This window comes from Enterobacter sp. Sphag1F, from assembly GCF_014193275.1.
Classification (GTDB): Bacteria; Pseudomonadota; Gammaproteobacteria; order Enterobacterales; family Enterobacteriaceae; genus Pantoea; species Pantoea symbiotica.
In genome coordinates this window covers 1,087,117-1,144,787 of the sequence record NZ_JACHZD010000002.1, presented here as the reverse complement: position 1 = coordinate 1,144,787, position 57,671 = coordinate 1,087,117, and the positions used below count along the sequence as shown (strand labels likewise).

The following is a 57,671-nucleotide window of genomic DNA, read 5'->3' as shown; positions in this document are numbered from 1 at the left end:
GTCAGTGTCCAGATGTAGTTATCCTGCAATGCGGGAATGCTGGTAAGATTCATAAACACCTCTCAGGTCGTAGAAAAAGGAAAATGGTAGAGCATGAAGCCGGCTAAAACACGCCAAATCCTGACTGCACCGCGCTCCTGGCGCGATATGCCAATGGGAGACTATTTTCGCGACGCGCTCACTCAGCAACTGCAGCCTTATCTCGGGAAGCTGTATGGCTTTCATATGCTTAAAATTGGCAGCCTCAGCGCAGAAATCAACACCAGCCAGTGTGCCATATCGCATCAGGTGAATGTGGGCATTGAGGGCGATGAGTTACAGGTTATCGCCAATAACACACAATTACCCTTTGAATCTAAATCAGTTGATGCCTGTTTGCTGGCGCACACGCTGGCGTGGAGTCAGGATCCGCATCGTGTGCTGCGCGAGGTGGATCGGGTATTGATCGATGATGGCTGGATGATCATCAGCGGCTTCAATCCTTTCAGTCTATTAGGGATCAGCAAAGGCATTCCGGGATTACACTCGCGCGCGCCCTGGAGTGGAAGGATGTTTAGCCAGGTGCGATTGCTCGACTGGCTGGGCCTGCTGAATTATGAAGTGGTGTACCGCACGCGTTTTCAGGTGGTGCCGTGGCATCGGCAGGGCGGCAGGGTGATCAGCGCGCATTTACCGGCGCTCGGTTGTTTGAACATTGTGGTGGCACGTAAACGCACGTTCCCGTTAACGCCCACCAAAATGAAGAAGAATCTGAGTCAAAGCCAGCTACGTCAAACGGTTAACGTTACGCGCCAGTTTCGTGAAGTGAAGGATCAGGATTCAACCTGATAGCCGATATCATCCTGGGTAGGATTTCCCGCCGCGCTGCGTGCCAGTTCGTCGCAGCGTTCGTTCTCAGGATGCCCCGCGTGACCTTTTACCCATTCCCATTTAATTTCATGGTTGCTGAGCGCCACATCGAGGCGTTTCCACAGATCGACATTTTTCACCGGTTTTTTATCGGCGGTTTTCCAGCCGCGCTTCTTCCAGTTGTGGATCCAGCTGGTAATGCCCTGACGAACATATTGGCTGTCGGTGCTAAGCACCACCTCACACGGCTGCTTTAATGCTTCGAGCGCCACGATAGCCGCCATCATTTCCATGCGATTGTTGGTGGTGAGGCGATAACCCGTACTGAACTCTTTTTCATGCGCGCCATAACGCAAAATGGCGCCGTAGCCGCCGGGACCGGGATTCCCAAGGCAAGATCCATCGGTGAATATTTCTACCTGTTTGCGCATCTCTGGTAGACTTCCTTCTGACAAAACGCCAAGTCTGACATAAAACGAGTCCTATGAGCACTGCAAATAACCGCCAGATCGTCCTCGATACCGAAACCACCGGCATGAACATGATCGGTGTGCATTATGAAGGACATCGCATCATTGAAATTGGTGCGGTTGAGGTGATCAACCGTCGCCTGACCGGCAACAACTTCCACATGTATCTGAAGCCCGATCGGCTGGTGGATCCGGAAGCGTTCGGCGTTCACGGTATCGCCGACGAATTCCTTGCTGATAAGCCGATGTTTGCGGATATCGCCGACGAATTCCTTGAGTACATCCGTGGCGCGGAACTGGTGATCCATAACGCATCGTTCGATATCGGCTTTATGGATTACGAATTCGGCATGCTGAAGCGGGATATCGGCAAAACCGAAACCTTCTGCCAGATCACCGATAGCCTGGCGATGGCGCGTAAGATGTATCCCGGCAAGCGCAACAGCCTCGATGCGTTGTGCAACCGTTATGAGATAGACAACAGCAAGCGTACGCTGCACGGCGCACTGCTCGATGCCGAGATTCTGGCCGAAGTGTTCCTGATGATGACCGGCGGTCAGACTTCGCTGGCCTTTTCACTCGATGGTGAGCAGAACAATCAGGGCGGCGGTGAGAACATTCAGCGGATAGTGCGCCCGAGTTCAGGTCTGCGCGTGGTCAGCGCCAGCGATGAAGAGATTATTGCGCACGAAGGTCGTCTGGATTTAGTGCAAAAGAAGGGCGGTAGCTGCCTGTGGCGTGTGTAAAACGGCTGATTTTGCGTGGAAAATCGACGTTAAGCTGAAAAAAACGCCAAACGAAACATTCCCACATAAAAAGCGTTGACGGGTACGAGAGCTGCTATTAATATGCGCCTCGTTCTCGACGGGGAACAAAGCGCGGAGCGGTAGTTCAGTTGGTTAGAATACCTGCCTGTCACGCAGGGGGTCGCGGGTTCGAGCCCCGTCCGTTCCGCCAATCTATTTAAAGAAGCCGATGCAGATATGCATCGGCTTTTTGCTTTTTACAAACCGGCGTAGGGTCGCCATTCATGGCGACCATTACCAACTTAATCCTTCTGCACCGCCACCGTCGCGCGATACGCCGCCACAGACTCTTCGCGGTCCGCGCGCGCCAGCCAGCGATAGCAGCCCGCACCCAGCGCCACGCCGATAAACCAGCTAAAGTTCGCCACCGCATGCAGTGAAGGAATGAAGCTGATCACCAGACAAATGCCCACCGACGGCAGCAGCGCAGCAATTGCTTTCGGGTTGAAGCCGCCGCGATACCAGTAACGTCCTTTTGGCGTGTCATCAAACAGATCATCAACATAGACTTTGCTGCGTTTAATCAGATAGAAATCAGCCACTAGGATGCCGAACAACGGCCCAATGAACGAGCCCAATACATCCAGCGTGTAGTGAATCAGTTCTGGCGACTGAAACAGGTTCCACGGCGTCAGTAACACCGAGCCGACTGCAGCAATCATGCCACCCGTACGGAAGCTGATTTTCTGCGGCGAGCAGTTAGAGAAGTCGAATGCCGGCGAGACAAAGTTCGCCACGATGTTAATACCGATGGTGGCGATAATCATGGTCAACAGGCCAATCGCCACCGCCACGTCGTTACCCACCATGCTGACGGTCTCAATCGGATCGGTGATCATTCTGCCGAACAGCGATTGGGTACCGGAAACAATCACTACGGTGACAATCGAGAACAGCAAGAAGTTGAACGGTAAGCCCCAGCGGTTGCCGCGACGAATTTCGCCCATGCTTTTGCCGTAACGTGAGAAGTCACCAAAATTCAGCAGCGGACCGGAGAAGTAAGAGACCACCAGCGCAGTGGCGGTGATCATCTGCCAGGTTTGCTCGCCGGTGCTCAACTGCTTGCTGGCCAGCGTGAAGGAGATACCGTCAAAACCGGTTTTGTATACAATCCAGCCCGCCAGCGCCACCATCACCACGTACACCGCCGGACCGGCGACATCGATAAAGCGTTTGATCGCGCTCATGCCGTGCCAAAACACCATCGCCTGCAGCAACCACATCACGCCGAAACAGCACCAGCCCAACTGTGATAAGCCGAGCCAGCTGCTTTGCGTCATGCTGCTCAGGGCTGGGAAGAACTTCAGCAGCACCAGCATCAGCGCATTAGCCGCCAGATAAGTCTGGATGCCGTACCACGCGAAAGCGATCAGCCCGCGGATAATCGCCGGGATATTCGCGCCGAACACACCAAATGCCTGACGCGAAATCACCGCGTAGGGCACGCCCGCCATCTGGCTCGGTTTGGCCACCAGATTGGCGCAGAGCTGCACAATGCAGATGCCCACTAACAAGCACAGCAGCACCTGCCAGCTCGCCAGCCCAAGGGTAAAGAAGCTGGCGGCCACCACATAGCCGCCCATGCTGTGCACGTCCGACATCCAGAAAGAAAAGATGTTGTACCACGACCAGTTCTGGTCGCGCGTCGGCGCCAGATCTTCGTTACACAGGCGTGGACTGTATTGCGCGTTGGCTTCAGAGGCCACCGCAGAGGTCACTTCAGAATGATTTGGCATGAAACCTGCTCCTCTCTACATCATGGAATAATAATCACATCGTGAAACGGTATTGCAGGATCCAGGCCAGAATTGATTTCTTGTATACAAAAAATTAATTTCACGTATACGATGTGCAGCACACAGTCACTTACCGGAGCAGGTAATGAAGAGTGAAACAGGCCAGAAAACGGCTGCCGATCTGAACGATCGCGATGAACCTATCTATCAGGCGCTGCTGACCGCCATCGTTGAGCATCAGTTGCCGCCGGGCAGTAAATTGCCGGAAGAAGCGTTATCAGACGTCTTCGGCGTGAGCCGCACCGGCATCCGCAAGGTGCTGCAGCGCCTCGCCGCGGTGCAAATGATCACCTTGTCGCCCCGACGTGGTGCACAGGTGGCGACGCCGGGCGTTGATGAAGCCCGCGACATCTTTGCCACCCGCAGTTTATTAGAGTGCGCCAATTTGCCAGCGGTGCTGAGCCACGTACAGGCACCGCACTTAGCGGCGCTTGGCGTGCTAATTGAAGAAGAGCAGCAAGCACACGACCAGCACGATGGTGCTGCCGCGATTCGTCTCTCCGCCGCTTTTCATATTCAGCTGCAGGCGATCTCCGGTAACGAAGTGCTCACCGATATGGTGACGCGCCTGACGCAGCGTTCGTCGTTGGTGATCGCCGCTTACGGTGCACCGTGGCAGCGCGGCTGCCGTTGCGATCATCACGATCGGCTGGTGGATCTGCTGCGGCAAAAAGATCTGCCGGCGTTGACTGCCGCACTACAGCATCACTTCGAACACATTGTTGCCAGCCTGCACTTTGAGCGCAGCGGCGAAACCTTGCCTGATTTCACCCGGTTATTTGCCGGTAACAAAGGAGCGGCATCATGAGCCTGATTCAGGTCATCAATCCGAACACCAGCTTAGCGATGACGGAAACCATTGGCGCCGCCGCGCGCGCCGTTGCCGCGCCGGGCACCGAGATTCTGGCGGTGTGTCCAACGCACGGCGTGGAATCGATTGAAGGTCATTTTGATGAAGCCATCGCAGCAATTGGCGTGCTGGAGCAGGTGAAGCGCGGCAAAGCGCAAGGCGTGAGCGGCCATATCATTGCTTGCTTCGGCGATCCGGGATTGCTGGCGGCGCGTGAACTGGCGAGCGGGCCGGTGATTGGCATCGCGGAAGCGGCCATGCACACCGCCACGCTGGTGGCGACGCGCTTTTCGATTGTCACCACTTTGCCGCGCACATTGGTGATTGCACGCCATCTGCTGCAGCAATATGGCTTCACTCACCATTGCGCTGCGCTACATGCCATCGATCTGCCGGTGCTGGCGCTGGAAGACGGCACCGGTGTGGCGCAGGAGAAAGTACGTCAGCGCTGCATTCAGGCCAAACGCGAAGATGGCAGCGGCGCGATTGTGTTGGGCTGTGGCGGCATGGCCACGCTGGCGCAGGATCTCACCAAAGAACTAGGCATGCCGGTGATCGACGGCGTCAGCGCCGCAGTAAAAATGGTGGAGTCGCTGGTGGCGTTAGGCTTTGGCACCAGCAAGCACGGCGATCTCGATTATCCCCTCGAAAAACTGCTCAGCGGAGCCTTTCAGCACCTAAACTAACCACTGGTTGAGCGACAGGAACTTACAGAATGAATGATGTATCTGGAAAGAAAGAGTACAGCTTCAACAAAAACTATCCACGCGATCTGATCGGCTATGCCGGCAACCCGCCGCATGCGCAGTGGCCGGGCAAAGCGCGCGTCGCGGTGCAGTTTGTTCTTAATTACGAAGAGGGTGCTGAGAATAACGTGTTGCATGGCGACGCCGGTTCCGAGCAGTTTCTTTCCGATATCATCGGTGCGGCCAGCTACGCCGATCGTCATATGTCGATGGATTCGCTGTATGAATACGGCTCGCGTGCCGGTTTCTGGCGCATTCACAATGAGTTTCAAAAGCGCGGTTTGCCGCTAACGGTGTTTGGCGTGGCGATGGCGCTGGCACGTCATCCGGACATCGTCGAAGCGATTAAAGCGGCGGATTACGACGTGGTGAGCCACGGCTGGCGCTGGATTCACTATCAGGCGATGGACGCCAAAACCGAGCGCCAGCACATGCAGCAGGCGGTGGACGTGTTAACCGATCTGTTCGGTAAAGCGCCAACCGGCTGGTATACCGGGCGCGATAGCCCAAACACCCGACGTTTAGTGGTCGAGCAGGGCGGTTTCAGCTATGACAGCGACTATTACGGCGACGATTTACCGTTCTGGACGCAAGTCACTTGTCAGGACGGCACGGTCAAACCGCACCTCATCATCCCTTACACGCTGGAGTGCAACGACATGCGCTTCGCCTCGCCGCAGGGCTTTAACACCGCGGAGCAGTTCTTTACCTATCTGCGCGACACCTTTGATGTGCTGTACGAAGAGGGCGAAACCGCACCGAAGATGATGTCGATTGGCATGCACTGTCGTTTGCTGGGACGTCCGGGGAAATTCCGTGGCTTGCAGCGCTTCCTCGATCACATTCAGCAGCATGAAGATGTGTGGGTGTGTACGCGGCAGCAGATCGCCGATCACTGGATCGAAACGCATCCGGCACCAACATCCTGAGTTTGTAGGGTCGCCATTTATGGCGTAATGCTTGTCAGTTAAGAAAGCATGTTGCTTTGAATAGGTAGCTGGCTCTGCCACATCTGCTGCGTCACGGGCCGTCCTCGCGCCGCTTACGCGGTACCTTCGGCTTCCACGTTGTGCCAACGGACCGTTCGCGGATCGGCCGTCCTGGCCGGCCCCGAACTGCCTCACGCATCCATGCGTGAGGCTCCTGGCCCAACGTAAAAGCCTCAGCGCTGCGAATAGCCCTTATGCCGCAGCAGACGCGTCAGCGCCTCTGGCAAAAGTGCCCTTTTCAACAACACGCACTGAAGCTTGGGAGCAGGCCGGGGACGCTTTTGGGCAGGCAATCCGCAGCGCTGAACGAAGCGAGGAAGCCAGGAGAGCCCGCAGGACGCGGGCGAAAGGCGGAGCCGGGACAAGGATGTCCCGTCTCCGCCGGTCCGTCAGGCAGACGAGCGAAGTGAAGGTACCGCATAAGCGGCGCGAGGACCGCCGGACCAAAAGTGGCATCGGCCTGCGCAATCGGCGTTGGCTTATCTGACGAGCATTACGCCATATATGGCGACCGATTTATCCCGCTAACACCTCAAATCATCAAACTCACCTGCGCCGCGACAATCCGCCAGCCGCACGGCAATCGCACCCACGTCTGCTGCTGGCGTCCAATCTTCTCCACGCCTTCACGCGTAAACTCGGTGCTGCACACCGCATAGTCATCGCCAAAAGTGGTAATCACCGTATTACGTAACTCGCGCTCCAACCCTTTCGACGGACGCGCCGCGCGGAAAGCGCGAATCTCATCAATGCCATACAGATTCTCACCCGCGCCCAAACGCACGGTACGTTTGTCGTGCCAGAACAGCTCATCCAGCACTTCAACGTCATTGCTGATCAACGCCTGCTCGTAGCGGTAAAAGGCGGCGGTGACTTCGGCGAGCACTGCCGGGCGATCGATATGTTCAGGTGTCATCTTCAGGCATCCATTAAGGTGGTTTGTGGCAGCGTCAGCCCTTGCTGTTGCAGCGCCCAGGCGGCGCGCAGTGCCAGATGTTCTTTAAACGGTGCGGCGATCAGCTGTAAACCAATCGGCAAGCCGCTGGCGGTTTGCAGCGGCACAGTGCAGACCGGTAAGCCGAGGAACGAAATCGGCTGGGTCAGCATGCCCATGCTGGCGCGCGTCGGTAAATGCTGGCCGTTGATGTGAATGGTTTCCTGGCCGATGGTGGTGGCGGTGCACGGTGTGGCGGGTGCAATCAGCACATCGAACTGTTCAAACAGCGGCAGCACCTGCTGCTGGAAGTGACGGCGGAAACGCTGCGCCTGCACGTACCACGCCGAGGGCAGCATCGCTCCGGCCAGCAAGCGTTCACGCGAGTTGGGCTCGAACTGCTCCGGCTGCGTGCGCAGCATCGGCAAGTAGTGATTGCCGCCTTCTGCGGCGGTCATGATAAAGGCCGCCGAACGCGCTATCTCTGCATTCGGTAAGGTTACTTCGTCGATTGCCTGCAACGCTTTAGCCGCCACGGCCACGGAGGCACGCGCTTCATCGCTGCACCAGGCTGAAAAGAATCCGCCGAGTACCGCGCTGCGCACGCCTTCTGCGCCCTTGTTAAGCCCGGCGCTGGCTGGCGCAACGGGCTGCGCGGCCTGGAAGGCATCGCTGGCGTCGGCACCTTGCAAGGTGTCGTACACCAGGCTCAAATCTTCAACCGAACGGGCAAATGGGCCGATGTGATCGAGGCTGGCGACAAACGGATGGCTGCCGCTACGCGACAGGCGGCCAAAGGTCGGTTTCAGGCCGAAGATGCCGCACAGCGAAGCGGGCACGCGAATCGAGCCGTTGGTGTCGGTGCCGAGCGAGAAATGCACTAAACCCGCCGCCACCGCCGCTGCCGAACCGCCGGACGATCCGCCTGCCACGCGGGTTAAATCGCGCGGGTTGTGCGTCGCGCCGTAATGGGTGTTTTCGGTGGTAAAACCGTACGCATAGGCATCCATATTCAGCATGCCGGAGAGCAGCGCGCCAGACTGACGCAGTTTGCTCACCGCCCATGCATCCTCGCGTGCCGCCGCGCGTTCGCTGAACAGGCTGGCGCCGGCTAAAGTGCTGTGTCCGGCGACATCAAACAAGTTTTTCACCGCGTAAGGAATGCCAGCCAACGGCGGCAAGGTTTCGCCTCGCTGGCGCTGCTGATCGATCTGATCGGCTTCGCGCAGCATGCGCTGACCGGTGACTTCGGTCCAGGCGTTGATCGCCGGATTATGTTGTTCAATCGCCGCCAGCGTATGTTGCGCGATATCGCGGGCGTTGATCTCGCCCTGGCTCAGCGCCTGCTGCAAGGCGTTAATCGATAAAGACGACAGTTTCATGGATGAAAGACTCCCGCCACTTCCAGCCGATCGTCGAGCGGCAGCGCCATCAGCGGCTCGGCCATCGCGGCGATGCGGTTGAACTGCGTCAGCAGCTCGGCGCGGCGCGCATCATCCAGCTCCAGCGCCAGAATCTGTTCCATTTGGGCGATATAGGTGGCCCAGTCCGGTTGTGAACTCATCAATAATCTCCGTTAGAAACCGGCGGCACTGCCGTTGCTGCGCGGATCGAACGCGCCTTCCAGCATGCCGTTGTTGTGTCTGACGATCGCGCCTGCATGGCCGACCACTTCACTGAAATCGGGTAGCAGTTCAACCTCATGGCCGAGTGCACGCAGCTGCTGCACCGTTTCCGGTGCGATGCGCGCTTCGAGCTTGAGCGAATCGGATGATTGTCCCCACGTACGACCCAGCAGCCAGCGCGGCGCGCTCACCGCCTGTTGCAGCGGATGCCCCTGAATCACGTGACGGGTGAAAATCGCCGCCTGGGTTTGTGGTTGGCCGTCGCCGCCCATCGAACCGTACACCATGGTGCGACCATCTTTGAGGCGCGCTGCGGCGGGATTAAGCGTGTGGAACGGCTGTTTGCCCGGCTGCAGCGCCAGCAAATGATCGGGTTGCAGGCTGAAAGCCGCACCGCGGTTTTGCCAGGTGATGCCGGTGCCAGGCAGTACCACGCCGCTGCCGAATTCGTGATAGACGCTCTGGATAAATGAAACGGCCAGCCCGCTGCTGTCCATCACGCCCATCCACACGGTGTCGCCCGGTCCGCGCCCGGTGCCCCACGCAGCCGCTTGGTGATCGTCCACCTGCGCCGCCAGCGTGCTGAGATGTTCAGCATCCAGCAGGCTCTGTACATCAATGTCGATGTGGCGCGGATCGGTGATGTGTTTGTCGCGCAGCGCGAAGGCTTTTTTGGTGGCTTCGACGATGCGGTGCACGGTTTGTGCTTCATTGGCGTCAGCCATATTGAGTCGATCGGTAATGCCGAGGATCGCCAGCGACACCAAACCCTGCGTTGGCGGCGTCATGTTCCAGATATCGCCTTCACTGTGCGCCAGATGCAGCGGCGTGCAGCGGCGGGCTTTATGCGTTTGCAAATCTTCGAGCGTGATCGGCATCCCCAGCGCGCTCATTTCGCGCGCCAGATGGTGCGCCAGTTCACCGCGATAAAAACTCTCGAGTCCGTGATCGCACAGCATGCTGAGCGTGTTCGCCAGCGCCGGTTGAGTGAAGCGGCTGCCTGCAACCGGCACGCTGCCGTCCGGTAAAAAGGTGGCGGCAAAACCGGGTTGATGCTGCAATTCGTGCTGTTTGGCGGCGGTAGCGGCGGCCTGCGAGGCGGTGACCGGAATCCCGTCGGCGGCATAGCGAATCGCATCGCGCAGCAAGCGGGTTAATGGCAGCGGCGTAGCGCCGAGTTCCTGCGCCAGCGTCAACGCTTCCTGCCAACCGCTCACGGTGCCCGCCACGGTTAAGGCGGCTTTCGGACCGCGATGCGGAATATGCGCTTCGCCGTGATAGAAATCGATATGCGCCAGTGAACCGGCCGCGCCGCTGGCGTCAATGGCGATGGGATCGCCGTGTGGCGGCACCACCAGCCAGAAGCCGTCGCCACCTAAACCGTTCATGTGCGGGTAAACCACGGCGATAGTGGCAGCGGCGGCCACCATCGCTTCCAGCGCATTGCCGCCTTCACGCAGCACCGCTAAGGCGCTTTCGCTGGCGAGATGATGTGGCGTAACGGCCATGCCTAACGGCGCCATGTTGCTCTGTATCATAGTGAACTCTTTCTCTGTTTTGGCTTGTAGGGTGCATCTGTACAGTGGTCGCCATAAATGGCGACCCTACAACCGTGCGGTGCGGATTTGTGCGCACCTGGCAAATACTGCATAAATCTAAGCAAGAGCTGTTCCAGTTTTGGTCGGACATCAATCTGGATCGATTTATGCTAGCTTGTGGTGAAACGAAAGTTACAGGACCGATGATGAAACAACTTGATGAACGCCTTCGTAGTCACTATCCGCAACTGTCGCCGCAGGAGCAGCGCATTGCCGACTTCGTGTTTGACCATTTTGATGACCTGATCAGCTACAACAGCGCCGAGCTGGCGCGGCTGAGCGGCGTCTCAAAGGCGACGGTTAGCCGTTTGTTCAAGCGTCTCGGTTACGAGAAGTACAAGGATATGCGCGATGAGCTGCGCATCCTGCGCCAGAGCGGCATGCCGCTCACCGATAATCGCGATGCGGTGCAGGGCAACACCTTGCTATCGCGCCATTATAAGCAAGAGATGGCCAATCTGACGCAGTGGGTCAACAGCATCGATCCGCAGCAGTTTGGCGAGGTGATTAGCGTGCTGGGCGCGGCAAAGCGGGTGTTTATCATCGGTATGCGTAACGCCTATCCGGTGGCGCTGCACCTGCGTCAGCAGCTGATGCAGGCGCGTCCGCAGGTGCATGTGCTGCCGCAGCCTGGCCAGACGCTGGGCGAAGAGCTGGTGGATATCACACCTGACGATATCGTGGTGGTGATGGCGTTTCGCCGCCGTCCACGCATCATTCGTCCGCTGATGCAGCAGCTACAGCAGAGCAACATCCCGGTGCTGGCGCTGTGTGAGCCGCAGGCGCAGGGCATTATCACGCTGGCGCGCTGGCAGCTTTGCGCACCGCTCGACAGCGTTTCCGCCTTTGATAGCTACGCCTCCGCCATGAGTTTGGTAAACCTGCTGGCGAATGCGTTGCTGCATGAAATGTTGTCGCAGGGCCGTCAGCGCATCCATCAAATTGCCGATCTTTATCAACATCTCGACGAGCTGGAACACCGATAACGGGCGCCATCATGGTGCAGTGCACTATTTTTGATCGTTAATCCCAACGGGCGCAATGCCCGTTTATGCTGCCAGTAACGCGGTAAATTCACGTTTTTTCTCCTTTCTTCTCCCAGCACTGCGGTTGGCACATTAGTTGCAGAATGATTCATCAAGAATCTTTTGTTTCACGTAAACTCACCGGGGTGCATAATGAAAAAAGTATTATTAGCGGTAGCGGGCGCGGCATTGCTGATGGCGCAGGTCGGGAGTGCGATGGCCGATCAGCTGCAGGATATCCAGAAGCGCGGCGTGATCCGGGTGGCGGTTCCGCAGGATTTCCCGCCGTTCGGTTCCGTGGGTACTGACCTGCAACCGCAGGGCTACGATATCGACATGGCGAAGTATCTCGCGAAAGAGATGAAACTGAAGTTGCAGCTGGTGCCGGTTTCCAGCGCCAACCGCGTGCCGTATCTGCAGACCGATAAAGTCGATCTGGTGATCTCCAGCATGGGCAAAAACGCCGAGCGCGAAAAAGTGATCGATTTCACCCAAGCGTATGCGCCGTTCTTCCTCGGCGTATTTGGTCCGAAAGGTGAAACCCTGAAAGATGCGGCAGCGCTGAGCGGAAAATCCATCGGCGTCACGCGCGGTGCAGTGGAAGATATGGTGTTGAGCGATATCGCCCCTAAAGATGCACAGGTGAAGCGTTATGAAGATAACAACACCACGCTGTCGGCCTATCTTTCCGGACAAGTGCAATATGTTGCCACCGGTAACCTGGTTGTCGCCGCCATTGCACGTCAGAACGCAGCGAAAGCACCGGTTGCGCAGTTCATGCTGAAAGATTCACCGTGCTACATCGGCCTGAAAAAAGATGAGCCGGCGCTGAAAGAGAAAGTGAATGCGCTGATTGAGCAGGGCATCAAAGACGGCACGCTGAACAAGCTGTCGGAAGAGTGGCTGAAAGCGCCGTTGCCAGCCAACCTCGGCGCATAAAGCATGGCGCAACTTAACTTTGCCGACCTCTGGCCGCACTGGCCAGAGTTGCTGGCCGGATTGTGGGTCACGATTCAGATCACCGTGCTCGCCACCGTGGGCGGTGTCAGTCTCGGGATTCTGGGCGCGGCGTTGCGCAGCGGCAAACCGAGCTGGGCGAGCCGCATCTGGGGCCTGTATGTCGAGCTGATCCGTAATACGCCGTTTGTGGTGCAGCTGTTTTTTATCGTCTTTGGTTTGCCCAATCTGGGTCTGAAACTGACGGCGGGCGAAGCGGCGCTGCTGGCGATGTTGATTAACCTGGGCGCGTACAGCACCGAAATTATTCGCGCCGGGATTCAGGTGACGCCGCGCGGCCAGTGGGAAGCGGGGCGCGTGCTGGGATTAACCCGCACGCAAACCTTTATCCGCGTGGTGCTGCCGCCGTCGCTGCAGCGCATTTATCCGGCGCTGGTTAGCCAATGCATCATTGTGATGCTCGGTTCATCGGTGGTGTCGCAGGTGTCGTACGAAGAGTTGACCTTTGCCGCCAACCTGATTCAGTCGCGCACCTTTTTGAGTTTTGAAGTCTATTTCGTGACCACGCTGATCTATCTGGCGTTGTCGATTGCCATGCGCCAACTGCTGCTGGCGCTGGGACGTAAATGGTTGGGAGCGCAGCCGGCATGATGACGCAATTTACCGACTGGGACATCCTGCGCAACCTGCTGCTGGCAGCGCGCTGGACAATTTTACTCTCGCTGGTGGCATTTTTTGGCGGCACGCTGGTGACTCTACCGCTGCTGTTTATGCGCCTGCTAAAACGTAAATGGCCGATGCGCCTGGTGCGCGCGTACACCGAGCTGTTTCAGGGCACGCCGCTGCTGATGCAGCTGTTCCTCGCCTTCTTCGGTGTCGGCTTGTTCGGCATCGATGTGGCGCCCTGGACCGCCGCCTCGCTGGCCTTAACGCTCTACACCAGCGCGTTTCTGGTGGATATCTGGTACGGCAGCATTCGCGCCCTGCCAAAAGGGCAGTGGGAAGCGTCGCGCTGTCTTGGCCTGACCTTTGGTCAAACGCTGTTTCGCGTGGTGGCGCCGCAGGCGATTCGCATCGCTATCGCGCCTACGGTTGGGTTTGCCGTGCAGGTGATTAAAGGCACCGCGCTGGCTTCGATTATCGGTTTCGTCGAGCTGACCAAAGCCGGCACCATTTTGAATAACGTGACGTATGAGCCGTTCAAGGTGTTTGGCCTGGTGGCGCTCGGTTACTTCCTGATGTGTTATCCGCTGTCGCGTTACAGCCAGTACCTGGAGAAAAAATTCAATGCCGCTCATCACCATTAATCAGGTACAGAAGTACTACGGCGACAACCACGTCTTGAAAGGTGTGGATCTCGATGTCGATCACGGCGAAGTGATCTCGATTATCGGCCGCAGCGGATCGGGCAAAAGTACCTTGCTGCGCTGCATGAACGGGCTGGAAGGCTATCAGGAAGGCAGCATCAAACTCGGCGGCATGACCATTACCGACCGCGAATCGCAGGCGCGTGAAATCAGCCGCTCGGTCGGCATGGTGTTCCAGAACTTCAACCTGTTCCCGCACATGACGGCGCTGGAAAACGTGATGCTGGCGCCGCGCCGCGTGCTGAAGAAAAGCGAAGCTGAATGCCGCGAGCTGGCAACGCAGATGCTGGAGAAAGTCGGCCTCGGTGAGCGCATCAATTACTATCCGGCCAATTTGTCAGGCGGTCAGCAGCAGCGCGTGGCGATCGCCCGTGCGCTGGCGATGCAGCCCAAAGTTTTACTCTGTGATGAGATCACCTCCGCGCTCGATCCCGAGCTGGTCGGCGAAGTGCTGAAAGTGCTGGAGCAGCTGGCCGCCGAAGGCATGACGCTGATTCTCGTCACCCATGAAATGAACTTCGCCCGCGATGTGGGCGATCGCGTGGTCTTTATGCATCAGGGGCGCGTCTGGGAGCAGGGCGACAGTAAAACGCTGTTCGCCAATCCGCAAACGGCGGAGCTGAAGCAATTTATCTCCACGGTCCGCCTCTAAGTTTTCTTTAAGGAATACAACATGGATATCAGCCAATTTTCGCAAATCAATCCGCCACAGCGTCTGCTGATGGGACCGGGCCCGATCAACGCCGATCCGCGCGTGCTGCGCGCCATGTCGAGTCAGCTGATTGGCCAGTACGATCCGGCGATGACGCACTACATGAACGAAGTGATGGCGCTGTACCGTGGCGTATTCCGCACTGAAAACCGCTGGACGATGCTGATCGACGGCACCTCACGCGCCGGTATCGAAGCGATTCTACTGTCGGCGATCCGTCCGGGCGACAAAGTGCTGGTGCCGGTGTTTGGCCGTTTCGGTCATCTGCTGTGTGAAATTGCCCGCCGCTGCCGCGCGGAAGTGCACACCATCGAAGTGCCGTGGGGCGAAGTGTTTACGCCGGATCAGATCGAAGATGCGATCAAAAAAGTGCAGCCGCGCCTGCTGTTGACGGTGCAGGGCGATACGTCCACCACCATGCTGCAGCCGCTGGAAGAGCTGGGCGCGATTTGCCAGAAATATGGCGTGCTGTTCTACACCGATGCCACCGCATCGCTCGGCGGCAATGCGCTGGAAACCGATGCGTGGGGCCTGGATGCGGTATCGGCTGGCATGCAGAAGTGCCTCGGCGGACCGTCCGGTACGTCGCCAATCACGTTGAGCCCGCAGATGGAAGCAGTAATCCGCAAACGTAAATGCGTGGAAGAGGGCATCCGAACCGCCGATCATCAGGACGGCGATGACGAGATGATCTACTCCAATTATTTCGATCTCGGCATGATCATGGATTACTGGGGCCCGGAGCGCCTTAATCACCACACCGAAGCCACCACCGCGCTGTTCGGTGCGCGTGAATGTGCGCGTCTGATGATGCAAGAGGGATTGGATAACGGTATTGCGCGCCACAAGCTGCACGGCGATGCGCTGCTGAAAGGCATTCAGGGCATGGGCCTCGAAACCTTCGGCGATCTGCAACACAAAATGAATAACGTGCTCGGCGTGGTGATCCCGCAGGGCGTGAATGGCGATCAGGTGCGCAAGCTGGTGCTGGAAGATTTCGGTATCGAGATCGGTACTTCGTTTGGTCCGCTGCACGGCAAAGTGTGGCGCATCGGAACCATGGGTTACAACGCGCGTAAAGATTGCGTGATGATGACCTTAAGCGCGCTGGAAGCGGTGCTGAATCATGTGGGTTTCCGCACCACGCAAGGCGCAGCGATGCAGGCGGCGTGGGATCTTTACGGGAGCCGCGCATGAATAAAAGCCTGATGACCGCCAGCGAGGCGCAGATCGCCGCCGCTCGCGTCATGGCGCGCTGTGATGCGCTGGCTGAGATCAGTGAAAGCGAAGATGGCCTGACGCGCGTTTATCTGTCGCCGGAACAGCTGCGCGCCAATGCACGCGTCGGCGATTGGATGCAGGCCGCGGGCATGACGACGTGGCAGGATGCGGTGGGCAACATTTGCGGTCGCTACGAAGCGGCGCAGCCGGGCGCGCAGGCGCTGCTGCTCGGTTCGCATCTGGATACGGTGCGCAACGCCGGTCGCTACGACGGTATGCTCGGCGTGTTAAGCGCTATCGAAACCGTGCAGTGGTTGCACGATCGGCAGCAGCGTTTACCGCTGGCGATTGAGATTGTCGGCTTCGGCGACGAAGAGGGCACGCGCTTCGGCATTACGCTGCTCGGCAGCCGTGGCATGACCGGCAGCTGGCCGGAAAGCTGGGTGACGCATCCTGATGGCAACGGCATCACCGTGGCAGAAGCGATGCAGGATGTCGGCTTCGATGCGGCGAAAATTCTCGATGCGGCGCGTGATGTCAATGAGATCGCCGCCTATCTGGAACTGCATATCGAGCAAGGTCCGTGCCTTGAACAGGAAGATTTGGCGTTGGGCGTGGTGACGGCGATCAACGGGGCGCGTCGTCTAAATTGCAGTTTTATCGGTGAAGCCGGCCATGCGGGCACCGTGCCGATGACGCATCGCAAAGATGCGCTGGCCGCTGCCGCCGAATGGATGGTGTTTATTGAACACACCACGCAGGAGCATGATCCGCAGCTGGTGGCGACCGTCGGCACGCTGAGCTGCTTGCCGGGCGCGGTCAACGTGATCCCCGGCGAAGTGCAGCTGTCGCTCGACGTGCGCGGTCCGCAGGATGAGCCGCTGGAGCGTTTGCTCTCCACGCTGCTGACGCAGGCGCAGGCGATTGCGCTGCGTCGCGGCTTAACCTTCAGCTCAAACGTGTATTACCAGATTGCCGCCACCGCCTGTGATGCGCGCTTGCAGCAGGCGCTGAGCCACGCGGTAGAAACCGTGCAAGGGCGCAGCCTGTCGCTGCCAAGCGGCGCGGGACACGATGCAATTGCCATCGCCGAGCGCTGGCCGGTTGGCATGCTATTTGTGCGCAACCATCGCGGCATCAGCCATCATCCGGCGGAATCGGTACAAACGGATGATGTGGCGCTGGGCGTGCAGGCATATCTACAAGCGGTTTGCGATATTGCACGCGCTAAGGAATAAAGATGGATTTGGTCAGCTTTAATCAGTTATCACCCGAAGCCGCGCAGGTGGCGATTGCCCACTGCGTGGCGATTCCCGGCTGGCAACAGGCGCTGGTGGCGGCGCGGCCTTATGCCGACGTTACGGCATTACAGGCTGAAGCCGATCGCCTGGCGCAGCGGTGGCAAGCCGCTGATCTTGAGCAGGCGCTGAGTGCGCATCCGCGCATTGGCGACAAAGTGGCGGGCGCGGACAAAGAAGCTACGCTGTCGCGCAGTGAGCAGTCGGCGATGCAGCAGGCGGACGGCGCGCTGCAGCTGGCGATGCTGGCGGGCAATCAAACCTATGAGCAGCGGTTTGGCCGGGTGTTTCTGATTCGCGCCAAAGGGCGCAGCGGCGAAGAGATGCTGGCGGAATTGCAGCGTCGGCTTAACAACGATGCAGCGAGTGAACAGCGTGAAGCGCTGGCGCAGCTGCGAGAAATTACCCTGTTGCGGCTAAAGGAGAGCATCACATGAGCACCATTACGACGCATATTCTCGATACCGCGCTGGGCAAACCGGCGATCGGCGTGGCGGTTTCGCTCGAGCAAAATAGCCCGGAGGGCTGGCTGCCGCTGGTGGAAGGCAAAACCGACAGCGACGGACGCATCAAAGATCTGACGCCCGAACCGCTGGCACCGGGTCATTATCGTTTGACGGCGGAGATCGGCGACTACTTTGCTGCCGAAGGGCGCGATGCGCTTTATGTAAGCGCGCAGATCGATTTCGTGATTGGTGCCACAGGCAGCCATTATCATCTGCCGTTTCTTATCTCGCCGTGGTCGTGGTCGACCTATCGCGGCAGCTGATTGTAGGGTCGCCATTCAAGGCGACCTGTTTTTGCGAAGCGCATCACGCGCTGCGCTTGAAAGCCAGTAACTATCAAAACCTTCGGTTCATCCAAATATATTCTTGGCTAAAGTGCAGCTAATCTTAGTCGCATATAAGAAAGCAATGTGAAGCCAATGGAGCCGATAAACATGAGCACGCACGACAATAACGATAATGCAGCAGCCGCAGGTAAATGCCCCTTTCATCACGGGGCGTCTGAAGAGAAAAGTGTTCTGGCGCGTGGCGCTGGTGGCGGGACATCTAACCGCGACTGGTGGCCCAATATGTTACGCGTCGACCTGTTAAACCAGCACTCCAACCGTTCCAACCCGCTCAGTGACAACTTCAACTACCGCGACGAATTCAGCAAGCTGGATTACTCCGCATTAAAAGCCGATATCCGCGCACTTCTCACCGATTCGCAATCCTGGTGGCCAGCCGACTGGGGCAGCTATATTGGGCTGTTCATTCGCATGGCGTGGCACAGCGCGGGTACCTATCGCACCATCGATGGTCGCGGCGGTTCTGGTCGTGGTCAGCAGCGTTTTGCGCCGCTGAACTCGTGGCCGGATAACGTCAGCCTCGATAAAGCGCGTCGCCTGCTGTGGCCGGTGAAGCAGAAGTACGGTCAGAAAATTTCCTGGGCCGATCTCTACATTCTGGCGGGCAACGTCTCGCTGGAAAACGCGGGCTTCCGCACCTTCGGCTTTGGTGCCGGTCGTGAAGACGTGTGGGAACCGGATATGGATGTGGATTGGGGCCACGAGACCGAATGGCTGGCGCATCGCCATCCAGAAGCGCTTGCCAATGCACCGTTGGGCGCCACCGAAATGGGCCTTATTTACGTTAACCCCGAAGGTCCGGAAGCCAGCGGCGATCCGAAATCAGCGGCGCCGGCGATTCGTGCCACCTTCGGTAACATGGGCATGAACGACGAAGAGATCGTGGCGCTGATTGCTGGTGGTCATACCTTGGGTAAAACTCACGGCGCGGCAGAAGCCAGCCACGTTGGCGTTGATCCTGAAGAGTCACCGATTGAAGCGCAGGGCCTCGGCTGGACCAGCAGCTACGGCAGCGGCGTAGGTAAAGATGCCATCACTTCAGGTCTGGAAGTGGTGTGGACGCAAACTCCAACGCAGTGGAGCAACTACTTCTTTGAGAACCTGTTCAAATACGAATGGGTACAGACGCACAGCCCAGCGGGCGCAATCCAGTTCGAAGCGGTTGATGCGGAAGCGATTATCCCGGATCCGTTTGATCCGGAGAAAAAACGTAAACCGACCATGCTGGTAACCGATCTGACGCTGCGTTTTGACGAAGAGTTTGGCAAGATTTCGCGCCGCTTCCTCAACGATCCGCAGGCGTTCAATGAAGCCTTTGCCCGCGCGTGGTTCAAACTGACGCACCGCGATATGGGACCAAAAGCGCGTTACATCGGTCCGGAAGTGCCGAAGGAAGATCTGCTGTGGCAGGATCCGTTACCGCAGGCGATTCATCAGCCAACGCCCGCTGATATTAGCGAGATCAAAGCGCGCATTGCTGCTTCAGGCCTGAGCGTTAGTCAGCTGGTTTCAGTAGCCTGGGCTTCGGCCTCAACCTTCCGTGGCGGTGACAAACGTGGCGGCGCCAACGGTGCACGTCTGGCGTTAGCGCCGCAGAGAGATTGGGCGGTGAATGCTAGTGTAATCAATGATGTGCTGCCAACCTTGCAGAAGATTCAGCAGGAATCCGGCAAAGCGTCGCTGGCCGATGTGATTGTGCTGGCAGGTAGCGTGGGTATCGAACTGGCCGCTTCAGCCGCTGGCGTGGCAACGCAAGTGCCGTTTACGCCGGGCCGTGTTGATGCGCGTCAGGATCAAACCGACGTTGAGTCGTTCAACTTCCTGCAGCCGCTGGCCGATGGTTTCCGCAACTATCGTCGCAGCCCGAAAGGTTCTTCAACCGAAACGCTGCTGTTAGATAAAGCGCAGCAGCTGACGCTGAGCGCGCCAGAATTGACGGTGCTGATTGGTGGTCTGCGTGTTCTCGGCACCAACTTCGACGGCGGCCAACACGGCGTGTTCACCGATCGCGTTGGCGTGCTGAGCAATGACTTCTTCGTCAATCTGCTCGACATGCGCACCGCGTGGAAAGCCACCGACGAAAGCGAAGAGCTGTTTGAAGGCCGCGATCGTCTAAACGGTGAAGTTAAGTTTAGCGCCACACGTGCCGACTTAGTGTTTGGATCGAACGCTATTCTGCGCGCGCTGGCCGAGGTATACGCCAGCAGCGATGCGAAGCAGAAGTTCGTGACCGACTTCGTCGCCGCATGGACCAAAGTGATGAATCTGGATCGCTTCGAGCTGTAATCACCAGCAGAAGCTATTAAACTTCAAAGCAAGGCAGCCGAAAGTGGCTGCCTTATTTTTTGCTGTTTTTTCACTTAATGTCGAGATTATTAAAGTTTTACGCTGAAAAAACAGCGTAATAATGCTGCCTGATCGGGCGAAAATCGTAAGACCTGACTCAAACCGGTTCTTAAAGGATTCGAACACTAAAATACGCTCACTCCTGTGACGCTCTTAAGTAGGTGCGCAAAAGGCCCACAACGGAGCAACAACAGTAGGATAAATAATTATGAAAATATCGATGTATACCAATGCTATAAGCATGACTTCAACCCAATCGCTGGGCAAAGCCACTGATGCGCTGAGCGTTGCCATGCAGCGTTTGGGAACCGGCAAACGTATTAACAGTGCGGCTGATGATGCGGCAGGTCTGCAAATCGCCACCCGCTTGCAGTCACAATCCAATGGCATGACCGTGGCGAAGCACAATATCGCACGTTCGAGTGCGATGATGTCGCTGGGTGAAGGCGCGCTGGAAGAGGTGACCAACGTGCTGCAGCGCATGAAGGAGCTCTCTACTCAGGCAGCCGATGACAGTTTCAGCGCTGAAGATCGTAGTGCGATGCAGTCAGAGTACGACGCGTTGTTCAGCGAAATGGATAGCATTATGCGTAATACTCGTTACGGATCTGAGCCGTTATTGCAGAGCGTGATCCCGCCGGAAGTAAAAGGCAAGTTCACTTCTACCGTGCAATTCCAGATTGGTAGCTCAAGTGATGAAGTGCTGAAAGTAAACCTGGATAGCAAGCTGCAGGGTTCTGTGGATGCGATGTTAAACCTGGTGACCGTTCCGGGTAACCCAGGTGCGCTGGAAGATGCGACAACGGCGAACGACAACATTGATCTTGTCAGTGAAGCGTTGGAAAAAGTGCAGTCAGTACGCAGTGAATTCGGTTCTAACATCAACCGTTTGCAGTACACCGACGCTAACCTGAGCAATATGCGCGACAATACCGATATTAATATCGGTACCATTGTCGATGCAGATTACGCCATGGAAGTGACGAAAATGACACGCATGAACATGCTGATGCAAAGCAGCCAGGCAATGTTAAATCAAGGCAATGGCATCGCGAAAATGGCGTTGAATTTGCTGGGATAGTGCATTGAAACGCAGGGAACCTCTCCCTGCGTTGTTTTATAAGGTAAAGTTATCTGCGTCGCGCCATGCCGGAAAACGTTCACGGTAGGCTTGCAACTCTTCGAGTAACAACTCCGCATCCAAACGCGCGCGCGCAAACGGCTCGCCAGCCGCCAGAATCTCACCCTGTGGCGAAATGATCCGGCTATCCCCACTGTATTGATGCTGATTACCATCGCTGCCGACGCGGTTACAACCCGCAACATAAGCCTGATTTTCAATGGCACGGGCTAGCAGCAGCGACTGCCAGTGCAAGGCGCGCGGTGCCGGCCAGTTAGCGACATACAGCGCCAAATCATAATCATTGTGATTGCGGGAAAACACCGGGAAGCGAAGGTCGTAGCAAATTTGCGGCAGAATACGCCAGCCGCGCCACTCAAACACTTCACGCGTTTCGCCCGCCACATAATGCTGATGTTCATTGGCCATGCGGAACAGATGACGCTTGTCGTACTGATGCAGCGTGCCGTTCGGTTCGACCAGCAAGAAGCGGTTTACCGCGCCTTTTTCCGTCTGGATCGCCGCACTGCCGCCGACTAGCGCGTTGCTGGTTTGTGCGTGCGCGTGCAGCCAGGCGACGACTTGATCCTGCGGCAGCGAACTTTCGGCGGCTTCCATAGCAAAACCGGTGGTGAACATCTCCGGCAGCAGAATGATGTCGCGGCCTTCAATGCCTTTCAGCACGCCATCGAAGTGACGCAGGTTGGCTGCGCCATCCATCCAGCTCAGGGTTTCCTGCAGAACGGTAATTTTTAAAGCTGACATAAGCGCTCCGCAGCGGCGTCGAGCGTCGCTTCCTGTTTGGCAAAGCACAGGCGAATCAGCTTGTGCGGGAAGGGGGCGGCACAGAACACCGACAGCGGAATCGCCGCGACACCAACTTCTTTGGTCAGCATCTGGCAGAAGCTCACGTCATCCAGATCGGAGATCGCGCTGTAATCGACCAGCAGGAAATAAGTGCCTTCACACGGCAGCACTTTGAAACGGCTGGCGGAGAGCTTCTGAAGAAAGCGATCGCGGCGCGCGCGGTAGAACTCTGGCAGTTCACGATAGTGTTCTGGCTCCTGGCGCAGCATATCAGCAATCGCCAGTTGCGCCGGTGTGTTCACCGAGAAAGTCAGATACTGATGCACTTTGCGGATTTCAGCACTGATCGCCGCCGGTGCGATGCAGTAACCCACTTTCCAGCCGGTCATGTGGAAAGTCTTGCCAAATGACGATACCGCAATCGAACGTTGACGCAGTTCAGCATGCGCCAATACGCTGGCGTGGCCCGCTTCGGCGAAACAGATGTGCTCATACACTTCATCGCTCAGCACATAGATTTCCTGCTCTGCAATTGCCTGCCACAGCTCGGCGTAATCGCTTTTGTGCCACACGGTAGCGGAAGGATTGTGTGGTGTGTTCAGAATCACTAAGCGGGTTTTGCTGCTCAGCAGGCCACGGAATTCGTGCCAGTCAACGCGGAAACCTGGCGGCTGCAAGGCGATGCGCTTTAACACGCCGCCCGCCAGCTGCACGGCAGGCGCGTAGCTGTCGTAGCTTGGGTCGAAGCAGATCACTTCATCTCCGGCACGCACCAATGCGGTAATTGCGGCGTAGAGCGCTTCGGTCGCGCCTGCGGTGATGGTGATATCGCTGTTAACGTCAGGCGTGTGGTCGTAAAGCGCAGCGGTTTTCTCAACAATCGCTTCACGCAGTGGCAATGTTCCTATCATTGGAGCGTATTGATTGGCGCCCTGGCTGACGTGGAAGGCCAGACGTTGTTGCAGGTAGCGTGGGCCGTCGAAATCGGGGAAACCTTGCGAGAGATTGATGGCGTTGTATTGCTGCGCGAGTGCGCTCATTTGCGTAAAAATGGTGGTACCGAGCGCCGGTAATTTGCTCTCGGGGATCAGGTTGTGCTGCGTCATTGTTTATGGCCTTAAGCGCGAATGTCGTTGCGGAGTCACCTTGTGTTGTCGTCACTATAAACAGGATAACAATTCAGGGCAATCCAGACGCTTAGAGGTCCAAATCAATATTGGTCGTTATTATTGAGTTTTGCCGATTAGCGATGAAAATTGCTGGTGATTCTGCAGGGTGCGCATAAATGCGCACCCTACGAAAAACGCGCCAATCCTTTGTAGGGTCGCCATTTATGGCGACCCGCACATTACATGAGTTCCGTTTTCAATCCGGCCTGAATCAAAATTTCAACATCTGAGTTTTGATTGTGCCACACGTGATACTCAACGCCTGAAGAGGTAATAGTGCCCTTGGCCACTACCCATTCGTTAGCATCAAAGTTTTCCAGCTGACGGGCCAAAATCGCGCTATCACCTTCGTTACCCTTCACCTGAATCTGCTTCTTATCATCATCAATGAACAGGGCATGCTGTCCCAGAGCCAGTACATCTTCGGCACTGAGTGTTAGCTGATTATCACCGTCGCCACTGAGATCAATGGTGTTGAGGGTAGATAAACTTTTTTGCAGTGCTGACAGATCAAGTGATTGATTGCTGCCAGTTATGTTCAGCGTGTTAATCGCCAGCGGAGCATTATCATCCAACGTTACGCCATGTATGCCACTTCCATCCCATTCGGCATTTACAGCAATGTCGTTGACGGAGAAGGTCGACTTGTTATCAATAACGATGGTGAATTGGGGTGACCACGCGCTGGTATTACCGGCTTGATCGGTGTACTGAATGCGGAAGTCCCAGGCTTCATCATATAAAGGCGTCGCCGGTGTCCAGAACCAACTCCCATTAATGGTATCGGCCTGCACGGTCGCTGTTCCTAACCAGGCACCATTATCAATGCCATATTGAATGGTTACCGTGGCCCCTTTTTCAACATGGCCTTCAAGGGTTGGCGTACGATCTTTGGTTTTACCGTAATGGCCTACGTAACCACCCCAATTATCCCAGGTGACAGATGCCGTTTCTATGGCGGGTGCGGTAGTAGATTTATCCAACACCACATTTTTACTCTGCTCAGCGAGAACATTATTTTTGCTGTCAGCGACCTGAAGCTTATATTGCCAGTTACCTGAGTGCGCAGCATTATCCCTTGCCGTCCATGTTGTACCGGTGACAGTGGCTTTAGACCAGGAAACGCCGTTCCAGAAGTTCAGAGTTTCACCTGCGCCCAGTGCTTTACTGAGCGTGCCCGTTACATTACGTCCTGCGGTTCCATCATTGGTAATGAAGTCGGTTTGGCTGGTACCCGTATCCTTATCCATTTGCGAAAGCTTGATGGTAACGTTATTGGCATAGATAAATTCCCAGTCAGCAGACGAGGAACTCAGGAAGGTTCCCACTCCCATTTTCACATTGATTTTATGTAAGCCGACACTCAGGCCACCCGCATATTCCCATTCCCAATCACCTTTGGCGTCAGCTTTAACACTATCGATACGAGTGGCGCCATCATAGATGTAAACCACACTTTTAGGGTGTGCTTTACCTGCAAATTCGGGACTCCAGTCTGCGCTAGTGGCACCTGAAGGAAGTGCGACATTTTTGACATCATCGAAGGCTTTCTCAATGGTCGGTGGCGCAACGATGGTTATGGGGTAATAAACCTCTGGAGATATTCCGTGAATAGCAACAAATACATCACCAGGCGGAATGATCACAGTAGGCTTCCATTCCCATTGGCCATCACTGGACACGATTACAGTACCTTGGTCTAACGCTCTCGAGTTTTTATCCACGATATATACGTCGATTTTTTTGTTGGGCGTTGCGGTACCTTTGATCGTCGGCTGCTGGTCATCAGAATATCCGTTCTCTGGCACTTTATCGCTGCCACCCACGTAATCCCAAACTTCGAAGCTTGCTTTAATTTCGAGTGTCACAGTTTGCTTCACTGGCACTGAAACATTCCCGGCGACATCAACAGTGCGCACCTGATATTCCCAGTTGCTGGTGTGTACTTTATCATCGGTGAACCGCCATGCCGCCGAGCCATATAGCGTGGCTTCCTTCCAGGTTTTCCCGCCATCAAGCGAGTATTCAACCCTATCACCTGTGCTGTGTGGCTTAGCGAGTGAACCGTGAACCAGGCGATTTTTACTGCCATCGCTGGTTATCCAGTCTCGAGCTCCCACGCCATCATCTTTCTCCATATATTCAAATTTTGGATTGTTATCTGAAGGCGTGATGTCATAAATGACCTGGAACTCTTTCTCCGGCGAGAAATTCCCATCAGCATCAACAACGCGCAATTTATAGATCCAGTCGGCTGTGTGCGCGGTCGCATCCTGTGCTTTCCAGTTCTTACCGGTGACAGTGGCATTAATCCAGGCGCTGCCATTCCAGAACTGCAGCGTTTCACCAGCGACGAGTTTGCGGCTGATCTTGCCTACAACTTCACGGTTGGCTGAGCCATCATTGGTTATCAGGTCGGTCTGACTGATACCGGTATCTTTCTCCATGCTCGTGAGCGTGAAGGTGATCGGCTGAATGTTGATGTACTCAAAGTCCCACGGAGGGGAGAAGTCGCTCTGGAAGGCGTCTTTCTCCATTTTCACCGTGATGCTGTGCTTGCCGACGCTCATGCCTGTGGCATGTTCCCACTCCCAGGCTCCATTGGTATCCGCTGTGACGCTGCTTATCAGCTTGCCGTTGTCGTAGATATAGACAAGGCTGCCCGCTAGCGCTTTGCCATACAAACGTGGCGCGCTGTCATCGGTGGTTGCGCCGTTAGTCAGCCATTCTGAGGTTTGCCCGGCGTCATCAAAGGCTTTTTCAATGGTTGGGCCTTCAACGAGATTGAAAGTGTAAATCGCTGATTCAGCGCCTGATTTCTGACTTATTGCGATTACTTCCGTTTTACCCAGCGGCCATGGCGTGGGTGATGTCCATTCCCAGTTACCTTTGCTGTCCACAACAGGATAAGGTTTGGCAAATATATGCCCGGTTCCCGTTCCACTTTTATCCAGCAGGAATATAAAAATCTTATCCCCCGGTGTACCCGTACCTTTGAGCCTTGGGGTAAGGTCATCCGAATAACCATTCTGCAGCACGACATTACTGCCACCTACGTCATCCCAAACTTCAGTAATAGCTGGAGCTGCGTCGCCAAGTATCACGCTTTGTTTAACCGGCGTGGTGGTATTCCCCGCGATATCGGTGATGCGCACCTGATATTCCCAGTTGGTGGTATGCGCGTTGTTATCGGTAAAGCTCCAGAAGAGATTGTTTACCGTCAGCGGGTGCCAGGTCTTACCGCCATCGAGCGAGTACTCGGCGATATCACCGGTGTCGAGTTTTTTGTCAAAGATGCCTGATACGCTGCGTCCGGCGCTGCCATCGGATGTCTGCCAGTCGCCAGTTGTGCCATTGTCTTTACTCATCTCAACAAAGAACGCCTGAACAGCTGAAGGCGTGGTGTCCAGAACGACCTGGAAATCCTGCTCTGGCGATACGTCACCGAGGCTGTTGACCACGCGCAGTTTGTATTCCCAGTCGGCGCTGTGGGCCGTGGCGTCCTGCGCTTTCCAGCTCATGCCGGTAACGGATGCGTTGACCCAGGCGCTGCCATTCCAGAACTGCAGCGTTTCTGACGCGGAGAGCGCGCGGCTGAGCGTGCCGGTGACTTCGCGGTTGGCTGAACCATCGTTGGTGATGAAGTCGGTCTGGCTGCTGCCGGTGTCCTTCTGCATGCTGGTAAGGGTAAAGCTGACCGGCTGCATGCTGACGTATTCAAATTCCCACGGCTGCGAGAAGTCGCTCTGGAACGCGCCTTTCTCCATTTTCACCGTGATGCTGTGCCTGCCGACGCTCATGCCGGTGGCGTGTTCCCACTCCCAGGCTCCGCTGGCGTCTGTGGTAACGCTGGCAATCAGTGAACCGTTGTCGTAGATATAAACCAGGCTGTCGGGCAGCGCTTTACCGTACAGGCGCGGGGTGCTGTCATCGGTGGCATCGCCGTTAGCCAGCCAGTCTTTGTTCTGACCAGCATCATCGTAGGCTTTTTCGATGGTCGGCGGTTTAACCAGCGTGATGTCATACAGATCGGAATAGATGCCTGACGGTGAGATTGCCGCATAGCGTACAGTTTCACTCGTCACCGGTGTGGGCTGCGTCCAGGTCCAGGTGCCGTCTGCTTTCACATCGACAGTGCCCACTTTAATCAGCTTGTCACTGCCATATTTTGCCCAGATTTCAAGCTGCGAATTCGGGTGGCCGGTGCCGACCAGGCGTGGCGTAAAGTCATCGGTGTAACCTTCATGTGGTACCACGCGGCTGTTGCCGACATCGTCCCAGACCTCAGTGATGACGGGCGCAATTTCAGTCAGGGTGACCGCCTGCTTAACCGGCACGGTTACGTTGCCGGCAATATCGGTGATGCGCACCTGATATTCCCAGTCAACAGTGTGCGCACTGCCGTCGGTGAAGCTCCAGCTGTTATCATCCGCAACGCTGAGTGTCTGCCAGGTTTTACCGCCGTCGAGTGAGTATTCAATGATGTCATCTGCACTGAGCGCTTTGCTCAGCGTGCCGTGCACGGTGCGCCCGGCGCTGCCGTCGGTGGTTTCCCAGTCACGTGTGTCGCTGCCGTCATCTTTGGTCATGTGATCGAAGGTGACCTGCACGTCAGATGGCGTGGTGTCTAATACCACCTGAAAATCCTGCTCTGGCGATACGTCACCGAGGCTGTTGACCACGCGCAGTTTGTATTCCCAGTCGGCGCTGTGGGCCGTGGCGTCCTGCGCTTTCCAGCTCATGCCGGTAACGGATGCGTTGACCCAGGCGCTGCCGTTCCAGAACTGCAGCGTTTCTGACGCGGAGAGCGCGCGGCTGAGCGTACCGGTGACTTCGCGATTGGCTGAACCATCGTTGGTGATGAAGTCGGTCTGGCTGCTGCCGGTGTCCTTCTGCATGCTGGTAAGGGTAAAGCTGACCGGCTGCATGCTGACGTATTCAAATTCCCACGGCTGCGAGAAGTCGCTCTGGAACGCGCCTTTCTCCATTTTCACCGTGATGCTGTGCCTGCCGACGCTCATGCCGGTGGCGTGTTCCCACTCCCAGGCTCCGCTGGCGTCTGCGGTAACGCTGTCAATCAGTGAACCGTTGTCGTAGATATAAACCAGGCTGTCGGGCAGCGCTTTACCGTACAGGCGCGGGGAGCTGTCATCGGTGGCATCGCCGTTAGCCAGCCAGTCTTTGTTCTGGCCGACATCATCAAAGGCTTTATCAACGGTTGGGCCACTGACCAGAGTGATGGTGACCGGTGCTGAAATTAAAATTGGGTCCAGGCTGACGAGGTCAAAAGAGACTTCCCCCAGTGGTAACGGTGTTACAGGCGTAAATTCCCACGTCCCGTCGGCATTAACAATAACCGAACCAATGCTGTCTATAGGACTGCCATTATAAACAGCATAAACATGTAACAGCTGGCCCGGATGAGCGATGCCTTTTAGTGTTGGCGTAAGGTCATCGGAATAACCGTTATCAGGCACTAAATCGTTACCACCAACGTTATCCCATACCTCGGTTATTGTCGGGACAACATATTCTAACGTCACCGCCTGTTTCGCCGGAGTAGTCACGTTGCCGGCAATATCGGTGATACGCACCTGATATTCCCAGTCACCAGTGTGCACACTGCCGTCGTTAAAGCTCCAGCTGTTGTCAGCGGCGACGCTGAGTGTCAGCCAGGTCTTACCGCCATCGAGTGAGTACTCTGCGATGTCTCCCGCGCTCAGCGCTTTGTTCAGCGTGCCGTGTACGGTGCGCCCGGCGCTGCCGTCGGTGGTTTTCCAGTCTCGAGTATCTCTACCGTCATCTTTGGTCATGTGATCGAAGGTGACCTGCACGTCAGATGGCGTGGTGTCTAATACCACCTGAAAATCCTGCTCTGGCGATACGTCACCGAGGCTGTTGACCACGCGCAGTTTGTATTCCCAGTCGGCGCTGTGGGTCGTGGCGTCCTGCGCTTTCCAGCTCATGCCGGTAACGGATGCGTTGACCCAGGCGCTGCCGTTCCAGAACTGCAGCGTTTCTGACGCGGAGAGTGCGCGGCTGAGCGTACCGGTGACTTCGCGGTTGGCTGAGCCATCGTTGGTAATGAAGTCGGTCTGGCTGCTGCCGGTGTCCTTCTGCATGCTGGTAAGGGTAAAGCTGACCGGCTGCATGCTGACGTATTCAAATTCCCACGGCTGCGAGAAGTCGCTCTGGAACGCGCCTTTCTCCATTTTCACCGTGATGCTGTGCCTGCCGACGCTCATGCCGGTGGCGTGTTCCCACTCCCAGGCTCCGCTGGCGTCTGCGGTAACGCTGTCAATCAGTGAACCGTTGTCGTAGATATAAACCAGGCTGTCAGGCAGCGCTTTACCGTACAGGCGCGGGGAGCTGTCATCGGTGGCATCGCCGTTAGCCAGCCAGTCGGTATTCTGCCCGGCATTATCAAAGGCTTTATCGACGGTTGGGGCAGATACCAGGTTGAGCGTAACGGGATCCGAAGCCAGTCCTGTCTTTGTCACCATATCAAAGGTAATTTCACCCAGCTGTAGTGCTGTTGATGGCGTCCACTCCCATGTGCCGTCTGCTTTGACGAGCACCGATCCTATTTTTTTGCTGTTGCTTTCGTTGCTGTAAAAGGCATAAACATAGAGCGTGGCTCCGGGCTGTCCGGTGCCTTTCAACGTTGGCATGAGATCGTCGGAATAACCGTTATTAGCGACCAGATCGTTACCGCCGTGGTTGTCCCACATTTCAGTAATGACGGGCATAATTTCAGCCAGCGTCACCGTCTGTGTGATCGGCACGGTAACGTTGCCGGCGATATCGGTAATGCGCACCTGATATTCCCAGTCGCTGGTGTAAGCGGCTTTATCGTTAAAGCTCCAGCTGTTGTCGGCAGCGACGCTGAGCGCCAGCCAGGTTTTACCGCCGTCGAGTGAGTATTCAATGATGTCGCCAGCGCTCAGCGCTTTGTTCAGAGAGCCATATACCGTGCGTCCGGCGCTGCCGTCGGTGGTTTCCCAGTCACGCGCATCGGTACCATCGTCCTTATCCATATGCCCGAAGGTAACCAGCACGTCGGATGGCGTGGTATCCAGCACCACCTGATGACTCTGCTCCGGCGTGGCATTGCCTGCCGTATCAACGACACGTAATTTGTACTCCCAGTCTGCGCTGTGCAGCGTGTCGTCCTGCGCCTGCCAGTTCATGCCGGTAACGGTGGCGTCGACCCACTTGCTGCCGTCCCAGAACTGCAGAGTTTCGGAGGAGGCGAGGGCGCGGCTCAGCGTACCTTCCACGCTGCGTCCTTCAGAGCCATCTTTAGTGATGAAGTCGCTGCCGCTGCTGCCGGAGTCTTTGTCCATGCGATCAAAGGTGAATCCAACCGGTATCAAACCAGCGGAGGTCCAGCTTACGTTATCGATGTGGAAGCCGTAGTCACCGACACCCGGCTCATCGCCAGTGATGAGCTCTGCGCGGGCAATCAACATGCCGGCGGGGGCGGTGAAGCTGAGGGTCTTGATATCAAATTGTTTGGCGGTGACGGAGCCGGTGTAGAAAAGCTTTTCACTGCCAATCAGGTTGCCATCAGCATCGTAAAAGTTAATCACCGTACTGTGGTTATGCAGGGCAAAGTAATCAAAGCTAAATTCGGACATGCCCTGAGAGCCAAGGCTGAAGTTGATGGTGCTTTTTTCACCCACCAGCAGAGTTTTTGAGTTGTAACCGAACCAGTTGAACTCGGCGATTTCAAGGCGACTGTTGTGATTCTGGATGATCAAACCCGTCTCGGTTTCGAGCTGGGCGCCGATGGCTACCTTTTGTACGCGCTCTTCATCAAAGCTTTCCCCGAGCGGCGAGGCAGAGGCCAGCAACGTAGCACCGGTTACCGGTGCGGCGGAAACGGCCGGATCAGGGATATCGCTGGATGACTGAGGCAGTTCATCCTGCTCGGTACCGTAAGGGTTGTAGCGATTCTTTTTGAAATCCATTTTCTTAACCATTGAATTGAGATAATGGCCGGTATCCTAAACAGGCAAAAAAAATACGCCGTACAGACATGTCTGTTATCCGAAGAATATATTTTTGTGCAGGAGACTTAAGAAATGACGAAGAGGGTAAAAGAGAGTACGCGCAGTAGAAGAGGTTCCTGCTGCGCGTAGTGGCGTGATTAGTGATTGAGCAGATTGGTCGTTACGCCGCTCTGCACCAGCAGTTCAGCATCGAGCGCGCTGTGCTGCCAGACGGCGTAAGTCACACCACCGACCGTAACGTTGCCGCTGCTGCTCCAGTCGCCAACATCACTTTTGTCGGGCAGGAGGTCTGAGAGGTTTATTTTGTCGCCGGCATTGCCTTTCACCACCATCTGCACGTTGCCTGAGATGTTGAACAGATCTTTGCCGCCCTGTTGCAGAATATCGCCCAGCGACAGGTTGAGGGTGTTATTGCCGCTGCCGGTAATATCGATCACCTCCATTGACTGAATCTTGCCGAGGAAAGAGGTGAGATCCAGCGTCTGATTCGCCCCTGCCAGCTTCAGCGTATCGATGCCGCCGTTGCCGTTGAATATCTCAATTTTGCTCAGGTCGCTGACCTTATTAACGATGAAGATATTATCCAGGTTATCACCCACGGAAATAATGTCGCCGTTAAGCACGGTCTGAGTTGTTTCAGTCGACACAATCTTATCGTCATAAACCCAGAAGTTCAGGTTATCAATAGCCAGAACATCACCTGAAGTTGCCGGAATAAATTTTATGGAGGTAAATTCTTTTCCTGCTGGCAGATCTACTGTCAGATATTGGTATTTACCATTGCGCATGTAGGCAGTGTAGTTATAGGCCAATTTTCCATCATCATAGAATTCAACTCTAATATCCCCGAGCGTTAAATCTTTAATCTCGAAGGTCATTTTATTGCTTTTTTTACCATGATTTAGCATCAACGTTACAGGATCTCCCACGCAGGTTATACCCAGTGTATTGGTGGGATATTGCATGCCCTGTTCTTTAGCAAGACCAGTAATTCCATGATTAGCCGATGAGCCAGACCAAATAATGCTGAACAAACCAAAGTCATAGGCTTTATTTTTGACCGGATGATTAAAAGCCTTCTGATCTTCAAAATCGAAGATCAGCGGCGTACGGGAGAAGTAGTCCGACACGTTGCCGTGCGCGTCCATGAAGGCGGCGCGGTACTCCGCCGACAGGCGGCTGTTGGCCGGCAGCGTAACGACGGCCTGGCCCGCCTGGATATCGGCAGCGGTCAGGGTGTAAAAGGCGTTTTTGCCGTCGATGTGGACGATAATCCTGTCGCCGGCCACCACGCCGCTGTTCTTCAGGCTGACGGTCAGCCTGTCGCCTTCGCGGTTAATCAAATCCGGATGATCAGGCGGCGTGGTGTCCATGCGCACCTGATGCGGCGTGCCTTCGTAGGTGTTGCCCGCGCGGTCGGTGATGCGCGTCTGTACCGTCCAGTCTGCGCCGTGGTCTTCGTTATCCTGCCAGCTCCACCTGTTGCCATCAGTCAGGGCGTCGTGCCAGGTGAGGCCGCCGTCGGTGGTGACCTCCACGCGCGCGCCGGTTTCCGCGGCGGCGAAGGTGCCCCAGTAAATGCGCCCGGCGCGGCCGTCGCTGGTGTAGAGGTTCTGCACGTCCAGCCCGCTGTCTTTGCCCATCCCGGCGAGGGCGGCGGCGTCCGGCAGCACGAGGTCGAGCACCACGTCCTGCGTCTGCTCGTGGAACGGGACGCCGCCGGGGTTGAGGACGCGCAGTTTGTACTGCCAGTCGGCGGCGTGGGCGGCGTCGTCCTGCGCGCTCCAGCTGAGGCCGCTGACGCTGACGCTGACCCAGCGCTGGCCGTCCCACATCTCCAGCGTCTCGCCCGCGCTGAGCGCGCGGCTGAGGGTGCCTTCGACAAGGCGTCCGGCGCTGCCGTCATTGGTGATGAAGTCGGTGGCGCTGATGCCGGAGTCTTTGTCCATGCGCTCGAAGGTGAGGCTGACCGGCGGCGGCGGGAGCAGCACGGCGGTCTGGCTGACCGGGGCGGCAATATTGCCGGCGACGTCGTGGATGCGCACGAGGTAAACCCAGTCCTGGCCGTGGGCGGCGGGGTCGGTGAAGGACCAGCCGAGGCCGTTCAGGGAGGCGACCTGCCAGCTGACGCCGCCGTCGAGAGAGTATTCGACGACGTCGCCGGGGCTGAGCGCGCGGTCAAGCTTTCCGCTGACGAGGCGTCCGGCGGAGCCGTCGCTGGTGCGCCAGTCGCCGGCGATGCCGTCATCCTTCTCCATGTAATCGAAGGTGACCCGCACCGGTGAGGGCGGGGTGAGCAGCACGTCCTGATGCTGGTCCTCAAGCGTGCTGCCGGTGGCGTCGACCACGCGCAGCCTGTAGGTCCAACTGCCGCCGTGCGCCGCGTCGTCCTGCGCCTGCCAGGTAAGGCCGGTTGCGGTGGCATTTACCCACGCGGTGCCGTTCCAGAACTGCAGGGTTTCGCCGGCGTTGAGCTCGCGGCTCAGCGTGCCTTCGACCCGGCGGCCGGCGGAGCCGTCGCGGGTGATGAAGTCGCTGTCGCTGGCGCCGGTGTCTTTTTCCATGCGGTCAAAGGAGAGGGTGATGTCGAGCGGCAGCAGGACCACGTCCTGCACCGCCGGGGCGGCGACGTTACCGGCGATATCGGTGAAGCGTATCAGGTACTGCCAGTCGGCGCTGTGGTCGTCGGGGTCGGTGAAGGACCAGTCCAGCCCGTTCAGGGTGAGCGTATGCCAGGTTTTGCCGCCGTCGTAGGAGTATTCGGCGACATCACCGGCGTCGGGCGTGCGGTCGAGCGAGCCGCTGACGAGGCGGCCAGCGGAGCCGTCGGCGGTGCGCCAGTCGTCCGCGACGCCGTCGTCCCTGCTCATGCGCTCGAAGATAACCTGCACCGGCGGCGGCGTGACGTCGAGCACCACCTGATGGCTCTGCTCCGGCGTGGCGTTGCCGGCGGCGTCCACCACGCGCAGCCTGTACTCCCAGTCGGCGGCGTGCGCGGTGCCGTCCTGCGCCTGCCAGCGCATGCCGTTCACGCTGGCGGCCACCCACCTGCTGCCGTCCCAGAACTCCAGCGTTTCGTTCGCGCTGAGGGCGCGGCTCAGGGTGCCTTCCACCTGGCGCCCGGCGGAGCCGTCTTTGGTAATGAAGTCGGTGGCGCTGGTGCCGGTGTCCTTCTGCATCCGGTCAAAGGTGAAGTTCACCGGCAGCAGGCCGGCGGCGGCCCACCTGACGTTGTCGACGTGGAAGCCGTAGTCGCCGACGGCGGGCTCGTCGCCGGTGACCAGCTCGGCGCGGACAATCTGCGTGCCGGACGGGGCGGTGAAGCTCAGGGTTTTAATGACGAACTGTTTGGCGGTGACGGAGCCGGTGTAGAGCAGCTTTTCGGAGCCAATCAGGGTGCCGTTAACGTCGTAAAAGTTCATCACGGTGGTGTGGTTGTGCAGGGCAAAATAGTCGAAGCTGAATTCGGACATGCCCTGGGCGCCGAGGGTGAAGTTGATGGTGCTCTTTTCACCGACCTGCAGCGTCTTAGAGTTGTAGCCAAACCAGTTGAACTCGGCGATTTCGAGGCGGCTGTTGTGGTTCTGGATAATCAGGCCGGCCTGAGTCTCGAGCAGGGAGCCGCTGCCGATCTTCTGACTGCGTTCGGCGTCGAAGCGCTCTTCCGGGACCGCCGTAGCCGGTGCGGCGGAAAGGGTTGCTGTGCGGCTGGTTATGGGCTGATAAGGCAGTTCATCCTGTTCCGTGCCGTAAGCGTTGGAGCGGTTTTTTCTGAAATCCATTTTTCCTGACCATTAGATAGAGGTAATGAGCGTTATCCTAAGTAATGAGAGGAGATGTGCCGTACAGACCTGTCTGATTGCCGGTGGGTATATTTTTAAGGTGCAAGCTTAAGATATGAGAAATGATAATAATGTAGCGAAACAGAGCTTCGCTACATTTAGGGATGATCAGTGATTGATAAGGGTTGTCGTTACACCACTTTGTACCAGCAGTTCAGCGTCGATCGCGCTGTGCTGCCAGACGGCGTACACCACGCCGCCGACAGTAACATTGCCGCTGCTGCTCCAGTCGCCAACGTCGCCATTATCCGGTAGTAAATCGGAGAGGTTAACCTTATCCCCGGCGTTGCCTTTCACCACCATCTGCACGTTGCCCGACAAGTTGAACAGATCTTTGCTGCCCTGCTGCAGGACATCACCCAGAGAAAGGGATAGGGTATTATTGCCGGTTCCGGTCAGATTAATGATCTCAGTTGACTGAATTTTTCCAGCTAATGCGGTCAGATCCAGATTGATGTTTTTACCGGTAAGTTGCAGCGTATCAATGCCGCCCTGACCACGCAGGAAAAAGTCATTGCTGTTAAAATAGCTGGCATCACTGAGCTGGAATACATCATCGCTGTCGCTGCCCATATAAAGGGTGTTTTGATTGATTATTTGAAGATGTAAAGGTGCTTCCGTATAGCTCTGAGGGATATAATCAACATAACTTAATTTAACATCATCAAGCCATACATAAGACCATTGTGAATAGTTTAACGTAAACTTGAGTGATGAAAATACTTCTCCATAGGGCAATTCAAACGCAATGGTTGTGATGTCAGCCGATTGCGTACCTGCCTGAGTTAATGTTCTCACTACCTTTCCTGCGGCATCGTAAAACGTAGCCGTGATAGTTTCATGGAGATTTAGATCACCCACCAGGAAGGATATTCTGTTTGCAGGTTTATTATTCTTTAAATCGATTTTATATGAGGTGTCGCCGCCACCATTAGCGATTTCAAGTGCCATGCTGGTCGGTGGCTTACCTATTCCACCTTGGTTCGTGTTACCAAACCGATTTTTAAACTCGCCATTAGAAACAGAAAGAGCTTTGAGGGTAAATGCATCAAAAATAAATTCATCACCTGTTTTTATTGCAGTGGCACTTTTTTTATTGAAACTTTCAAGATATTCACTCTTTAATTCCGGCTTTAATACTCTCCAGTTTGAATTGTTTCCTACCATATCAATATAGCTAGCGCGTATATCCTTTGGATTACCCACTTGAGATGAGTCCAGAGCAACAATGGCCTTTCCTGATGCAATATCTGCGGCAGATAAATTAACCACTACTGATTTGCCATCAATCATAAATTGCAGAGTTTCACCCGTTACCGCCGTGGCTGGCAGTGTTGCTGCAAGCTGTTTTCCGTCCCATGTAATCTCAGGCGCATCAACATTAACCCTATGATAGTGCAATGTTTGTTGCTGTTCTTTACCGAAACTATTCGCATTGGCAACTCGCGCTTTAATCACCCAGTCAGCGTTGTGAATGCCGTTATCGACCGCAAACCATTTTTTGCCGTCATGTTGGGCGTCATGCCAGGTTACACCATCATCGAATGACACCTGCACTTTTTCACCAGGTTTAAGCGCTTCACTGATAGAACCATGAACCAGTCGCCCAGCCGCGCCATCTCGTGTCAGGAAGTCCGCGTCACGAGCCGCAAAACCACTGTCCTTAGATACGGCATCAATAGTGACTTCAGCCAGCACGGACTCAAGCGTTGCCTGCTGCTTATGGGGCGATGAGATGTTCCCCGCCACGTCCGTGATACGGACTTGATATTCCCAATCGGCAGAATGTTCAATATCGTCAACAAATGACCAGTTAACACCGTTAACGGTCAGTACCTTCCAGGTCATGCCGCCATCGAGGGAGTATTCAATAAGGTCACCAGCACTGAGCGCTTTGCTAAGAGTTCCGTAAACGGTTCGGCCTGCGCTGCCATCGCTGGTACGCCAGTCGTTAGCGATACCGTCATCTTTCTCCATGCGCTCAAAATGGATCTGCACATCGGACGCGGTGGTATCAAGCAATACATTCTGCAGTTGGTCATGAACCGTTGTGCCCGCAGCGTCAACAACGCGTACCCAATAATCCCAGCGACTGTGGTGCTCAATATTGTCCTGTGCCTGCCATGTCAGACCGTTCACGGTGGCCACTACCCATTGAGTACCGTCCCAGAACTCCAGCTTTTCGCCCGGATTAAGCAGGCGACTGAGCGTGCCTTCCACCTGACGACCGGCGGAGCCGTCGCGGGTGATGAAGTCGTTGTCGCTGGTTCCAGTATCTTTTTCCATGCGGGTAAAGGTGAGGCTGATAGCGCCGGGCAGCAGTAACACATCCTGAGTGACCGGAGCCGCGACGTTGCCGGCGATATCAGTGATGCGCACCTGATACTGCCAGTCTACGGCATGTGCACCGCCGTCGGTGAAGGACCAGTTGAGGCCGTTCAGGGTGAGCTTATGCCAGGTTGTGCCGCCATCCAGCGAGTACTCAATGAGGTCGCCGGGGTTGAGCGCGCGGTCAAGCTTTCCGCTAACGAGGCGGCCAGAAGAGCCATCGGTGGTTTGCCAGTCGTCCGCAATGCCGTCGTCTTTACTCATGCGTTCAAAGATAATCTGCACGTCGGACGGCATAACGTCGAGCACCACCTGCTGGCTCTGCTCCGGCGTGGTGTTGCCGGCGGCATCCACTACGCGCAGCCTATATTCCCAGTCGGCGGCATGCGCGGTGTTGTCCGGCGCCTGCCAGGTCAGGCCGCTGACGATGGCATTTACCCATTTTGAACCGTCCCAGAACTGCAGGGTTTCGGAGGCGGCGAGGGTGCGGCTCATCGTACCTTCCACCTGGCGCCCGGCGGAACCGTCTTTGGTGATGAAATCCGTGTCGCTGCTGCCGGTGTCCTTCTCCATCAAGTCGAAGGTGAAGGTGATATCGCCTGGCAGCAGGACCACGTCCTGCACCGCCGGGGCGGCGACGTTGCCGGCGATATCGGTGAAGCGTATCAGATACTGCCAGTCGGCGTTGTGGCTGTCGGGGTCGGTGAAGGACCAGTCCAGCCCGTTCAGGGTGAGCGTATGCCAGGTTTTGCCGCCGTCGTACGAGTATTCGGCGACGTCACCGGCGTCGGGCGTGCGGTCGAGCGAGCCGCTGACGAGGCGGCCAGCGGAGCCGTCGGCGGTGCGCCAGTCGTCCGCGACTCCGTCGTCCCTGCTCATGCGCTCGAAGATAACCTGCACCGGCGGCGGCGTGACGTCGAGCACCACCTGATGGCTCTGCTCCGGCGTGGCGTTGCCGGCGGCGTCCACCACGCGCAGCCTGTACTCCCAGTCGGCGGCGTGCGCGGTGCCGTCCTGCGCCTGCCAGCGCATGCCGTTCACGCTGGCGGCCACCCACCTGCTGCCGTCCCAGAACTCCAGCGTTTCGTTCGCGCTGAGGGCGCGGCTCAGGGTGCCTTCCACCTGGCGCCCGGCGGAGCCGTCTTTGGTAATGAAGTCGGTGGCGCTGGTGCCGGTGTCCTTCTGCATCCGGTCAAAGGTGAAGTTCACCGGCAGCAGGCCGGCGGCGGCCCACCTGACGTTGTCGACGTGGAAGCCGTAGTCGCCGACGGCGGGCTCGTCGCCGGTGACCAGCTCGGCGCGGACAATCTGCGTGCCGGACGGGGCGGTGAAGCTCAGGGTTTTAATGACGAACTGTTTGGCGGTGACGGAGCCGGTGTAGAGCAGCTTTTCGGAGCCAATCAGGGTGCCGTTAACGTCGTAAAAGTTCATCACGGTGGTGTGGTTGTGCAGGGCAAAATAGTCGAAGCTGAATTCGGACATGCCCTGGGCGCCGAGGGTGAAGTTGATGGTGCTCTTTTCACCGACCTGCAGCGTCTTAGAGTTGTAGCCAAACCAGTTGAACTCGGCGATTTCGAGGCGGCTGTTGTGGTTCTGGATAATCAGGCCGGCCTGGGTCTCGAGCAGGGAGCCGCTGCCGATCTTCTGACTGCGTTCGGCGTCGAAGCGCTCTTCCGGAACGGCTGGGGGCGCTGCTGCCATAACGGCAGTGGCGACGGAGGTCTGCGCCACGGGCAGTTCGTCCTGCTCCGTGCCGTAAGGGTTATAGCGGTTTTTTTTAAAATCCATTTTTCCTGACCATTAAGTAGAGGTAATGGTCGCTATCCTAAAGAGGACAGGAAATAGCGCGGTCCAGACATGTCTGGTATCGGGCAAAAATATTTTTGCGGCTGGGACTTAAGAAATGGCGGGGGAGGAAAAGTTAGAACGCGCAGCGGGAGGTTTCCCACCGCGCGTGGCATGATTAATGATTAATGACGTTGGTGGTGACGCCGCTCTGCACCAGCAGTTCAGCGTCAAGCGCGCTGTGCTGCCAGACGGTGTAGACTATGCCGCCGACCGTAACATTGCCGCTGCTGCTCCAGTCGCCAACGTCGCCATTATCCGGCAGCAGATCGGAGAGGTTAACCTTATCCCCGGCGTTGCCTTTCACCACCATCTGCACGTTGCCGGACATATTTAACAGATCTTTGCTGCCCTGCTGCAGAATATCGCCCAGCGACAGATTGAGGGTGTTATTGCCGCTGCCGGTAATATCAATCACCTCCATCGACTGGATTTTGCTGAGGAAATTCGTGAGATCCAGCGTCTGATTCGCACCTGCGAGTTTCAGCGTATCAATGCCACCGTTACCGTTAAGCATCTCGATTTTGCTCAGGTCGCTGACGTTATGCACCACAAAGATGTTGTCCAAATTATCGCCCACGGAAATGAGATCGTCTTTTACTATGTTCTGAACGGTCTCGGTTGGCAGTATCTTATTTGTCGAAGAGTGGAAATTAAAATTGTCCACCTCATATTCATCGGAGGAGCCTCCAGGAAAAATTATGCTGGTGAATTTTTTTCCAGCAGGCAAGGTAATTGTCACAGTTTGGGAACCACTCTTAGTGTTAGTAATTCTGTGAGTGTGGATTTTTGTCGCGCCGTCATAAAATTCCAGATCCATACTGGTTCGGTTTAATCCCCCAATAAAGAAAGAAACCTTATTGCTTTTAAAACCGTTATTGAGTTCCATCTTCATCGCAGAACGCCCATCATTAAGCAGCTCATGTGAATCCCAATTAACAATACCATTAAAATTACTATTACCTGACCATGTAAGACTAACCAGGCCAATGTCATAAGTCTTTCCGGCGGTTACGCCCTGGAATAACGGAGCATCTTCAAAATCAACAATATATTCCTTACGAGAGTAATAGTCCGATATGTTGCCGTGTATATCCATAAAGGCGGCGCGATATTCTGCCGACAGCGGGATGTTAGCAGGCAGCGTGATGACGGCCTGACCCGCCAAAATATCGGCATTGGTTAAGGTATAGAATGCATTCTTATTATTGATATGCACGATTATCTTATCGCCTGCCACCACGTTACTGTCTTTCAGACTCACAGTCAGGTAATTGCCTTCCCGATTAATCATCTCCGGTGCATTAGGCTGCGTGGTATCTAGTTGCACCTGATGCACGGCGCCTTCGGTGCTCTTTCCTGACTTATTTGTGACGCGCGTCTGCAGCGTCCAGTCTGCAGTGTGCGCCGCGCTGTCCTGCCATAGCCATTTGTTGCCGTCAATCAGCGCCTCGTGCCAGGTGAGTCCACCGTCGGTGGTAACTTCAACCCGTGCGCCGATGTCTGTTTCGTCGAAAGTTCCCCAGTAGATGCGCCCTGAGCGCCCATCGTTGGTGAACAGGTTATGTGAGTCCAACCCGCTGTCTTTGCCCATACTGGACAGCAGAGCCTCCTCTGGTGGCGGTCCTTCAAGCACAACTTGCTGCTTTTGCTCGATAATTTCATTATTGCTGAGGTCAGTAACGCGTAACTTGTATTCCCAGTCGGCGTTGTGCTCGGTGTTATCCTGTGCCTGCCAGACCAGCCCGTCCACAGCGGCGAGAACCCAGGCTTTACCGTTCCAGAATTCAAGTTTTTCGCTTGGGAAAAGGAGGCGGCTTAGCGTGCCTTCAACCTTACGTCCGGCGGAACCGTCCTCCGTGATGAAGTCGGTGGCGCTGCCGCCGGTATCCTTATCCATGCGGGTGAAGGTGAGGAATATGTCGGTGGCGAGCAGCGCCACGTCCTGAGTCACCGGCGCGGCGACGTTGCCGGCGACGTCGGTGATGCGCACCTGATACTGCCAGCCTTTGTCATGGGCATCCGGGTCGGTGAAGGACCACGCCAGTCCGTTCAGTGTGACGAGCCGCCAGGTGAGGCCGCCGTCGAGCGAGAACTCAACGACGTCACCGGCGTTCAGCGCGCGGTCAAGCCTGCCGGACACGGTGCGCCCGGCGCTGCCGTCGGAGGTTTTCCAGTCGCCAGGGGTGCCGTCGTCCTTCTCCATGCGCTCGAAGGTGATGTTCACGGCAGACGGCGTGACGTCGAGCACCACGCTCTGTGCCTTCTCGTGCAGGGCCTTGCCGACGTCGTCGGTGATGCGGACTTTATACTGCCAAGTGGCCGCGTGCGACGTCGTGTCCTGCGCCTGCCACGTCATGCCGCTCACGGTGGCGCTGACCCAGGCCGTGCCGTTCCAGAACTCAAGCTTCTCGCCCGGCTCCAGCGCGCGGCTGAGGGTGCCCTCGACCTGGCGTCCGGCGGTGCCGTCTTTGGTGATGAAGTCGCTTGTGCTGCTGCCGGTGTCTTTATCCATGCGCTCAAACGTCGCCTGCACGGGCAGCGGTTGGATGAGTGTCACATTCTGGGCGAGGTCCTGCAGGGTGCTGCCCGTGCTGTCGGTAACGCGCAGCTTGTACTGCCAGCTGACCGGGTGCAGGCGGTCGTCCTGAGCCTGCCAGGTTGTGCCGTTCACGGTGGCGTTAATCCACTGCACGCCGTTCCAGAACTTCAGGGTTTCGCCCGGCAGGAGAGCGCGGCTCATTGTACCTTCGACCAGGCGTCCGGCGGAGCCGTCCTTCGTGATGAAGTCGGTATCGCTGTCGCCGGTGTCCTTATCCATGCGGGTAAAGGTGAGGCTGATGGCGGTGGTGAGCAGCACCACTTCCTGCACCACCGGTGCAGCGACGTTGCCGGCGACGTCGGTGATGCGCACCTGATACTGCCAGTCTTCGCTGTGCGCGCTGCCGTCGGTGAAGCTCCAGCTCAGGCCGCTTACGGTGAGCTTCAGCCAGGTGGCACCTCCGTCGAGGGAGTACTCGATGACGTCGCCAGGGCTGAGCGTGCGGTCAAGCTTACCACTGACGGTGCGCCCGGCGGAGCCGTCGGTGGTTTGCCAGTCGTCCGCCATGCCGTCGTCTTTACCCATGCGTTCAAAAATAACCTGAACGTCAGAAGGCGTGACGTCGAGCACCACTTCCTGAGTCTGTTCGTGAAGAGTGCTACCGGCGACGTCGGTGATACGCAGCTTATACTGCCAGGTATCGCCGTGCGCACTGGTATCCTGTGCTTGCCAGATCATACCGTTGGCTGTGGCCTTCAGCCAGGCGGAGCCGTTCCAGAACTCCAGGGTTTCATCCGGCTCCAGAGTGCGGCTGAGCGTCCCCTGTACGAGGCGTCCGGCGGAACCGTCTCTGGTGATGAAGTCGGTACCACTGCTACCGGAATCTTTCTCCATTCGCTCAAAAGTGGCCTGAATGGGGAGAGAAGGGGTGAGCACTACATCCTGGTGCCGATCTTCCAGCGTACTACCGGAGGCGTTAATCACGCGTACTTTGTAGGTCCAGCTGCTGCCGTGCGCGGTGTCATCTTGTGCATGCCAGCGCAGGCCGTTGGCGGTGGCCTCCACCCACTGGGTGCCATTCCAGAACTCCAGTTTTTCACCCGGTCCTAGCAGACGGCTGAGGTTACCTTCCACCCTGCGTCCGGCAGAACCGTCTTTAGTGATGAAGTCGGTCGCGTTGGACCCGGTATCCTTATCCATGCGGTCAAAGCTGAGGCGTACCGGAGGTGGCAGCAGCACCACATCCTGCACCGCAGGAACGGCGACGTTGCCGGCGACATCGGTGAAGCGAATCTGATACTGCCAGTCGGCTTTGTGACCGTCCGGGTCGGTGAAGGACCAGTCCAGCCCGTTCAGGGTGAGTTTGTGCCAGGTTTTACCGCCGTCGGTGGAGTACTCGGCGACGTCGCCGGCGTCGGGCGCGCGGTCAAGCTTACCGCTGACGGTGCGGCCGGCACTGCCGTCGGTGGTTTTCCAGTCGTCGGCGATGCCGTCGTCTTTGCCCATGCGCTCAAAGATAACCTGCACCGGTGATGGTGTGACGTCGAGGACCACCTTCTGGCTCTGTTCTTGAGTGGTTTTACCGGTGTTATCGACCACGCGCAGTTTGTATTCCCAGTCTGAGGCGTGGGCGATAGCGTCCTGAGCCTGCCAGGTCAGACCGCTGACGCTGGCGGTCACCCATTTCGAGCCGTCCCAGAACTCCAGCGTTTCGTTCGCGCTGAGTGCGCGGCTCAGGGTGCCGTTTACCTGGCGACCGGCGGAGCCGTCGTTAGTGATGAAGTCGGCGGCGCTGGCGCCGGAGTCCTTCTGCATCTGGTCGAAGGTGATGTTAACCGGCAGCAGATTGGATGCACTCCACTTCACGTTGTCGATATGGAAGCCGTAGTCGCCGACGGAGGGCTCGTCGCCGGTGACCAGCTCGGCGCGGGCAATCTGGGTGCCGGATGGGGCGGTGAAGGTCAGGGTTTTGATGACGAACTGTTTGGCGGTGACGGAGCCGGTGTAAAGCAGCTTCTCGGAGCCAATCAGGTTGCCGGCGGCGTCGTAGAAGTTCATCACGGTGGTGTGGTTGTGCAGGGCAAAGTAGTCGAAGCTGAACTCGGACATGCCCTGCGCGCCGAGAGTGAAGGCGATGGTGCTTTTTTCGCCGACCAGCAGGGTTTTGGAGTTGTAGCCGAACCAGTTGTACTCGGATACTTCGAGGCGGCTGTTATGGTTCTGGATAATCAGGCCGGCCTGGGTTTCGAGCTGCGTACCGGTGCTGATCTTCTGCAGGCGCTCGGAGTCAAAGTTCTCTTCGGGGGTTGCGGCGGTGGTTGCTGCATACGCGCTGACGTGCGCGTCGAAGACGGTCTGTGTGTGCGTATCAGAAAGCGGCTGCGGCAGTTCGTCCTGCTCCGTGCCGTAAGGGTTATGGCGGTTTTTCCTGGAATCCATTTGTCTGAACCATTATTGATGAGGTAATGGCCGGTATCCTAAAGAGGCGGGAAAATAGCGCCGTGCAGATATGTCTGATATGCAATGAAAATATTTTTACTACCAGAGCTTAAGAAATGGAAAAGTGAAGAGGCAGCGAATTTCTTCGCTGCCTGAGGATATTACGCCGCTTCACTTGCGCGGGACGGTTTTCCTGCTTTGGGTTGAACGGGCACTGCCAGCGCTTCCGGCGCAAAATCATCGACGTTAATCGCTTTCAGGCGGCTGGCTTCAGCACGGATCAGCACCTGCGCTTCGCTCTCATCAATCCAGCCCTCTTTCAGACCACGCTGCGCCAGCGCATCCAATCGGGTGAACGAGAGGTGTTTTTTCTGCTGCTGGCACAGACGATCGTGAATCACTTCGGCGGCCATCACATCCTGCAGCGCCTGCTCCAGCTGACCCGCCGGATTATGTGCGCTTGGTGCCAGATACTGTCCGCGGCCCAAACGGGTACGGGTCGCAGAAGGCAGCTGCAGCAGTTTCGCCAGTTTGTGATCCAGTTTATCGGACGGTGCCGGGCAGTGATGACCACCGGCGAAAATCACCAATCGCAGCGCACCGGCCACCATGCGGTTCGGGAAGTTGCGCAGCAAATCATCCATCGCCACTTCGGCCTGATGCAGCGCATCCTGCACGCCCCAATGTACCAGCGGCAGATCAGCTTCGTTGCGGCCTTCATCCTCATAGCGTTTCAAGGTAGCCGACGCCAGATACATCTGACTCAACACATCGCCGAGACGCGCCGAGATACGTTCACGACGTTTCAGGCTGCCGCCCAGCACCGCCATTGACACATCTGACAGCAGCGCGAGGTTGGCACTCAAACGGTTGATATGCTGATAGTAGCGGCGCGTGGCGTCGCGGGTTGGCGTGGCGCTGGTGCGACCGCCGGTTAAGCCCAGCCACAGGCTGCGCACTTTATTGCTGCCAACGTGGCCAATATGGCTGAATAGCGCGCGATCAAAAGTCACCAAATCGTTTTTCGCTGCGGCATTCATCTCTTCCAGCACCCAAGGATGGCAACGGATGGCGCCCTGGCCGAAGATGATCATGCTACGTGTCAGGATGTTAGCGCCTTCTACGGTGATGGCGATCGGTGCGCCCTGATAAGCACGCGCCAGGAAGTTGTTTTCGCCCAGCATAATGCCTTTACCGCCAGCGATATCCATCGCGTCGATAATGGCGCGCTGACCGCGATGGGTGCAGTGATACTTCACAATCGCCGACAGCACCGCCGGTTTTTCACCGAGCATAATGCCGCTGGTGATCAGCGTCGCAGCAGCATCCATCACGTAAGCGTTACCGGCAATGCGCGCCAGCGGCTCTTCGATCCCTTCCATTTTACCGATAGAGACTTTGAACTGACGACGAATGTGCGCATACGCACCGGTTGCCAGCGCAATGCTTTTCACGCTGCCGGTTGAGTTCGAAGGCAGCGTAATACCACGACCAACGGACAAACATTCCACCAGCATGCGCCAGCCTTGACCGGCCATTGACGGGCCGCCGATGATGAAATCGATCGGCACGAAGATGTCTTTACCGCGCGTCGGACCGTTCTGGAACGGCACGTTGAGCGGGAAGTGGCGCTGGCCAATCTCTACGCCAGGCGTGTGCGTTGGGATCAGTGCGCAAGTGATGCCGAGCTCTTCGGTATCGCCCAGCAGATGATCCGGATCGGAGAGTTTGAACGCCAGACCCAGCACGGTAGCAATCGGTGCCAGCGTAATATAGCGCTTGTTCCAGGTGAGGCGCATGCCCAGCACTTGCTGACCTTGCCACTCGCCCATGCACACCACGCCGGTATCGGGAATCGCGCCGGCATCCGAACCCGCTTCCGGGCTGGTCAACGCAAAACAAGGGATCTCATCACCGCGTGCCAGACGCGGCAGATAATGATCTTTCTGCTCATCGGTACCGTAATGTTGCAGCAATTCGCCTGGGCCGAGTGAGTTGGGTACGCCGACGGTGATCGCCAGAATGCCAGAGACGCCCGCCAGTTTCTGCAGCACACGCGCCTGCGCATAAGCGGAGAACTCGAGGCCGCCATACTCTTTCTTGATGATCATGGCGAAGAAGCGATGCTGTTTCAGATACGCCCACAACTCCGGTGGCAAATCGGCCATTTCATGGGTGATTTCGAAGTCATTCGCCATGCGGCACGCTTCTTCCACCGGGCCATCAATAAAGGCTTGCTCCTCTTCGGTCAGGCGCGGCTGCGGGTAGTTATGCAGCTTCTGCCAGTCCGGTTTGCCGCGGAACAGATCGCCTTCCCACCATGTGGTGCCGGCGTCGATCGCCTCTTTTTCGGTGCGTGACATCGGCGGCATCACTTTCTGGAAGCTGTGCAGCGCCGGTTTCGAGAACATGCTGCGGCGCATCACTGGCAGGTTGAACGGCAGCAGAATGATTGCCAGCGGCAGCAGCATCCACGGTGTCCACACGTCAGCGGCCGCCAGCGCGCCGGTCCACAGCAGCAGAATCACGCTGCTCAGCTGAAGAGAAATTTGGTGGTAGAACAACACGCTAAGCAGGATTAGCGTCGCAACGATTGAGGCAACCAACATAATGAACCACTCCATAAGTAGTAAGAGGTCTGACCTGTTATGGGTGTAGGTTTAGAATATGGGGCAAAATTTATCAATCTGTTTACATCGCAATTACAACACATCTCACAAATTCGTTGCACGATGCGCAACAACTGCCAAACTTCCTCAAAGCGCCGCGCTTTTACTGAATGCAGGCGCTTTGCGGCGTAGCCCCATTCCGTTAAACTTGCCGGGTCAATCTTTCCTCTAAAGGACATCCCTATGTATCAGGACATTATTCGCTCAGAACTCAATGAAGCAGCCGATACGCTTAACAACTTCCTGAGTGACGAAGCCAACATTCACGCGATTCAGCGCGCCGCAGTGCTGCTGGCCGACAGCTTCAAAGCGGGCGGCAAGGTGCTCTCCTGTGGTAACGGCGGCTCGCACTGCGATGCCATGCATTTTGCTGAAGAGCTGACTGGGCGCTATCGTGAAAACCGTCCTGGCTACCCGGCGATTGCCATTTCTGATGTCAGCCATCTCTCCTGTGTCAGCAACGATTTTGGCTACGACTATGTGTTCTCGCGCTATATCGAAGCGGTAGGTCGCGAAGGCGATGTGCTGCTGGGCCTCTCAACCTCCGGTAACTCTGCCAACATCATCAAAGCGGTGGAAGCTGCACGCGCGAAAGGCATGAAAGTGATTACTTTGACCGGCAAAGATGGCGGCAAGATGGCAGGTTCAGCGGATATCGAAATTCGCGTGCCGCACTTTGGCTATGCTGACCGCATTCAGGAGATCCACATCAAAGTGATCCACATCCTGATGCTGTTGATTGAAAAAGAGATGGTTAAGTAATGATGCGTTCCTCTCGCCGTGTGCGAGAGGATCTAACTTAAGGCGGTTGCTATGTGCGAATTGCTCGGGATGAGCGCCAATGTCCCCACGGACATCTGTTTCAGTTTTACCGGTCTGGTGCAGCGTGGCGGTGGAACCGGGCCGCACAAAGATGGTTGGGGCATCACGTTCTACGAAGGAAAAGGGTGCCGCACCTTCAAAGATCCGCAGCCGAGCTTTAACTCGCCGATTGCCCGTTTGGTGCAGGAATACCCGATCAAATCGCATTCCGTGGTGGCGCATATCCGCCAGGCGAATCGCGGGGAAGTCTCGCTGGAAAATACCCATCCATTCACGCGTGAGCTGTGGGGCCGCAACTGGACCTACGCACACAATGGTCAGCTTAAAGGTTATCGTCAGCTGGATACCGGGCCATTCCGTCCGATTGGTGAAACCGACAGCGAAAAAGCGTTCTGCTGGATGCTGCACAAACTGACCGAGCGCTATCCACGTACGCCGGGCAACTGGCCAGCGGTGTTCCGCTACATTGCCGAGCTGGCAGCAGAAATGCGTGAGAAGGGCGTGTTTAACATGCTGTTATCGGATGGGCGCTACCTGATGGCGTTTTGTTCGACCAATCTCTACTGGATTACGCGCCGTGCGCCGTTTGGCAAAGCCACGCTGCTCGATCAGGATGTAGAAATTGATTTTCAGCAGCAGACGACGCCGCAGGATGTGGTGACGGTGATTGCCACGCAACCGCTGACAGGTAATGAAACCTGGCACCGGATAGTGCCAGGCGAGTGGGCATTATTTTGCCTGGGTGAGCGCCAGGAATGATTTCGAGGCAGCATCCGGTGTAGCGATCACCGGCGTGCTGTTCACCGCATATTGGCCGGTTGCCGTCACATTCACCGTTGGCGGCACACGGTACTTGGCAAAGTACGCATAGCCCGGCTGCAGTTCACGCCAGAAGTTAATGTACGTCGAGTATTTATGACGTTGCATATTGCTGTCGGTCATGCGGAACGGATAGATGTTGACCTGAATTTCTTGCTGACCATTGCGCAGTGCGGCGTTGGTGTAGGTGAAGATCTCATCCATTGACGCATTGGTCATCGCGTAGCAACCAATCGATACGCAATCACCGTGAATCATTAAATAATTGCCGTCATAACCTTTAGCGCGATCGTATTGATTCGGGAAACCGGTGTTAATAGCGCGATAGAAACGGCTATCCGGTTTCAACTGATTCAGCTTGACGTTATAAAAGCCTTCCGGACTTTTGAAATCGCCCTGACGACGTTTAGGTCCTAAACCGCCAGAGAAATTACAGATGCGATAGCTGTCCAGCAGACGATATTCATTACCGATTTTGCCGTACAGTTCCAGCGTACGCTCTTCCTTGAAAATCTGAATAAACACCGGGGTGCCAATTAGTTGTTTCTTTAACTCTTTGCTCACCGGAGCCAGCGGTTGCGTAGGCTCGGGGTTCATTGCCCAGCTAAGGACCGGCATAAGAATCATCGCAAGCGTTAATGCGATTCTGCCCATTCTGTTGATACCTTGAATTGAAGAGAGACGATGACGCTGAGCGTCCGGGTATTGCATTATCGGAAATATCCGCTATCGCAGCGCAACATTAACATTGTCTGGCTTTTAATCAAGCCAGTGTCCGAGAAAATGGCGCGTTCCTAAAAGGAATACGACCACTAATTTGTAAACTTTAATCTCTCTCTCAACAATTATTGCCGATATTTTTCGCTGCTGTATACTTATCCAGTATTCAGGAGGGCGTATGCGCAAAATTATTCATGTCGATATGGACTGCTTTTACGCAGCGGTTGAGATGCGCGACGATCCCTCTTTACGTGATATTCCGATCGCCATTGGCGGCAGTCGCGTGCAACGCGGTGTGATCAGTACTGCTAACTATCCAGCCCGCAAATATGGCGTGCGCAGCGCGATGCCGACCGGCATGGCGCTCAAACTTTGTCCGCATCTGCGGCTGCTGCCTGGCCGCTTTGATGCCTATAAAGAAGCGTCCCGCCAGATTCGCGACATCTTCTCTCGTTACACCTCGCTGATTGAACCGCTCTCACTGGATGAAGCCTACCTGGATGTCACCGATAGCCTGCATTGCCACGGTTCGGCCACGCTGATGGCGCAGGCAATTCGCGCCGATATTCTGCGTGAAACCGGTTTAACCGCTTCAGCCGGGATCGCGCCGATCAAGTTCCTCGCCAAGATCGCCTCCGATCTCAACAAACCTAACGGGCAATATGTGATAACGCCTGACGCGATGTCCGATTTTTTACTCACGCTGCCGCTGAGCAAAATTCCTGGCGTCGGTAAAGTGGCGACCAAAAAGCTGGAAGAGATGGGATTGCGTACCTGCGCTGATGTGCAGCGTGCCGATCTGGCTTTGCTGCTCAAACGCTTTGGCAAGTTTGGCCGTATTTTATGGGAACGCAGCAACGGTGTTGATGAGCGCAATGTGGTGGTTGAGCGCGAACGTAAATCGCTGGGCGTTGAACGCACGCTAATGGAAGATATTCACAGCTGGGAGCAGTGTCTGGAGATTATTGATTTTCTCTATGCTGAGTTGGATCGCCGCTTAACCGCCATCAAGCCGGATAAGCAGATCGCCCGGCAAGGCGTGAAACTCAAGTTCAATGATTTCCAGCAAACCACGCAGGAGCATGTCTGGTCGGTGTTGAATAAAGAAGACATGATCACGATTGCACGTCAGGCGTGGGACGAACGCAGAGCAGGGCGCGGCGTACGGCTGGTGGGATTGCATGTCACGATGGTGGATCCTCAGCTGGAGCGGCAGTTGGTGCTGGGGTTGTAGGCATAAAAAACCCGACCGAAGCCGGGTTTGTCGCGAAATTCAAAACTTACGCTTTTTCTGGCACCACGCTGAGCAGCGCAGTCAGCAGTTTCCAGTACAGACCCACGCTTTCAATGTGAACCTGCTCATCCGGCGAATGCGGGCCGGTGATGGTTGGGCCAATCGAAACCATATCCATGTTCGGATACGGTTTTTTAAACAGACCACACTCCAGACCGGCGTGAATCACCTGAATGTTCGGCGTTTTGCCAAACAGCGCTTCGTAGGTTTTACGCGTCAGCGCCATCACCGGTGAATCGGCGTCAGGCTGCCAGCCCGGATAACCGCCTTTAGGTGCGCTTTTCGCTCCGGCCAGATCGGCCAGCGAGGTCAGCACTTCAACCACCCAATCTTTGCCGGTATCGATCAGTGAACGAATCAGGCAGATGATTTCGGCATTGCTCTGATCCATGGTCACCACGCCGACGTTAAGCGAGGTTTCCACCACGCCTTTCGCCACATCGGAGTTACGGATCACGCCGTTTGGTGTGGCGTTGAGCAGGTTGAGGAAACGATCGCGGCTGTCAGCGTTCAGCGCCTGGCCTTGATGCGCCAGCGACTCAGCGACGACGGCGATGTTCTTCTCTTTCACGCCCAGCTCATTCAGCAGCGTTGCCTGGAAATGGGCCGCAGCCGATTTCAGCTCGTCAACTTTATGGCTGTCGATCGCCAGCGTAGCAAAAGCTTCACGCGGGATGGCGTTACGCAGCGTACCGCCGGTGAATTCGATTAGACGCACATCGAGTTCACGCGCGTGTAGCGCGAGGAAGCGTGCCAGCAGTTTGTTGGCGTTGCCGAGACCATGATGAATATCAGCTCCGGAGTGACCGCCTTTCAGGCCTTTCAGCGTCAGCTTCAGGGTTTCATAGCCCGCAGGAATCGCTTCACGCGTCAGTGGTAAGGTGGTGATGAAGTCGATACCACCGGCGCAACCCATGTAGATCTCACCTTCCTCTTCCGAGTCGGTGTTGATCAGAATGTCGGCCTGCAGCCAGTTCGGCTGTAAACCAAAGGCGCCGTCCATCCCCGATTCTTCGGTCATGGTCAGCAGCACTTCAATCGGACCGTGGATCAGGCTGTTGTCAGCCAGCACCGCCAGCGCAGACGCCATACCAATGCCGTTATCGGCGCCCAGCGTGGTGCCGCGTGCTTTCACCCATTCGCCATCAACATACGGCTGAATCGGATCTTTGGTGAAGTCGTGCACCGTGTCATTGTTCTTCTGCGGCACCATATCGAGGTGCGCCTGCAGTGCCACCGGCGTGCGTTTTTCCATACCGGCGGTAGCGGGTTTACGAATCAGGATGTTGCCAACCTGATCGCGCTCAACCCAAAAACCTTGCTCTTTTGCCCAGCCGACAACGTATTCGGCCAGTGCTTCTTCGTGATAAGAAGGGTGCGGAATGGAACAGATTTTGGCAAAAATATCCCACAGCGGTTGGGGTGAAAGTTGCGACAATTCAGACACCATGCATCTCCTGTGTCAGCGTGGCGGACAGACCGCACGCACGCGGGTTTCCAGTAAAAATCGTCGTCAGAACATCTGACGTGATGGGCCTGAGAATATCACTGTTTCTCGCCGGGTGCGTAATCAGCCGCGCTAAAAACCTGCAACCAGTAAGACAGATGCTGGTTTTTAAGGCGTCAGATCCTTATAATCTCGCGCAACCTTTTCCCCCTTGCATATTTTTTAAGCCAAGTTTCTTGGCCGGGATTCCTTTATATGAGCGAAAAATACGTCGTAACCTGGGACATGTTGCAAATCCATGCCCGTAAACTGGCCCAGCGCCTGCTTCCTGTGGAACAGTGGAAAGGTATCATCGCGGTAAGCCGTGGTGGTCTGGTTCCGGCATCGCTGCTGGCGCGTGAACTCGGAATTCGCTACGTCGATACCGTGTGCATCTCCAGCTACGATCACGATCATCAGCGCGAAATGAAAGTGCTGAAGCGTGCCGAAGGCGACGGTGAAGGCTTCATCGTCATTGACGACCTGGTGGATACCGGCGGCACCGCGCAAGCGATTCGCGATATGTATCCAAAAGCGCGTTTCTGCACCATCTTCGCCAAGCCAGCTGGCCGCGCGCTGGTGGACGACTACATTGTCGATATCCCGCAGAACACCTGGATCGAGCAGCCTTGGGACATGGGCGTGGTCTACATCCCGCCAATCGTCAAAGGCGCCTGATTGATGCATCGCAAACAACGCCCGGTTATGCCGGGCGTTGTGCTTTCTGCGCCTCGCGCGCGTATCACGGGTGCAGTACACTCTTAGCCATCGCCACGTTGTTGGCAGGAGAATAGCTGAGATGTCTGATAAAAACCTGAGCGAAGAACTGTTCAAACCGCGTTTTAAACACCCGGAAACCTCCTCATTAGTGCACCGCCAGCATCACGCCGCTGTGCAGGTGCATAACGCCCTCGAAGGGGATACGCAGCGCGGCTGGTATCGCATGCTGAACAAGTTGCTGTGGACGTGGCGTGGGTTGTCGCCGCAGGAGATCAGCGAAGTGCTGGCGCGTATCGCGGTAAGCGAGTTTGAGCGCACCAATGAAGCCTTGCTCGATACCGTGATTGGTTATCGCGGTGGCAACTGGAATTACGAGTGGTCGAAGCAGGCGGCCATCTGGCAGCAGCGCGCGTTAGAAAGCGAGAACCATGACGACGCAGGCCAGCATTGGCTGCACGCCGCCAATCTGTTCAGCCTCGCGGCTTATCCTTATATTAAAGGCGATGAGCTGGCGGACCAGGCGCAGGTGCTGGCCAATCGCGCCTACGAAGAAGCCACGCAGCGTCTGCCGGGCGAACTGAAATCCCTGACCTTCCCCATGAGCGGCGGCAGTCCGGTAACGGGCTTCCTGCACATGCCTGCGCAGGCCGAAGCGCCATATCCCACGGTGCTGCTGTGCGGCGGCCTTGATTCGCTGCAGAGCGATCACTATCGCCTGTTCCACGACTATCTCGCGCCGCGCGGCATCGCCATGCTGACGCTGGATATGCCGTCGGTAGGATTCAGTAGCAAATGGATGCTCAATCAGGACACCAGCCAGGTGCATCAGCAGGTGCTGCGTGAACTGAGCAATGTGCCGTGGATCGATCACACTCGCGTGGCGCTGCTGGGCTACCGTTTCGGTGCCAACGTGGCGACGCGTCTGGCCTATCTGGAAGTGCCGCGAGTACGCGCGGTGGCGACGCTGGGTGCGATGGTGCATAGCGTGTTTGTCGATGCGCAACAGCAGCAGCAGTTGCCGGATATGTATATGGATATGCTGGCGAGCCGCCTGGGTATGTCTTCCACTTCCGACAGCAATCTGCGCATTGAGCTCAATCGCTACTCTCTGAAGGTGCAAGGCTTACTCGGCCGCCGCACGCCAACGCCGATGCTGGCGGCTTATTGGCCGGATGATATTTTCGGTCCGGAAGCGGACGCGCAGTTGATCGCTAACTCCTCCTCGCAGGGCAAGACGCTGGCGATTCCTGCCAAGCCGGTTTTTGCCAGTTTTGACAAAGCGCTGAATCAAATTTGTGACTGGCTGGAAAAACAGTTGAAAAGCTAGCTGGCGAAATCACTGAACTCTGCTACTACTTATATCCGGGATTTTCCATTTTTAGGTTTAATGGAAAGCTGGAAGTGCAATTTAAAGGGTTAAGGGAAAATAGATGACATTACCGAGTGGTCACCCCCGTAGTCGCCTGCTTAAGCGCTTCACCGAATTGGGGCCGTATATCCGTGAAGGCAAATGTGAAGAGACACGCTTCTTCTTCGATTGCCTGGCAGCGTGTGTTAACGTCAAGCCTGCACCAGAGCTACGTGAGTTTTGGGGCTGGTGGATGACGCTGGAAGCCTATGAAGATCACTTCACTTACGAATATCATTTTGGCCTGTTTGATAAAGCGGGTGATTGGGGCGCGGCAACCATTAAAGGCAAAGAGAACAATGCCAAAGTGGAAAGCACGCTGCGTAATTTCCATGAGCGCTTGAAAGCGATGCTGCTGGAACAGAAACTCGATCTGCGACCGGCGGAAGGCTTTAAAGAAGAGCCGGTGAAACTGAGCGCCTGATGGATATTTAAGGGTTTAAACAGGAAAGAGCCGGTGATGAGCCGGCTCTTTTTTTATAGACACAGCGAGGGCACAGCAATACTCGAATCATTCTCGCTGCAGGAAGGCGGCAAGTGTGTGAATCCCCAGGAGCTTACTGAAGTAAGTGACTGGGGTGAACACACGCAGCCAACGCCCCTGCAGCGTGAAGGATGAAGAGTATTTTAGAACTGATAAGTCAGGCCAACCGCCACAACGTCATCGTTGTTCAGGTTCAGCTTGTTGTTGTCATCCAGCTGGTTGATTTTGTAATCCACGAAGGTCGACATGTTTTTGTTGAAGTAGTAAGTCATGCCCACGTCGATGTATTTAACCAGATCCTCGTCACCGATCCCTTCGATGTCTTTGCCTTTGGTCTGGATATAGCCAAGGGACGGACGCAGGCCGAAGTCGAACTGATACTGCGCGACTACTTCGAAGTTCTGCGCTTTGTTAGCAAAACCACGCGTGCCGATTGGCGTCATGTTGCGGGTTTCGGTGTAGATAGAAGCCAGGTAGATGCTGTTAGCGTCATACTTGATACCCGCGCCCCATGATTCCGCTTTATCACCGCTACCCAGCGCTTGCAGCTGCTGCTGGTTAGTACGGTCAGAAGAGGTGATGGCAGACATCAGGCTGATGCCGGTGTCAGCGATGGTGTAACCCAGTGACGCACCGTAACCGTCGCCGTTCTGACGAGAAGTATCGGTGATGCTGCCACGGGCGTTGGCGCTGGTAGAGTCGTTTTTGCCCTGATATTGCAGCGCGAAGCGCAGGCCATCAACCAGACCAAAGAAGTTGCTGTTGCGGTAAGTGGCCACGCCAGTTGCACGCGCAGTCATGAAGTTATCGGTACGCGCCGTACCGTCACCGCCGAACTCTGGGAATACGTCAGTCCAGGCTTCTACGTCGTACAGCACGCCGTAGTTACGACCGTAGTCGAATGAACCGTATTGACCGAATTTCAGACCGGCAAAGCCCAGACGGGTTTTGTTGCCTGCGTTGGCGTCTGAACCTTCAGAGTTGTTTACGTTGTACTGATATTCCCACTGACCGTAACCGGTCATCAGGTCATTAATCTGCGTCTGGCCTTTGAAACCGATACGCACGTAAGATTTGTCGCCGTCGCTTGACGCGTTATCGCTGAAGTAGTGTTCAGCTTTAACACGGCCGTAGAAGTCCAGTTTATTACCATCTTTGTTATAAACTTCTGCGGCGTTTGCGGTGGAAGCCAGTGCCAGCGCTGATACAACTAATGCCAGTGTGCTCTTCTTCATTTTGCTATCAATCCCAATGAGTAAAATTTGTTGTACCCGTGAAAGGTTTTGTAAAACACGGAACTTTTTACCGGTAGGTGATGAAAGTTTTATGACAGTTTTTCGGATTTCTTGTTAATCGCGAACTTTTGGTCTACCGCATTGTCAGGGGATTTTTGTGCTTTTCCCCTTGCTGTTGTTGGCTTCCTTGCTCACTCCTGATAAAACGTCCCTTCGCAGATTTTTTTCTTACATGGCAGGAAAAACATGAGTGGCAGTCAGACCCTTGTGGTCAAGTTGGGTACTAGCGTCCTCACCGGCGGTTCGCGTCGGCTGAATCGGGCGCACATGGTGGAGTTGGTTCGTCAGTGTGCGCAGTTGCACGCGGCAGGCCATCGCATTGTTATCGTCACCTCTGGCGCAATTGCTGCCGGACGCGAACACCTTGGTTACCCCGAACTGCCACCTACCATCGCCTCAAAGCAGCTGTTGGCTGCGGTGGGGCAGAGCCGTTTGATCCAGCTGTGGGAACAACTGTTCTCGATTTACGGCATTCACATCGGGCAGATGCTGCTGACGCGCGCCGATATGGAAGACCGTGAACGTTTCCTCTACGCGCGTGACATGCTGCGCGCGCTGCTCGACAACCACATCGTGCCGGTGATTAACGAGAACGATGCGGTGGCGACCGCCGAAATTAAAGTGGGCGACAACGACAATCTGTCGGCGCTGGCGGCAATGCTCGGTGGCGCAGATAAGCTGCTGCTGCTGACCGATCAGCAAGGGCTGTTTACCGCCGATCCGCGCACCAATCCAGAAGCGGAGTTGATCAGCGACGTGCACCAGATTGACGATGCGTTACGCACGCTCGCGGGCGGCAGTGTGTCTGGCCTGGGAACCGGCGGCATGGCGACCAAATTGCAGGCGGCGGACGTCGCTTGCCGCGCCGGTATCGATGTGATCATCGCCGCTGGCAGTCGTCCGGACGTAATCAGCGATGTGTTGCATGGCAAACCGGTCGGCACGCGTTTCCACGCGCAGCAGTCGCCGCTGGAAAACCGTAAGCGCTGGATCTTTGGCGCACCGCCGGCAGGCGAAATCACCATTGATGATGGCGCGCTGGCCGCGATGCTGGAACGCGGCAGTTCGCTGCTGCCAAAAGGCATCCGTGACGTGCAGGGCAACTTCTCGCGCGGTGAAGTGATCCGTATTCGCAACCTGCAAGGGCGTGATATCGCCCACGGCGTCACGCGCTATAACAGCGATGCCATGCGCATGATTGCCGGTCATCACAGCCAGGAAATCGGCGAGATCCTCGGTTACGAATATGGCCCGGTAGCGGTGCACCGCGACGACATGATCGTCAGTTAAGGAGCGGATGATGTTAGAAGATATGGGTAAAGCGGCGCGTGCTGCGTCGTACAAACTGGCGGAACTCTCCACCGAACAAAAAAATCAGGTGCTGCTGAGTATCGCCGATCGTCTG

The 57,671-nt window shown here is 56.2% G+C and carries 40 protein-coding genes, 1 tRNA gene and 1 pseudogene (2 of these 42 only partly in view); 25 read left to right on the top strand and 17 right to left on the bottom strand.

The genetic code is table 11. The features are described 5' to 3' along the window. Nucleotides 1-53 carry the 5' end (the start) of a hydroxyacylglutathione hydrolase gene (gloB, locus tag FHW71_RS10820; RefSeq protein WP_179451773.1) on the bottom strand. It extends 703 nt beyond the left edge of the window, so only the first 53 of its 756 coding nucleotides appear in the window; its start codon is at nucleotides 51-53; its stop codon lies beyond the left edge, outside the window. Between the two features lie 40 nt (nucleotides 54-93). Between gloB and FHW71_RS10815 the strand changes: the two genes are divergently transcribed. Next, the gene (locus FHW71_RS10815; protein ID WP_061723590.1) at nucleotides 94-828 is read left to right on the top strand and encodes a class I SAM-dependent methyltransferase; all 735 of its coding nucleotides are present in this window, start codon (nucleotides 94-96) and stop codon (nucleotides 826-828) included. Here FHW71_RS10815 and rnhA read toward each other — a convergent pair. Then, nucleotides 813-1,380, bottom strand: a pseudogene (gene rnhA, locus FHW71_RS10810) (ribonuclease HI). The gene FHW71_RS10815 and the pseudogene rnhA sit on opposite strands and share 16 nt — an antisense overlap. On the opposite strand from rnhA, the gene dnaQ reads away from it, so the two are divergent. Next, a complete protein-coding gene (gene dnaQ, locus FHW71_RS10805) occupies nucleotides 1,334-2,065 on the top strand; it encodes a DNA polymerase III subunit epsilon (RefSeq protein WP_154183866.1) in 732 nt (243 codons plus the stop codon). The pseudogene rnhA and the gene dnaQ sit on opposite strands and share 47 nt — an antisense overlap. A gap of 134 nt (nucleotides 2,066-2,199) precedes the next feature. Then, nucleotides 2,200-2,276 (top strand) — tRNA-Asp (locus FHW71_RS10800). Between the two features lie 91 nt (nucleotides 2,277-2,367). Here the strand turns inward: FHW71_RS10800 and FHW71_RS10795 are convergent. Beyond that, on the bottom strand, nucleotides 2,368-3,861 hold the full coding sequence (locus FHW71_RS10795) for an NCS1 family nucleobase:cation symporter-1 (RefSeq protein ID WP_179451772.1): 1,494 nt from the start codon (nucleotides 3,859-3,861) through the stop codon (nucleotides 2,368-2,370). Nucleotides 3,862-4,006: 145 nt separating this feature from the next. On the opposite strand from FHW71_RS10795, the gene FHW71_RS10790 reads away from it, so the two are divergent. From FHW71_RS10790 to puuE, 3 genes are read left to right on the top strand one after another with little or no spacing between them, the layout of a single operon-like run. Further along, nucleotides 4,007-4,729, top strand: coding sequence for a GntR family transcriptional regulator (locus FHW71_RS10790; RefSeq protein ID WP_008105218.1), 723 nt, complete (start codon nucleotides 4,007-4,009; stop codon nucleotides 4,727-4,729). Further along, nucleotides 4,726-5,457 (top strand): allantoin racemase, encoded by a 732-nt coding sequence (hpxA, locus tag FHW71_RS10785; protein WP_179451771.1) that lies wholly within the window; start codon nucleotides 4,726-4,728, stop codon nucleotides 5,455-5,457. The genes FHW71_RS10790 and hpxA overlap by 4 nt, the downstream gene beginning before the upstream one ends. Nucleotides 5,458-5,486: 29 nt before the next feature. Next, nucleotides 5,487-6,446, top strand: a complete 960-nt coding sequence (gene puuE, locus FHW71_RS10780; protein WP_179451770.1) for an allantoinase PuuE — start codon at nucleotides 5,487-5,489, stop codon at nucleotides 6,444-6,446. Between the two features lie 592 nt (nucleotides 6,447-7,038). Here puuE and hpxZ read toward each other — a convergent pair. From hpxZ to FHW71_RS10760, 4 genes are read right to left on the bottom strand one after another with little or no spacing between them, the layout of a single operon-like run. After that, nucleotides 7,039-7,422: an oxalurate catabolism protein HpxZ gene (gene hpxZ / locus FHW71_RS10775; protein WP_154195066.1), complete on the bottom strand. Its 384-nt coding sequence runs from the start codon at nucleotides 7,420-7,422 to the stop codon at nucleotides 7,039-7,041. Between the two features lie 2 nt (nucleotides 7,423-7,424). Continuing rightward, a complete protein-coding gene (locus FHW71_RS10770) occupies nucleotides 7,425-8,822 on the bottom strand; it encodes an AtzE family amidohydrolase (RefSeq protein ID WP_179451769.1) in 1,398 nt (465 codons plus the stop codon). Further along, on the bottom strand, nucleotides 8,819-9,004 hold the full coding sequence (hpxX, locus tag FHW71_RS10765) for an oxalurate catabolism protein HpxX (protein ID WP_061723592.1): 186 nt from the start codon (nucleotides 9,002-9,004) through the stop codon (nucleotides 8,819-8,821). The genes FHW71_RS10770 and hpxX overlap by 4 nt, the downstream gene beginning before the upstream one ends. A 12-nt stretch (nucleotides 9,005-9,016) precedes the next feature. Beyond that, nucleotides 9,017-10,603: a gamma-glutamyltransferase family protein gene (locus FHW71_RS10760; RefSeq protein WP_179451768.1), complete on the bottom strand. Its 1,587-nt coding sequence runs from the start codon at nucleotides 10,601-10,603 to the stop codon at nucleotides 9,017-9,019. Between the two features lie 206 nt (nucleotides 10,604-10,809). On the opposite strand from FHW71_RS10760, the gene hpxU reads away from it, so the two are divergent. From hpxU to FHW71_RS10705, 11 genes are all read left to right on the top strand, one after another. Then, nucleotides 10,810-11,649: a MurR/RpiR family transcriptional regulator HpxU gene (gene hpxU, locus FHW71_RS10755; RefSeq protein ID WP_061717545.1), complete on the top strand. Its 840-nt coding sequence runs from the start codon at nucleotides 10,810-10,812 to the stop codon at nucleotides 11,647-11,649. A gap of 192 nt (nucleotides 11,650-11,841) precedes the next feature. Beyond that, nucleotides 11,842-12,627 (top strand): transporter substrate-binding domain-containing protein, encoded by a 786-nt coding sequence (locus tag FHW71_RS10750; protein WP_179451767.1) that lies wholly within the window; start codon nucleotides 11,842-11,844, stop codon nucleotides 12,625-12,627. 3 nt (nucleotides 12,628-12,630) lie between these two features. Further along, nucleotides 12,631-13,296 carry an amino acid ABC transporter permease gene (locus tag FHW71_RS10745; protein ID WP_061717544.1) on the top strand — a complete coding sequence of 222 codons (666 nt, stop codon included), beginning with the start codon at nucleotides 12,631-12,633 and terminating at the stop codon, nucleotides 13,294-13,296. After that, nucleotides 13,296-13,952: an amino acid ABC transporter permease gene (locus FHW71_RS10740; protein WP_097097590.1), complete on the top strand. Its 657-nt coding sequence runs from the start codon at nucleotides 13,296-13,298 to the stop codon at nucleotides 13,950-13,952. Before FHW71_RS10745 ends, FHW71_RS10740 begins: the two co-directional genes overlap by 1 nt. After that, nucleotides 13,933-14,664 carry an amino acid ABC transporter ATP-binding protein gene (locus FHW71_RS10735; protein WP_007887180.1) on the top strand — a complete coding sequence of 244 codons (732 nt, stop codon included), beginning with the start codon at nucleotides 13,933-13,935 and terminating at the stop codon, nucleotides 14,662-14,664. The genes FHW71_RS10740 and FHW71_RS10735 overlap by 20 nt, the downstream gene beginning before the upstream one ends. Before the next feature lie 21 nt (nucleotides 14,665-14,685). Then, entirely contained in the window at nucleotides 14,686-15,921 is a 1,236-nt protein-coding gene (locus tag FHW71_RS10730) for an alanine--glyoxylate aminotransferase family protein (protein ID WP_061723594.1), read from the top strand. Further along, the gene (gene hpxK, locus FHW71_RS10725; RefSeq protein ID WP_179451766.1) at nucleotides 15,918-17,183 is read left to right on the top strand and encodes an allantoate amidohydrolase; all 1,266 of its coding nucleotides are present in this window, start codon (nucleotides 15,918-15,920) and stop codon (nucleotides 17,181-17,183) included. Before FHW71_RS10730 ends, hpxK begins: the two co-directional genes overlap by 4 nt. A gap of 2 nt (nucleotides 17,184-17,185) precedes the next feature. Then, nucleotides 17,186-17,680 carry a 2-oxo-4-hydroxy-4-carboxy-5-ureidoimidazoline decarboxylase gene (gene uraD / locus FHW71_RS10720; protein WP_179451765.1) on the top strand — a complete coding sequence of 165 codons (495 nt, stop codon included), beginning with the start codon at nucleotides 17,186-17,188 and terminating at the stop codon, nucleotides 17,678-17,680. Continuing rightward, nucleotides 17,677-18,012 carry a hydroxyisourate hydrolase gene (gene uraH / locus FHW71_RS10715; protein WP_008105232.1) on the top strand — a complete coding sequence of 112 codons (336 nt, stop codon included), beginning with the start codon at nucleotides 17,677-17,679 and terminating at the stop codon, nucleotides 18,010-18,012. Before uraD ends, uraH begins: the two co-directional genes overlap by 4 nt. Nucleotides 18,013-18,183: 171 nt before the next feature. After that, nucleotides 18,184-20,382: a catalase/peroxidase HPI gene (gene katG / locus FHW71_RS10710; RefSeq protein WP_154153804.1), complete on the top strand. Its 2,199-nt coding sequence runs from the start codon at nucleotides 18,184-18,186 to the stop codon at nucleotides 20,380-20,382. A gap of 268 nt (nucleotides 20,383-20,650) precedes the next feature. Beyond that, nucleotides 20,651-21,523 (top strand): flagellin, encoded by an 873-nt coding sequence (locus FHW71_RS10705; protein ID WP_179451764.1) that lies wholly within the window; start codon nucleotides 20,651-20,653, stop codon nucleotides 21,521-21,523. Nucleotides 21,524-21,559: 36 nt separating this feature from the next. Here the strand turns inward: FHW71_RS10705 and FHW71_RS10700 are convergent, their stop codons facing one another. From FHW71_RS10700 to fadE, 7 genes are all read right to left on the bottom strand, one after another. Further along, nucleotides 21,560-22,327: an amidohydrolase gene (locus FHW71_RS10700; RefSeq protein WP_179451763.1), complete on the bottom strand. Its 768-nt coding sequence runs from the start codon at nucleotides 22,325-22,327 to the stop codon at nucleotides 21,560-21,562. Continuing rightward, nucleotides 22,315-23,475 carry a pyridoxal phosphate-dependent aminotransferase gene (locus tag FHW71_RS10695; RefSeq protein WP_179451762.1) on the bottom strand — a complete coding sequence of 387 codons (1,161 nt, stop codon included), beginning with the start codon at nucleotides 23,473-23,475 and terminating at the stop codon, nucleotides 22,315-22,317. Before FHW71_RS10695 ends, FHW71_RS10700 begins: the two co-directional genes overlap by 13 nt. Nucleotides 23,476-23,717: 242 nt before the next feature. Further along, nucleotides 23,718-31,511 carry an Ig-like domain-containing protein gene (locus FHW71_RS10690; RefSeq protein ID WP_179451761.1) on the bottom strand — a complete coding sequence of 2,598 codons (7,794 nt, stop codon included), beginning with the start codon at nucleotides 31,509-31,511 and terminating at the stop codon, nucleotides 23,718-23,720. 179 nt (nucleotides 31,512-31,690) lie between these two features. Continuing rightward, nucleotides 31,691-35,335 carry a hypothetical protein gene (locus tag FHW71_RS10685; RefSeq protein WP_179451760.1) on the bottom strand — a complete coding sequence of 1,215 codons (3,645 nt, stop codon included), beginning with the start codon at nucleotides 35,333-35,335 and terminating at the stop codon, nucleotides 31,691-31,693. A 168-nt stretch (nucleotides 35,336-35,503) separates the two neighbouring features. After that, entirely contained in the window at nucleotides 35,504-39,511 is a 4,008-nt protein-coding gene (locus FHW71_RS10680; protein WP_179451759.1) for an Ig-like domain repeat protein, read from the bottom strand. A 175-nt stretch (nucleotides 39,512-39,686) separates the two neighbouring features. Further along, complete coding sequence (locus FHW71_RS10675) at nucleotides 39,687-44,549, bottom strand: hypothetical protein (protein WP_179451758.1); 4,863 nt, start codon at nucleotides 44,547-44,549, stop codon at nucleotides 39,687-39,689. A gap of 161 nt (nucleotides 44,550-44,710) precedes the next feature. After that, entirely contained in the window at nucleotides 44,711-47,158 is a 2,448-nt protein-coding gene (gene fadE, locus FHW71_RS10670; RefSeq protein ID WP_154183154.1) for an acyl-CoA dehydrogenase FadE, read from the bottom strand. A 243-nt stretch (nucleotides 47,159-47,401) separates the two neighbouring features. On the opposite strand from fadE, the gene lpcA reads away from it, so the two are divergent. Both lpcA and FHW71_RS10660 read left to right on the top strand, forming a co-directional pair. Beyond that, nucleotides 47,402-47,980, top strand: a complete 579-nt coding sequence (gene lpcA, locus FHW71_RS10665; RefSeq protein WP_061717531.1) for a D-sedoheptulose 7-phosphate isomerase — start codon at nucleotides 47,402-47,404, stop codon at nucleotides 47,978-47,980. A gap of 51 nt (nucleotides 47,981-48,031) precedes the next feature. Then, on the top strand, nucleotides 48,032-48,799 hold the full coding sequence (locus tag FHW71_RS10660) for a class II glutamine amidotransferase (protein ID WP_008108933.1): 768 nt from the start codon (nucleotides 48,032-48,034) through the stop codon (nucleotides 48,797-48,799). On the opposite strand, the gene dpaA is transcribed toward FHW71_RS10660, so the two are convergent. Beyond that, entirely contained in the window at nucleotides 48,770-49,513 is a 744-nt protein-coding gene (gene dpaA / locus FHW71_RS10655; protein WP_179451757.1) for a peptidoglycan meso-diaminopimelic acid protein amidase, read from the bottom strand. The two genes, FHW71_RS10660 and dpaA, sit on opposite strands and share 30 nt — an antisense overlap. A 244-nt stretch (nucleotides 49,514-49,757) precedes the next feature. Between dpaA and dinB the strand changes: the two genes are divergently transcribed. Further along, complete coding sequence (gene dinB / locus FHW71_RS10650) at nucleotides 49,758-50,813, top strand: DNA polymerase IV (protein ID WP_154153766.1); 1,056 nt, start codon at nucleotides 49,758-49,760, stop codon at nucleotides 50,811-50,813. 46 nt (nucleotides 50,814-50,859) lie between these two features. Here the strand turns inward: dinB and pepD are convergent, their stop codons facing one another. Continuing rightward, a complete protein-coding gene (gene pepD, locus FHW71_RS10645) occupies nucleotides 50,860-52,320 on the bottom strand; it encodes a beta-Ala-His dipeptidase (RefSeq protein ID WP_061717590.1) in 1,461 nt (486 codons plus the stop codon). Between the two features lie 255 nt (nucleotides 52,321-52,575). On the opposite strand from pepD, the gene gpt reads away from it, so the two are divergent. The 3 genes from gpt to crl all read left to right on the top strand — a co-directional run bounded on the left by gpt (nucleotide 52,576) and on the right by crl (nucleotide 54,911). Then, nucleotides 52,576-53,037 (top strand): xanthine phosphoribosyltransferase, encoded by a 462-nt coding sequence (gpt, locus tag FHW71_RS10640; RefSeq protein ID WP_008108942.1) that lies wholly within the window; start codon nucleotides 52,576-52,578, stop codon nucleotides 53,035-53,037. 121 nt (nucleotides 53,038-53,158) lie between these two features. After that, nucleotides 53,159-54,406: an esterase FrsA gene (gene frsA, locus FHW71_RS10635; protein WP_154153760.1), complete on the top strand. Its 1,248-nt coding sequence runs from the start codon at nucleotides 53,159-53,161 to the stop codon at nucleotides 54,404-54,406. A 103-nt stretch (nucleotides 54,407-54,509) separates the two neighbouring features. Continuing rightward, a complete protein-coding gene (gene crl / locus FHW71_RS10630) occupies nucleotides 54,510-54,911 on the top strand; it encodes a sigma factor-binding protein Crl (RefSeq protein ID WP_008108946.1) in 402 nt (133 codons plus the stop codon). A gap of 203 nt (nucleotides 54,912-55,114) precedes the next feature. Here crl and ompC read toward each other — a convergent pair whose 3' ends face one another. Further along, the gene (gene ompC, locus FHW71_RS10625; RefSeq protein ID WP_008108948.1) at nucleotides 55,115-56,206 is read right to left on the bottom strand and encodes a porin OmpC; all 1,092 of its coding nucleotides are present in this window, start codon (nucleotides 56,204-56,206) and stop codon (nucleotides 55,115-55,117) included. 246 nt (nucleotides 56,207-56,452) lie between these two features. Here ompC and proB point away from each other — a divergent pair, with 246 nt between their 5' ends. Both proB and proA read left to right on the top strand, forming a co-directional pair. Then, nucleotides 56,453-57,556, top strand: a complete 1,104-nt coding sequence (gene proB / locus FHW71_RS10620; RefSeq protein WP_008108950.1) for a glutamate 5-kinase — start codon at nucleotides 56,453-56,455, stop codon at nucleotides 57,554-57,556. A gap of 10 nt (nucleotides 57,557-57,566) precedes the next feature. Next, nucleotides 57,567-57,671, top strand: the 5' end (the start) of a protein-coding gene (proA, locus tag FHW71_RS10615; protein ID WP_179451756.1) for a glutamate-5-semialdehyde dehydrogenase. The gene runs 1,149 nt beyond the window's last position; 105 of the gene's 1,254 nt are visible here — the first part of the coding sequence; the start codon lies at nucleotides 57,567-57,569; its stop codon lies off the right edge, out of view.

Coding starts and splice junctions, on each gene's coding strand:
- FHW71_RS10680 (WP_179451759.1), bottom strand. CDS start 39,511: ATGGATTTTAAAAAAAACCGCTATAACCCTTACGGCACGGAGCAGGAC.
- proB (WP_008108950.1), top strand. CDS start 56,453: ATGAGTGGCAGTCAGACCCTTGTGGTCAAGTTGGGTACTAGCGTCCTC.
- FHW71_RS10815 (WP_061723590.1), top strand. CDS start 94: ATGAAGCCGGCTAAAACACGCCAAATCCTGACTGCACCGCGCTCCTGG.
- hpxX (WP_061723592.1), bottom strand. CDS start 9,004: ATGAGTTCACAACCGGACTGGGCCACCTATATCGCCCAAATGGAACAG.
- FHW71_RS10730 (WP_061723594.1), top strand. CDS start 14,686: ATGGATATCAGCCAATTTTCGCAAATCAATCCGCCACAGCGTCTGCTG.
- FHW71_RS10685 (WP_179451760.1), bottom strand. CDS start 35,335: ATGGATTTCAGAAAAAACCGCTCCAACGCTTACGGCACGGAACAGGAT.
- uraH (WP_008105232.1), top strand. CDS start 17,677: ATGAGCACCATTACGACGCATATTCTCGATACCGCGCTGGGCAAACCG.
- FHW71_RS10700 (WP_179451763.1), bottom strand. CDS start 22,327: ATGTCAGCTTTAAAAATTACCGTTCTGCAGGAAACCCTGAGCTGGATG.
- katG (WP_154153804.1), top strand. CDS start 18,184: ATGAGCACGCACGACAATAACGATAATGCAGCAGCCGCAGGTAAATGC.
- FHW71_RS10750 (WP_179451767.1), top strand. CDS start 11,842: ATGAAAAAAGTATTATTAGCGGTAGCGGGCGCGGCATTGCTGATGGCG.
- fadE (WP_154183154.1), bottom strand. CDS start 47,158: ATGTTGGTTGCCTCAATCGTTGCGACGCTAATCCTGCTTAGCGTGTTG.
- FHW71_RS10695 (WP_179451762.1), bottom strand. CDS start 23,475: ATGACGCAGCACAACCTGATCCCCGAGAGCAAATTACCGGCGCTCGGT.
- dinB (WP_154153766.1), top strand. CDS start 49,758: ATGCGCAAAATTATTCATGTCGATATGGACTGCTTTTACGCAGCGGTT.
- uraD (WP_179451765.1), top strand. CDS start 17,186: ATGGATTTGGTCAGCTTTAATCAGTTATCACCCGAAGCCGCGCAGGTG.
- dnaQ (WP_154183866.1), top strand. CDS start 1,334: ATGAGCACTGCAAATAACCGCCAGATCGTCCTCGATACCGAAACCACC.
- frsA (WP_154153760.1), top strand. CDS start 53,159: ATGTCTGATAAAAACCTGAGCGAAGAACTGTTCAAACCGCGTTTTAAA.
- FHW71_RS10735 (WP_007887180.1), top strand. CDS start 13,933: ATGCCGCTCATCACCATTAATCAGGTACAGAAGTACTACGGCGACAAC.
- hpxZ (WP_154195066.1), bottom strand. CDS start 7,422: ATGACACCTGAACATATCGATCGCCCGGCAGTGCTCGCCGAAGTCACC.
- hpxK (WP_179451766.1), top strand. CDS start 15,918: ATGAATAAAAGCCTGATGACCGCCAGCGAGGCGCAGATCGCCGCCGCT.
- FHW71_RS10740 (WP_097097590.1), top strand. CDS start 13,296: ATGACGCAATTTACCGACTGGGACATCCTGCGCAACCTGCTGCTGGCA.
- FHW71_RS10660 (WP_008108933.1), top strand. CDS start 48,032: ATGTGCGAATTGCTCGGGATGAGCGCCAATGTCCCCACGGACATCTGT.
- FHW71_RS10675 (WP_179451758.1), bottom strand. CDS start 44,549: ATGGATTCCAGGAAAAACCGCCATAACCCTTACGGCACGGAGCAGGAC.
- FHW71_RS10795 (WP_179451772.1), bottom strand. CDS start 3,861: ATGCCAAATCATTCTGAAGTGACCTCTGCGGTGGCCTCTGAAGCCAAC.
- hpxU (WP_061717545.1), top strand. CDS start 10,810: ATGAAACAACTTGATGAACGCCTTCGTAGTCACTATCCGCAACTGTCG.
- ompC (WP_008108948.1), bottom strand. CDS start 56,206: ATGAAGAAGAGCACACTGGCATTAGTTGTATCAGCGCTGGCACTGGCT.
- FHW71_RS10690 (WP_179451761.1), bottom strand. CDS start 31,511: ATGGATTTCAAAAAGAATCGCTACAACCCTTACGGTACCGAGCAGGAT.
- hpxA (WP_179451771.1), top strand. CDS start 4,726: ATGAGCCTGATTCAGGTCATCAATCCGAACACCAGCTTAGCGATGACG.
- FHW71_RS10770 (WP_179451769.1), bottom strand. CDS start 8,822: ATGAAACTGTCGTCTTTATCGATTAACGCCTTGCAGCAGGCGCTGAGC.
- crl (WP_008108946.1), top strand. CDS start 54,510: ATGACATTACCGAGTGGTCACCCCCGTAGTCGCCTGCTTAAGCGCTTC.
- FHW71_RS10745 (WP_061717544.1), top strand. CDS start 12,631: ATGGCGCAACTTAACTTTGCCGACCTCTGGCCGCACTGGCCAGAGTTG.
- FHW71_RS10705 (WP_179451764.1), top strand. CDS start 20,651: ATGAAAATATCGATGTATACCAATGCTATAAGCATGACTTCAACCCAA.
- lpcA (WP_061717531.1), top strand. CDS start 47,402: ATGTATCAGGACATTATTCGCTCAGAACTCAATGAAGCAGCCGATACG.
- FHW71_RS10790 (WP_008105218.1), top strand. CDS start 4,007: ATGAAGAGTGAAACAGGCCAGAAAACGGCTGCCGATCTGAACGATCGC.
- dpaA (WP_179451757.1), bottom strand. CDS start 49,513: ATGGGCAGAATCGCATTAACGCTTGCGATGATTCTTATGCCGGTCCTT.
- puuE (WP_179451770.1), top strand. CDS start 5,487: ATGAATGATGTATCTGGAAAGAAAGAGTACAGCTTCAACAAAAACTAT.
- gpt (WP_008108942.1), top strand. CDS start 52,576: ATGAGCGAAAAATACGTCGTAACCTGGGACATGTTGCAAATCCATGCC.
- FHW71_RS10760 (WP_179451768.1), bottom strand. CDS start 10,603: ATGATACAGAGCAACATGGCGCCGTTAGGCATGGCCGTTACGCCACAT.